General features: G+C 41.1%; 45 protein-coding genes and 1 tRNA gene. 9 read left to right on the top strand and 37 right to left on the bottom strand.

Annotated features, from left to right (window positions below):
• The 11 genes from L3J70_11525 to L3J70_11475 all read right to left on the bottom strand — a co-directional run.
• Window positions 1-280 (bottom strand): glycosyltransferase (locus L3J70_11525; protein ID MCF6236980.1); only part of this gene is annotated, 280 nt, incomplete at its 3' end.
• A gap of 41 nt (window positions 281-321) precedes the next feature.
• Window positions 322-1602, bottom strand: coding sequence for a hypothetical protein (locus tag L3J70_11520; GenBank protein MCF6236979.1), 1281 nt, complete (start codon window positions 1600-1602; stop codon window positions 322-324).
• A gap of 32 nt (window positions 1603-1634) precedes the next feature.
• On the bottom strand, window positions 1635-2447 hold the full coding sequence (locus L3J70_11515) for an FkbM family methyltransferase (protein MCF6236978.1): 813 nt from the start codon (window positions 2445-2447) through the stop codon (window positions 1635-1637).
• Window positions 2448-2505: 58 nt separating this feature from the next.
• Window positions 2506-3183, bottom strand: a complete 678-nt coding sequence (locus L3J70_11510) for a hypothetical protein (GenBank protein ID MCF6236977.1) — start codon at window positions 3181-3183, stop codon at window positions 2506-2508.
• Window positions 3180-4082: a hypothetical protein gene (locus L3J70_11505; GenBank protein ID MCF6236976.1), complete on the bottom strand. Its 903-nt coding sequence runs from the start codon at window positions 4080-4082 to the stop codon at window positions 3180-3182. Before L3J70_11505 ends, L3J70_11510 begins: the two co-directional genes overlap by 4 nt.
• A complete protein-coding gene (locus L3J70_11500) occupies window positions 4066-4797 on the bottom strand; it encodes a hypothetical protein (protein MCF6236975.1) in 732 nt (243 codons plus the stop codon). Before L3J70_11500 ends, L3J70_11505 begins: the two co-directional genes overlap by 17 nt.
• 16 nt (window positions 4798-4813) lie before the next feature.
• The gene (locus L3J70_11495) at window positions 4814-5770 is read right to left on the bottom strand and encodes a Wzz/FepE/Etk N-terminal domain-containing protein (GenBank protein MCF6236974.1); all 957 of its coding nucleotides are present in this window, start codon (window positions 5768-5770) and stop codon (window positions 4814-4816) included.
• 15 nt (window positions 5771-5785) lie between these two features.
• Window positions 5786-8509, bottom strand: a complete 2724-nt coding sequence (locus L3J70_11490; GenBank protein MCF6236973.1) for an SLBB domain-containing protein — start codon at window positions 8507-8509, stop codon at window positions 5786-5788.
• 25 nt (window positions 8510-8534) lie between these two features.
• The gene (locus L3J70_11485; protein ID MCF6236972.1) at window positions 8535-10670 is read right to left on the bottom strand and encodes a YjbH domain-containing protein; all 2136 of its coding nucleotides are present in this window, start codon (window positions 10668-10670) and stop codon (window positions 8535-8537) included.
• A gap of 95 nt (window positions 10671-10765) precedes the next feature.
• A complete protein-coding gene (locus L3J70_11480; protein ID MCF6236971.1) occupies window positions 10766-11458 on the bottom strand; it encodes a hypothetical protein in 693 nt (230 codons plus the stop codon).
• A gap of 59 nt (window positions 11459-11517) precedes the next feature.
• Window positions 11518-13275 (bottom strand): J domain-containing protein, encoded by a 1758-nt coding sequence (locus L3J70_11475; GenBank protein MCF6236970.1) that lies wholly within the window; start codon window positions 13273-13275, stop codon window positions 11518-11520.
• Window positions 13276-13484: 209 nt separating this feature from the next.
• Between L3J70_11475 and L3J70_11470 the strand changes: the two genes are divergently transcribed.
• A complete protein-coding gene (locus L3J70_11470; protein MCF6236969.1) occupies window positions 13485-14246 on the top strand; it encodes an ion transporter in 762 nt (253 codons plus the stop codon).
• 105 nt (window positions 14247-14351) lie between these two features.
• On the opposite strand, the gene L3J70_11465 is transcribed toward L3J70_11470, so the two are convergent.
• From L3J70_11465 to L3J70_11425, 9 genes are all read right to left on the bottom strand, one after another.
• Window positions 14352-14678 carry a YegP family protein gene (locus L3J70_11465; protein ID MCF6236968.1) on the bottom strand — a complete coding sequence of 109 codons (327 nt, stop codon included), beginning with the start codon at window positions 14676-14678 and terminating at the stop codon, window positions 14352-14354.
• 81 nt (window positions 14679-14759) lie between these two features.
• Window positions 14760-14987 (bottom strand): amphi-Trp domain-containing protein, encoded by a 228-nt coding sequence (locus L3J70_11460; GenBank protein MCF6236967.1) that lies wholly within the window; start codon window positions 14985-14987, stop codon window positions 14760-14762.
• A gap of 26 nt (window positions 14988-15013) precedes the next feature.
• On the bottom strand, window positions 15014-16477 hold the full coding sequence (locus L3J70_11455; protein ID MCF6236966.1) for a DUF853 domain-containing protein: 1464 nt from the start codon (window positions 16475-16477) through the stop codon (window positions 15014-15016).
• The gene (locus L3J70_11450; GenBank protein MCF6236965.1) at window positions 16477-17550 is read right to left on the bottom strand and encodes a spermidine/putrescine ABC transporter substrate-binding protein; all 1074 of its coding nucleotides are present in this window, start codon (window positions 17548-17550) and stop codon (window positions 16477-16479) included. The genes L3J70_11455 and L3J70_11450 overlap by 1 nt, the downstream gene beginning before the upstream one ends.
• Window positions 17547-18620 carry a cache domain-containing protein gene (locus L3J70_11445; GenBank protein ID MCF6236964.1) on the bottom strand — a complete coding sequence of 358 codons (1074 nt, stop codon included), beginning with the start codon at window positions 18618-18620 and terminating at the stop codon, window positions 17547-17549. Before L3J70_11445 ends, L3J70_11450 begins: the two co-directional genes overlap by 4 nt.
• Window positions 18620-19912: a TAXI family TRAP transporter solute-binding subunit gene (locus tag L3J70_11440; protein ID MCF6236963.1), complete on the bottom strand. Its 1293-nt coding sequence runs from the start codon at window positions 19910-19912 to the stop codon at window positions 18620-18622. Before L3J70_11440 ends, L3J70_11445 begins: the two co-directional genes overlap by 1 nt.
• A 151-nt stretch (window positions 19913-20063) precedes the next feature.
• The gene (locus tag L3J70_11435; GenBank protein MCF6236962.1) at window positions 20064-20276 is read right to left on the bottom strand and encodes a hypothetical protein; all 213 of its coding nucleotides are present in this window, start codon (window positions 20274-20276) and stop codon (window positions 20064-20066) included.
• Between the two features lie 36 nt (window positions 20277-20312).
• A complete protein-coding gene (locus L3J70_11430; GenBank protein ID MCF6236961.1) occupies window positions 20313-21035 on the bottom strand; it encodes a DUF4332 domain-containing protein in 723 nt (240 codons plus the stop codon).
• Between the two features lie 3 nt (window positions 21036-21038).
• Window positions 21039-22103 (bottom strand): OmpA family protein, encoded by a 1065-nt coding sequence (locus L3J70_11425; GenBank protein ID MCF6236960.1) that lies wholly within the window; start codon window positions 22101-22103, stop codon window positions 21039-21041.
• A gap of 338 nt (window positions 22104-22441) precedes the next feature.
• Here L3J70_11425 and L3J70_11420 point away from each other — a divergent pair, with 338 nt between their 5' ends.
• The 3 genes from L3J70_11420 to L3J70_11410 all read left to right on the top strand — a co-directional run bounded on the left by L3J70_11420 (window position 22442) and on the right by L3J70_11410 (window position 23953).
• Window positions 22442-22864, top strand: coding sequence for a YidB family protein (locus L3J70_11420; GenBank protein ID MCF6236959.1), 423 nt, complete (start codon window positions 22442-22444; stop codon window positions 22862-22864).
• Between the two features lie 64 nt (window positions 22865-22928).
• Window positions 22929-23582: a DUF2959 domain-containing protein gene (locus L3J70_11415; GenBank protein MCF6236958.1), complete on the top strand. Its 654-nt coding sequence runs from the start codon at window positions 22929-22931 to the stop codon at window positions 23580-23582.
• A complete protein-coding gene (locus tag L3J70_11410) occupies window positions 23582-23953 on the top strand; it encodes a cupin domain-containing protein (protein MCF6236957.1) in 372 nt (123 codons plus the stop codon). The genes L3J70_11415 and L3J70_11410 overlap by 1 nt, the downstream gene beginning before the upstream one ends.
• 23 nt (window positions 23954-23976) lie before the next feature.
• On the opposite strand, the gene L3J70_11405 is transcribed toward L3J70_11410, so the two are convergent.
• The 12 genes from L3J70_11405 to thiS all read right to left on the bottom strand — a co-directional run bounded on the left by L3J70_11405 (window position 23977) and on the right by thiS (window position 34899).
• On the bottom strand, window positions 23977-25488 hold the full coding sequence (locus tag L3J70_11405; GenBank protein ID MCF6236956.1) for a DUF4080 domain-containing protein: 1512 nt from the start codon (window positions 25486-25488) through the stop codon (window positions 23977-23979).
• A 108-nt stretch (window positions 25489-25596) separates the two neighbouring features.
• Window positions 25597-27114, bottom strand: a complete 1518-nt coding sequence (gene purF, locus L3J70_11400) for an amidophosphoribosyltransferase (GenBank protein MCF6236955.1) — start codon at window positions 27112-27114, stop codon at window positions 25597-25599.
• 52 nt (window positions 27115-27166) lie between these two features.
• Window positions 27167-27673 (bottom strand): CvpA family protein, encoded by a 507-nt coding sequence (locus L3J70_11395; protein MCF6236954.1) that lies wholly within the window; start codon window positions 27671-27673, stop codon window positions 27167-27169.
• A 4-nt stretch (window positions 27674-27677) separates the two neighbouring features.
• Window positions 27678-28289, bottom strand: coding sequence for an SPOR domain-containing protein (locus L3J70_11390; protein ID MCF6236953.1), 612 nt, complete (start codon window positions 28287-28289; stop codon window positions 27678-27680).
• A gap of 18 nt (window positions 28290-28307) precedes the next feature.
• On the bottom strand, window positions 28308-28940 hold the full coding sequence (locus L3J70_11385) for a phosphatidylserine decarboxylase (protein ID MCF6236952.1): 633 nt from the start codon (window positions 28938-28940) through the stop codon (window positions 28308-28310).
• A 54-nt stretch (window positions 28941-28994) separates the two neighbouring features.
• A complete protein-coding gene (gene ilvC, locus L3J70_11380) occupies window positions 28995-30011 on the bottom strand; it encodes a ketol-acid reductoisomerase (GenBank protein ID MCF6236951.1) in 1017 nt (338 codons plus the stop codon).
• 34 nt (window positions 30012-30045) lie between these two features.
• Window positions 30046-30540, bottom strand: a complete 495-nt coding sequence (gene ilvN / locus L3J70_11375) for an acetolactate synthase small subunit (protein ID MCF6236950.1) — start codon at window positions 30538-30540, stop codon at window positions 30046-30048.
• Between the two features lie 3 nt (window positions 30541-30543).
• Entirely contained in the window at window positions 30544-32238 is a 1695-nt protein-coding gene (locus L3J70_11370) for an acetolactate synthase 3 large subunit (GenBank protein MCF6236949.1), read from the bottom strand.
• 117 nt (window positions 32239-32355) lie between these two features.
• Window positions 32356-33093, bottom strand: a complete 738-nt coding sequence (gene dnaQ, locus L3J70_11365) for a DNA polymerase III subunit epsilon (protein MCF6236948.1) — start codon at window positions 33091-33093, stop codon at window positions 32356-32358.
• 3 nt (window positions 33094-33096) lie between these two features.
• A complete protein-coding gene (trmB, locus tag L3J70_11360) occupies window positions 33097-33786 on the bottom strand; it encodes a tRNA (guanosine(46)-N7)-methyltransferase TrmB (protein MCF6236947.1) in 690 nt (229 codons plus the stop codon).
• Between the two features lie 17 nt (window positions 33787-33803).
• On the bottom strand, window positions 33804-34613 hold the full coding sequence (locus tag L3J70_11355) for a thiazole synthase (protein ID MCF6236946.1): 810 nt from the start codon (window positions 34611-34613) through the stop codon (window positions 33804-33806).
• Between the two features lie 85 nt (window positions 34614-34698).
• Complete coding sequence (thiS, locus tag L3J70_11350; GenBank protein MCF6236945.1) at window positions 34699-34899, bottom strand: sulfur carrier protein ThiS; 201 nt, start codon at window positions 34897-34899, stop codon at window positions 34699-34701.
• Window positions 34900-35156: 257 nt separating this feature from the next.
• Here thiS and L3J70_11345 point away from each other — a divergent pair, with 257 nt between their 5' ends.
• Window positions 35157-36143: a sensor domain-containing diguanylate cyclase gene (locus tag L3J70_11345; protein ID MCF6236944.1), complete on the top strand. Its 987-nt coding sequence runs from the start codon at window positions 35157-35159 to the stop codon at window positions 36141-36143.
• On the opposite strand, the gene L3J70_11340 is transcribed toward L3J70_11345, so the two are convergent.
• The 4 genes from L3J70_11340 to L3J70_11325 all read right to left on the bottom strand — a co-directional run bounded on the left by L3J70_11340 (window position 36130) and on the right by L3J70_11325 (window position 38910).
• On the bottom strand, window positions 36130-36696 hold the full coding sequence (locus L3J70_11340; GenBank protein MCF6236943.1) for a Sua5/YciO/YrdC/YwlC family protein: 567 nt from the start codon (window positions 36694-36696) through the stop codon (window positions 36130-36132). The two genes, L3J70_11345 and L3J70_11340, sit on opposite strands and share 14 nt — an antisense overlap.
• A gap of 18 nt (window positions 36697-36714) precedes the next feature.
• On the bottom strand, window positions 36715-38007 hold the full coding sequence (purD, locus tag L3J70_11335; protein ID MCF6236942.1) for a phosphoribosylamine--glycine ligase: 1293 nt from the start codon (window positions 38005-38007) through the stop codon (window positions 36715-36717).
• Window positions 38008-38067: 60 nt separating this feature from the next.
• On the bottom strand, window positions 38068-38667 hold the full coding sequence (locus tag L3J70_11330; GenBank protein MCF6236941.1) for a peroxiredoxin: 600 nt from the start codon (window positions 38665-38667) through the stop codon (window positions 38068-38070).
• 156 nt (window positions 38668-38823) lie between these two features.
• A tRNA-Leu gene (locus L3J70_11325) sits at window positions 38824-38910 on the bottom strand.
• A gap of 193 nt (window positions 38911-39103) precedes the next feature.
• Here L3J70_11325 and L3J70_11320 point away from each other — a divergent pair.
• Genes L3J70_11320 through L3J70_11305 form a run of 4 tightly spaced genes read left to right on the top strand, consistent with a single transcriptional unit; the run spans window position 39104 to window position 42917 of the window.
• Window positions 39104-39991 carry a ParA family protein gene (locus tag L3J70_11320; protein MCF6236940.1) on the top strand — a complete coding sequence of 296 codons (888 nt, stop codon included), beginning with the start codon at window positions 39104-39106 and terminating at the stop codon, window positions 39989-39991.
• The gene (locus L3J70_11315; protein MCF6236939.1) at window positions 39988-41586 is read left to right on the top strand and encodes a ParB N-terminal domain-containing protein; all 1599 of its coding nucleotides are present in this window, start codon (window positions 39988-39990) and stop codon (window positions 41584-41586) included. The genes L3J70_11320 and L3J70_11315 overlap by 4 nt, the downstream gene beginning before the upstream one ends.
• On the top strand, window positions 41570-42154 hold the full coding sequence (locus tag L3J70_11310; GenBank protein MCF6236938.1) for a DUF2857 domain-containing protein: 585 nt from the start codon (window positions 41570-41572) through the stop codon (window positions 42152-42154). The genes L3J70_11315 and L3J70_11310 overlap by 17 nt, the downstream gene beginning before the upstream one ends.
• Window positions 42141-42917, top strand: a complete 777-nt coding sequence (locus tag L3J70_11305) for a hypothetical protein (GenBank protein ID MCF6236937.1) — start codon at window positions 42141-42143, stop codon at window positions 42915-42917. The genes L3J70_11310 and L3J70_11305 overlap by 14 nt, the downstream gene beginning before the upstream one ends.
• 314 nt (window positions 42918-43231) lie before the next feature.
• Here the strand turns inward: L3J70_11305 and L3J70_11300 are convergent, their stop codons facing one another.
• Window positions 43232-43660 (bottom strand): GNAT family N-acetyltransferase, encoded by a 429-nt coding sequence (locus L3J70_11300; protein ID MCF6236936.1) that lies wholly within the window; start codon window positions 43658-43660, stop codon window positions 43232-43234.
• Window positions 43661-43731 lie beyond the last annotated feature (71 nt).

Here is a 43731-nt window from a genome sequence, read left to right as displayed (position 1 = left end):
CATCATCGTCATCAACCAGTGCGATCCAATCATTTTTTGTTTCTTGAATCCCGACATTTCTAGCATGAGGTGCGCCTCTATTTTTCTCATAGCGGATATATTTCAGGTTCTTTATTTTATTTTTATATTCGTTAATTACCAAAGTATATTCTTCAGGATTAGGAGAAGCATCATCAACCACAACCAACTCTTCAGGTGCTACTGTTTGCAAGATAATTGAATCTAATAATCTAGCCAGCAAGTCAGATCTTTTATATGTCGGAATGACTACACTAATCATTTTGTTTTTTACTTATCCTATTATTTTAGTTGCTTTGTTAGCTAATGTTTTCCATAAATGAGAGACCTTAGAGTAAGATCTGAATTTCTGATGTATTTCATAATAGCAATTGAAAAAATAACATAAACAACCATACTGGCCACTGCACAACCAATAGGGCCTAAAATACTTGTTAAATATGGATAAATTACAATTGCACACAAAAAAGTAGGAAAATAAACTTTAAAGAAAACATCGCGCATTGGTGACGAAACCATCAGGTACCCAATTAGAGGGCGCATGATATTCACAAAAAATACCCCTAAGCTAATATATAATCCAACTAAATATGCCTTCTCTATATCCAAATCACCATTAGAAAATATCATGAGAATATATTTACCCAGCATCCAAAAAATACCCAGTTGCATGAAAGACAAAATAAAATTAAGTTTCCATATCTTTGATAGCTCTGCAATCCACCCCGGTTTCCACTCCAGATTTGTTAATAAAATAGATGTCATGGACTGGATATAAAGAGGAATCAAAAAAAATAGTGATGAAACTTTAAGGGCTAATGTATATTCCGCTATCTCTTGGGATTCAACTGAAAATAAAGAAAGAATCCATGGGTCTATATTGTATATAAAATATGCTGTTACTGCTCCAAAATGCTGCCATAATGAGAAGTTTTTTATTGTTTTCAACCAAAATTTTACGTATGAATTATCCCACCTAAAAAAAGCTCTAGTTAGTTTTTTCAATTCAAACAACCAAATCCACGCTGACAAAATCGCCCAAATAGCAAATATAGAATAATATATCAAGAGCGTAGGGTTCAGTATTATGAGCAAAACTAATAAAAATAATAAAAACTTTAATGCAACCTCTATTATAAAGATTCTGCGCTGCTCTAAACGAACACGTAGTACAATTCTTGATATCTCTGACAACTGAGTAAACTGAATAATAAAAAAATACAATGAAGCAAAGAAAATAGGCCCTAGCTCTCCATTTTCAACAATAAAGCTAATTACAAGCCCAACTGAACCAATCAAGAAGGTCTTTAGAAGCCAAAAGCACTGAAACGACTCTAAGCAATACTTTGCATTACCATTTTTTTGCCACTTAACATAATCACGAATTACAACTGTTTCTGGAGTTATTGCAAACACATTGAAAAATATCAACATTCCTGTGGATATACCAAAAAGTGCTATCTGGTCTGTTGGCAGAACCCGCATTACAATAATTAACGTAAGAAAGTCAAATCCTCTGGCTATTAACTGCTCAACTGCACCAAACTTAAAAGCAGAAAAAAAACGTTGTTTAACTTCATTCATTTTTCAAATAAGCTCAATTATATAGTCCATAATTATGCTTTTTTCTTAAATACAACATGCCTGTTAACATACGTTAAATTATCAGGCTCTATCTCTAAAGAGCTGCCATCGTATTGAATTATGTGTGCACTGTAACCCTTATGTTTGAAAAAATTATTAATCTTTGTGTAAACATCACCTACCGATTGATATTGAAAATCACTAAACTCAATAACTACTTGGCAGCCACTGTCAATTAATCTTTCCGCACCTAAAACAACCTCATATTCTGATCCATCTGTATCAATTTTAATAATATCTGCATTATCAACTACATCATCAATGGAATATTTCTCAATCTCTAAATCACCGACCTTATCTAAATGAGGTGATGAACTTGTTAAACGTGAAATACCTTTTTCAGAACTAGCTGCTCCCTTAATACATTCCACATTACAAAACTTATTCCTCTCAACACTTTTAACTAAGGATTGATAGTGTTCAGGAAATGGCTCAAAAGCAATGATACGCCCCGATTCTCCCACTAACTTTCTTGCTAAGGTTGTATATGTCCCTCGATGAGCACCGACATCAATAAATATTTCTCCTGACTTCAGTTCTCTTTGTAAAAAACGTCTTAAATCTGGCTCCCACACCCCCCAAATACGTTGTATATCTCCTGGGTGTTTCAAGTTAAGATAAATAAAAGATCCAAAAACATTCACATATGCATATTTATTAGGTGTTAACTTTGAAAAAAGTACACTAGAGTAATGTGAAAATTTTGGTGACTCTCTTATGCCGCGTGGTAGCAATAAATAAATTTTTTTCGAAAATTCGATTATTTTAGGACTTTCTTCAATCATATCCATATCTCCTATTAACTATAGTTCTTGAAGCACAAGAAAATTTTTACTACTTATGTCACTCCATATGAGCTTTAGTATTACCTTTATTTATGTAATATTTATACTGATACATATAGGTATCTCCTTCTTTAAACTCTATACTGTTTTTTTCAAGAACATGCATCACTGCTTCTCCTGCCGATGAGCGTTGCTTACCCCTCCTTATCAAAAACTCTTTAGAGATAAGCTTAATAGGAGAGTTATCAAGTAAAGGTATATTGACAGGATAAAAAACCTCAAATAAAACAGTTTTTTTAAAAACTATCGTATCCTCAACTTGTACTGAGGCACCTTCAATAAGAAATTTTCTTTCAAAGCGAATCAAAGGGCTCTCACCCATGAAGCCTTGTGGTGAGGCTATATAATCTAATTGCTCAAGAAAATAGAAATTTTTATCCGCCCTACATCGGCTTACAAAAATATTGCGCCAGTAAATATTTATATTTTTTCTGAAAATATTAAAAATTTTCTGGCTTAAAGGCCATCTGTTTTTTAGAATACCCCAAGGAAGGCCTATGGTATGTAATCCACAACCTTCCTGACCATCTTCCCCCCCAAAGCGCGGGGTCAGCTCTTTTCCTTGGTAATGTATGTAAGGCAGCGGCTGCTCATCCGCAATATGCCCATATCCAGACAAAGGAACTGCCCAGATAACGCTCGCCCCTCCATCCAATTTATGCTGAAAAATATTCATAGCCTTCCAGCTTTAAGAAGGCAGTATGCCAAGAATGGTTGGTAGTCATATAAAGTATTGTATCCATACCACCCTAAAGGCTTATCTTTCTTGAAAGAAACCTCTCCCTGCTCTGGCTGACGTTTACGTAAAACCAGTGGGAAGCTGCCATCGTCTCTCTGAAATCCCAATACACGCTTTTGAAGTGCATTAAGAATATAAGGGTCAATTTTTTGGATGTTTTTATTATATTTTTCTAAAGAATAGATCAAGGCTCCATAACCAAATATTTGCTCCTGACCACGCCCTATATACAAAGCCGTACCATCATCAAGAATAGTAGACAGGCTGTATTTTATGCCATTGCAGAACCATTCTTGAATAAATTCATGTTCTGGATAACGATCCATCAACTCAGCTAGAACAAACAGACAAAAAGCATGGTATTGCAGTGACCTTGTTCGCTGCTCATCAAGTATCAATCCTTCTTTTGTTGTATAAAAAAGTTTTGCCATTCTTAGTTGAAAAATTTCAACAATATTTAACCGACGAAAATAGCTTTTATTGAGCTGCCTGAGTAGGTACCAATTCAACATGCGTGTGCCCTTTTTATTATATTTATTAAAGGGTAAATCTATTTTTTTATTGCTAATTAATGAACAAGAATTTTGAACTGCGTAAACAATAAATTCCCAAGGAAAGTTGATTGTTGAGCTATTTTGATTTGATAAAAATCTGAGTGCACGTTGAGCCAGCCTGTTTTCAGGAAAGTTGGGATTGTATTGAAGAACTGCCAGCATTATAAATGCATAGCCCCAGCTTGGCTCATCGGGAAAACCTGACTCGGCATTTAATTTAGCATCAAGATGCACTAAAAGTTTTTCTCCAGATTCAGTGTAAGACTCAATTCGATCTTTCATTGATCACTTGAATCTTTGTTCTTAAAGAGATTTTTGTATTTCCAGGAATACACACCTCTCCTACAGATTGAATTGGAAAAAAAGGATAATCACGTTCTCTTACTCGGTATAATTTTCTTTTTAGCCATTTAGGCCATAGTGATTGAAATTTGAATGGTTTATTGAATCTGGGGTGGCACCCTCTTACGATTAAATTAGCTGACTCTATTTTTGCTATGCACCGATGATGAATAATCCAGCGATAACCTTTTTCAGTGTTTGCCTCATCCCGAATGTAAAATACGTTGTCGAATCCAGCAGGTAGATTAGAAAAGTTATCTTCAAAAGTGATCCACCCATCATCGCCAATGGGAACCTGTGGTTTGGCATGATGATACTGATAATAGAAATTTGAGTTATTGTGCCCTATTTTTTGATTATCAATATAAGCAGGCCTGTTATTTCGTGAATACACTACAAACCTGGAAACGGCATCAAAAAGATAATTTTTTTCTAATGCCAAAAATGACAAATCTCTTGTTCCTTGTGCCCCTTTAAACGCAACTGAGTCTGTAATTTCAAATTTTGCAGCCGGTATCATCGCGTTTATAGAGAGTTTTTCATTGTAATCATAATCTTGTGGGGAGTTATTTTTTGATGCAGAAAAAAAATTATATGAGTTGCCAAACTCAACATCCAGAGTTAAATCACCCTCAACTAATAAATTATTAAACATTATTCAGGTTAAAATACTATTGTGCAGCCTTACGCTGCTTAACAATAAATGTTAATAAAAAAGCTAAAAATACTGAAAACATAAAGCCTGATAAAAATCCAAGAATAACAATTACAGCACGTTTTGGTTTGATCTTTTCTTCAGGCATTACCGCAGGATCAATCACCTTTAAAGCATACTGCTCACTTACTTTGGCTAACATGATTTTTTGTGTTTCTGACTCAATCAGTCGGTAAAGCACTTGATGCATATCAACCACAGAAGTTTGCTGAAGTTGCTCTTGTAAATAGTTGATGCTACTTTCTGCTTCAGTTACAGCAAGAGTGCGCAACTTTTTATTGAGACGAACAATCAGGTTGTTAGCCCACTCTGCTGCCAACTCAGGATCTTTCCAGTCAATAGAGATAGTCACCAAACCACTATCCTTATTAATAGAGTTCATCAAAATTGATTTACTAAAGACTTTATAGGCGCTCCACATTGAAGGCGGCTCCTTACCTTCTTCAAGAATCCACTGACCGGAAGAATCATCCCATATATCGGAAAACAGAATAGGCAATATCTTTTCTTCTTTTAAAAAAACCTCCAGAAAACGTCTGGATGTCAATACTGCAAGGGTGTGCTCTGTACTGTTACTGCCAAGATCAATCCCCACCATGGATGCCAAACCTCCAAACTGTCCAAGAGCACTGGCAGCTCCGCCACTCCCCTCCCCTCCCATAGGAGCAAGGAGTACTTCTGCTCTGTAGATAGGTGTCATTAATAATGCGACTACAATTGATGTGATGGTAAAAAGTAGTGTAATAAGGACAATTAACTTTTTACGTTCCATCAAAATCCACCAATAGTCCACCAGATTGATTTTATCTTCCTCTACGCTAATGGTTTGTGGATAATAAGCATAAGGCGGCACAGCTTGTTGTGTTCCTTTAGAGGAGTTTTGTTTTTCTTCATTATTCATCATATTATCCATTTAGAAAGTTAGCCCCTAAAGAAGATTAAATACCTTCAAACTCGCTGCTGAAACAGCTAACTGATAAATAATCTGGCTCACATCAGTAAACAATTTAAGTTTGCTAATCCGGTCAATTTTAACCGGCACTATAATAGTATCTCCTGGCCCTATTTCTACAGATTTTTGATACCACCTTTCCGGTGGACTCACAGAACCATTGGCATGAACAACATACACCGATTTTTTATTACCTCTTTCAGTAATGCCCCCACTGAGCCTTACATATTCATCACGCTTTATACCTTGCTCATAAATATGAGATGTCAGGTGGTAAACCTCCCCCACCACAGTCACTTCATCAGGCCTTTTTGGAACATATAGCTGGTCACCACTTTGAAGCGCCACATCATATGAGCCCGTTTCACCTAATATAGTCGGTAAATTTATCACCATGCGACCCATTGCTTCGACTGATCGCATTTGCTCCAGCAGCACTCTCCCTTCAATGATGGCTCTCCCTTTATCCATACCAATTTCATCACCATGAGCTTGAACGACGGCCAGATCACGCTCCAGTTGCATCGCCATGCGCTCTAGATGTTGTCTCTCTCTTTCACGGACGGACTCTCGTACAAATATGGCACCTTTTGCATAACCCATATCTGTTAATCCTCCTGCACGTTTTATGACATCACTCAAACGTTCACCTCGACCAATTGAGTAAACACCAGGAAATTCAACTTCGCCCAAAAGTTCTATATGCCCCTCTTCGTCCCAACTGGGAATTCGTCGCACCAGCAACTCATCATAGGGTTTTAATTGAACGTCAAATGATTGGTCACCGGCCAATACATGATCAAGATTAATATCTCTCCGTAAGAGTTCACGGCGCTCACCATCCGATACGACATAAGATGTCAACTCTGCTCGTAATGTGTATGCATTATCAGTTAAGCCACCAGCGGCACGTAACAGGTCACTGACTTTCATGTTTTCAGTCAAAGGGTAGCGATCGGGATGATGCAGCAAGCCTTTTATGTTGACAATTTTAAGTGGTTGCTCTGGGCTTGCTTGGCTGCTGATTAAATTAAGCCAAGGTTCTAGCACTGTTTTTCGATCATTACGAGAGTCAAAAATATAAACTTCATCTTTAGAGTTCAAGAGAATATTTTCTTCATTAGAGTCGGCGCTTAAAACCTTCATAAGATCGACATCTAATAATTTAACGCCTCTTTTATCCTGAAATTGACGTTTGATCACAAGGTAATGCTTATCTGCACCAGGAAGTAACATATTAAGTGAAGGAAGCAAATCACGAATACGCATTCCTTCAAACCATGAATAGTCTCCTGGTGACTCAACATAACCCAATAGTCTGACAAATTTTTCTAGCTTATCTGGCTGCGAAAGAACCGTGACTATATCGCCATCAACCAGACTCACCAAACCATTTCCAGCGTTTTTTAAATCAACTGTTTGCAGTGAACGTCCACCACTTTTTTTAATTCTTTTAATTTGAATATTGTCGAGTAATGCTTCTGGAGAAAAGCCTCCTGCCATTTTCACTAAATCATTAATATTCTTTTCATTCTTTAGCTCATAGATCGCAGGTCGTAAAATCTCACCTGATATTCCGACCGTTTTACCGATCGGTGGAACAAAAATGACATCACCAGGAAGCAACCGTTTGTCCGACTGGGTATTACCATGCAGAAGCAAATCATACAGATCAAAATTTGAAATGACTTTACCATTTCTTTTTAACTGTATATTTCTGAGTGAACCAATATTTTTCACGCCACCGCTTGTAAATAGAGCATTTGTGAGTGTTGAAAGGCCGCTTACGGTGTATGAACCTGCTTGTATTACTTCGCCCAGAACAAAGATGCGTATTGAACGTAAACGACCCAGTGTTACCGAGACTTTTGTTCCAATAAATTGTCTTTTTACACGAGTCTTAATTTCACTCTTCAGCGAAAAAAAATCGAGACCCGCCACTTGAATCGGTCCAATTCCTGGGAATAGTAGTGATCCATTTCTTCTAACATCCAGTTCATACTCTGCATTATCTTTTCCAAACAGTTGAATAATCACAGTGTCACCTGGGCCGACGACATAATTTTCAGGGGTTGGCAGTGCTGTAATAGAGTTAAATGATTGACCGGAATCAAGAAAAACATCATAACCAAAAGGAGCGAGCCCTCCATTTATGGGCATTCTTTTTATAGAGATATTTAATCCCTGAAGTGCGGGTTCAATCGAAATAAGCTCTTCGGCCTGCTTAATGGTCAGACCAGAAATTACAATTGGGCCCAGTGATGGCAGTATAATTGAGCCAGTTCGATCAAGTGTATAGATCATGCTTTCTGGAATACGTGAGTCTTCACCATCGTTTGAAGTCATACGTAATAAGATGGTATCTCCACTGGCGAGTGGATCTAAATCAGAAGGGGGCTTTATCTCTTTATTTACCTTGACTTCAGGCTGCAATTTCGAATCTGGATCTAAATCCGACTCTGTGCTCAAGCCTGAGCTCTGGGAAAACACCTCTTCGCTCCCGGAGATTCGACTCATATCACGATTGCCATTACGCTTTTTAATGGTTTCTATCATAGCTTTTTGCTGTGATTGAGGCATTTTCATAAAGCTTTGTATTTGCCCTTGTGTCACCTCTGCAAAGGCAATAGTGCTTGATAAAGCAACACTTACAGACAGCCATAATAAAGCCAGTAATTTCAGGTAATTATTTCTCATCATTCTCTTTGTGATTTATTAAAAATGTTTATCGGTCAAAATCGGTTAGATAGTCATGCTCTGCACTATCAAGCATCAAAGGCCGCTCCATCAGGCGATAAAGATCACCGGGTGACTCCACCATTTGCCCGACATCTCGCGTCCATGCCGAAAGCGACATATCAGAGCGTGCCTGTGTATCTTCGGTCAACATTGAACCCAGTGGGACCGATAAAAATATGCCCTTATCATAATATGGACTTTCAGGTGTGCCAGGCGATGTAATATCATTGCCATTTGTATACGTATACCATACACCTGCCTCAATTCCACTTCTAAATCGACGTTTTAGTTCAAGGCGTACACCTCTGTCTTTCGCTAAAAATCGCCCTATACGTGAAGTTACCGTCACCCCATAACGTGGAATTCGATAATGAAGGGAGCCAATCACGGTTGTTGTTTTATATTTTATAAAAGCAAAGTTTGTGCCCGGTTGTCGTTGTTTCACCCAATCAACGGATAAATCCACCGCCCAATGGTCTTTTTCGGGTAAGTAGAGCGTTTGTCCGCCCAGGCCTGCATACATCTCATCGTAATATCCCATAGAAATACGGCTATAAACTCTTTGTTTTGGTTGAAAATATTTGTTAATAAACAGCCTTTCCATGCGAAGGCGATCCCCCTCTCTTTGATAGGCTGCAATATTTGAGCGCACATGGGGCAATAAGCTGCTGGAGGGACGTGTAACATCACTGACATCTTCGGTAATAGTTAGCCTTGCCGCTGCATTCAAAAACCAGCCAGGCCAAAAATGCTGGCTGTATTTTGCGGTAGCAAAAATGTCGTAATGAAATGCGCCACTGGGATCATTAAAGAAAAAGCGCATATTTAATGGTACAAAACTCAGCTTTGATAATAAATTATTTTCAGCTTTAAAGCTGATGACATGCCCTTCATCCCCAAATTTTGTATTGACATCAAAGTTATTTGAATCATCTTGATCAAGTGTTATACGGTTTTTTTCTGCAAACTTGTATAGATCACTTGGCTGGCTATATTCAATGTCAATTGTTGATTCAAGCTCTTGCCAGGTTTTATTTTCTGTCAAATATCCGTCTAGAATAACTAAATCATTCAACGTATATGTTAATACAGCCAAATCATTGACGGTATAAGTCACTTTTATTGTTTTGAGTGTTGATGGGCCGAGTAACAGAATCGTTCGTGCGGCACGTCCAATGGCTCGGCCCATGAGTGAGATTCGGGTATGAGTCAGGCTGACTTCAACCTGATTTTTACTTACAATCAGGTGAACATTTTTAAAACCCTGTTGTTCGAGCGCTTTGAGTAACTTTTGATAATAGGTCGCGGACTCTTGTGTCGATACATCATGATGATATTGTGATTTTTTCGTATAGGGCGCTGGCTCTTCAATTTTAGGGACAAACTCTCGCCTCATTAATGGAATTGATAAAAAAAGATTCGCTAGAATCTGACCATCCTGATAAGCCAGTTGTGATCCAATCCAGCCAAAGCGATACTCCAACCCATAACCCACGCCACGATTACGACTGCCTGCCGTTGATTGACCTGCTCTGGGGTCATTGGCATAATCATATGCATCATACTCTGCAATCAATGAGAAATTCTGATAGCGTGACGGGGTATATCGCAAACCACCAAACAATCCATCAATACGTTTGTTTCCATAACCTAATGTTAAATCAATATTGGAAATTTTTTTGCTGATCGCAAGGTATTTAGATGCAAACAGATTCGTTCCTAAAAAGTCCTGTTGACCCACCGCAATATTAGGGCGGTAAGTGGTTTCTTTTAATAAAATCAGTTTGGCATCAAAGGCTTTATCTTTGTAATCACCAAAATCGTCATTATCTTCAAACCCTGATACGCCATTAATTCGAGTATATCGGCCTGATAATTCAAATCGGGGGAAGAGTGAAATACTGCCCCACAGTGCAGTATAAGGAGAGGAGTTGCTTAAGCCAAAACGTAAACTGCCATCTTTCCCTATGCGGCCATCAGGCATGCTAATAAGCCCAGTTTGGCCAGTCAGACTCGCTCCGGCAATAGAGGCAGTGGAGTAGAGCAAAAAAATAGCAGTAATGATGAAGGTAAAGTACTGCATAGAAACTGAGCGTACCATAGGGTTGACTCTTATTTTCATAAAATTCAACCCATCAGTAGAAGAAGTCGTCTTAAATCCTTTTAATCGTTATGAGGTCGTCGTATGAAAAATATGCAACGGCCTCATTAGATTTATTAATGATCAGAAGCGCTGCTTCCGCCAGCCACGGCGGCTAAAAGGGCGGCGGCTCCTGCACCAATCGCAATAATACTGCCCTTTGAAACACTGGAAAGTATTCCCGCACCTTTATAGGGCGAAATCTCTTCTTCCACCACTTCAATCTCTTCAATATTTGTCATCACATCGACAGGCTCTTCAAGAGCGGTTTCCAAAGTCTCTTCATTATCAAAAGCAGGATCTTCAAAGTCTGTATCTTTAGTATCTTCATCCAGAATTGACCCTTCAACCGCCATCTCTTCAGCCGCTTCAAAAATAGGCTCTTCCAAATAGTCTGTTGCTGTCGTGGGTGGAGGTCTGACACCAATAGCAGCAGCAACAAAAGGCCCACTTTTTTTCAAAGAGCCATTATTGTTTTTACAAACGCTCACTTGCTCCATCTTAACCATTGAGTTTTCTGCTAACCGAGCCACGCATCCATCACTGTGTTTGAGCACAGCACCAGAAGCATCCATAGTGACAATTCGATCCCCCGCTTGCAAAGCTTCGCCACGATGAGCAATCGAATACCCTTCCCCTCGATCAACCATCACTGTGCCTTGAATTTCATCAAGTACACCTACGTTATTTGCATGAACCTGAGCCGAAAATACAAAAGGCACCACTATCAGTAAAAACTTCTTGCGCCATAGCCCGTTAATATTTTTCATTATGCTTCCTCTAAACAAGCCTTCTAAATAATAATTTTTTTAGACACTTTCCAATGTCTTTATTCATTGTATTGGTAATATAACCCCGTGATGAGTGGAACGTTATCACGAATCTCCATGTTAAAAGTAATCTCACCCGTATATTCTGTAAATCGACTCTCCCCAAGTGCCTGAACAAACAAAACAAAATTTGCTGATCCTGAGCCACTGTTTTCGTCTAACATAACCCATTGAACATCATCAATCAAAAATTTACGCTTGACTGTTAAGTTAAAAGCATCGGCATAATCGTCCCGAATTCCACTGATGCTGTCACGATCATCTGTTTTGGCATCTTTTGCAAACAGAGCAATAAATTGACCTAAATCACCTACATTATAATAATGAACAAAATCTCGGATGACCGCTGAGATTTTTTCTGCATTAGTCTTTTTAATAGTGTCTGGATCATATATCACACCTTCCTCAGGTTTCGAGTCACTTTTATCTGTTTTAGCTTCAGTCACTATAGTCGTTACAACAGGCTCAGGTCTGGGTTCAGGCTTGAGCTTAGGTTCATTAAAAACCTCTTTTTTGGTCATAGGTTCTGAATTTACAAGTGGTAATTTCATAATATTTTCTGAATGTATCACTTTCTCCCGGGATGTTTCAGCCGGCTCAGTCACTACGACATTAACCTTGGTTTTTTCTTTTATTTTTTCTTTTTCTGTCACTTTCGGTGGCGTTTTTTCAGGTTCTACTTTTTCCACTTTACCTGAATCAAGGATGCCCTCTTTATCGTCATCAACAATATCCTTAACAGCGCTATTTTCAGGTGATCCAACTACTTTTTCAGGCTCCTGAGTCTCTTCTGTTTCAGGCAAAATTATTGCATCCGTCTCGTAAGAAGCATCTGTTTCATGTTTAAAGCTTCCTGAAAAATAGATGACAGCGCCCCCCATTGTAACCAGAAGCAGAGCGCCAAACAGTGAATATTTCCCTATTTGTGATAAAGCACTTTCAGTTTTTGGAGCTTCAGTTTGTTCAGCAAAAATAAGCGATTCTGTATTGGTAGTGACCGGGTCTTCATTAATGACCGTTTCATCCCCATAGGGCTCATACAAATTTTCAGGACTGGCGCTGTCAATTTTTTTGGTCGCAGCCAACCTGTCAACAGCAGGTACTATATTCTCAACAGGGACTTCATCTGTGATTTTTTCCTCTACAACAACCAGCTCATTCTCTTTAGATAGGTAAGCAAGATCAATATTTTCTGCGACAAAAGAGGTGCCTAGACTACTCTTTGCACTCGCTGGGTTTTCTTCTGAATCTCTATCAAGAGCCTTGCGTGATTCACTCCGTTTTTCAACTCCAGAAAACTCGCTTACGACAATGCCGTGACGTTCATTATATTTTTTTCGCTTTTCAGGGATCCGCAATACACTATATGCCCGATTAATTTGCATTGCATATGCGTCATCCCATTGAGCGGCTTTATCTTCTTGATCCAGGCAAAGAATATGAATCAACAGATCGTAATGCTGGCGAATCTGGCCTTGTGTTGAATCCGTATTTAATCCAAGTATGCGATAAAAATTCGCATTTGAATTAAAAAAAACGCGTTCGATATAAAACCCAGAGGCTGCTTTCAGGTCATTAACAGGAGTTCCTTTCAAATCACCTTGCAATTGATCCGTCTCAAGATCTATATTACCTGCAACCAGTTCTAGCAAGAATTCGATTCCTGAAGGCAATGGCGCATCCACATCAACCAGCTCAGGGTAGTGTGAAGGAGAGCGGTAATAATTGAGAACAAGCTCCAATATGTTCTGTTCCAAAGAAGTTAACTCCATTCCACCTCGGGCGCAAACGCCTGTTAATATTAAAAGACCAGATGACTTATTATAATATTACTAACAACCCTTAAGTTGTCAGTTTTTTTTACAAAAATGCATTCTACCTTGACTGAGAACAATTTCAAGTATCACAATAAATAAGTACATCGACAAACCTGAACTTAAAAATTAATATTGAACAATATCAACTCATGCCATTACTAGAAACATTAAAAAATATTGTCGATGAAAATTCGACATTTTCGGGAAAAGCTTTTGACATAGCGATACAGGTTCTTATTGTTCTTTCTCTTGTCACGCTCTCCATTGCATCATTTCCCGACCTCCCCTCATCCACTGAACAGAAACTTCAATGGCTAGAGGTATTTTTTGTTGCTGTGTTCAGTGCTGAATATTTGCTCCGCATTATTACTGCAGATAACAAGCTAAAATATATATTTAGTTTTTTTGGTATTGTCGACCTTTTGGCTATTTTACCATTTTATCTCACGCAAGGGGGTGATTTAATTGCCTTGAGAGCACTCCGGTTGTTATTGCTGTTTAAACTATTCCGTTATAATGCGGCACTACATCGCTACCGTTATGCATTCGTTCTAATGAAAGATGAACTGGTACTATTCAGTGGTTTAATGCTCATTGTGCTTTACATTGCTGCGGCTGGAATCTGGTATTTTGAACATGCTGCACAGCCCGATCATTTTAAATCAATACTTCACAGCCTTTGGTGGGCAATCGTTACATTAACAACTGTAGGTTATGGTGATGTATATCCCGTAACTGTGGGGGGTAAAGTTTTCACTTTTATTCTCTTGATGATCGGATTGGGTATCGTTGCGGTTCCAACAGGGTTACTCGCTTCAGCTTTAGCCACAGCAAGAGCTGAAGATCAAAAAGAAACAACGACCGAAGGCCGCCCATCCAACGACCTTGGTAGTCATAGAGATCAAGAGTAAATCTCAATTATGCACCACTATTCAGCTCACCCCTGAAATCTTCCATTTTTTAACGCAGAAATGGCGGGTTTCAGGGGTTGTTGACATGAGCTGAACAGTTACTAATTATGCTTTATCTATCACTCTTGCTTCAGGTGCTATTTTTTGCATCAAAGCCATGCCTTCATTGGCCGCCGCTTCATTGTAATATTGCAGAGAGTGTGCAACCGGTTGATGGTTTTTAGCTTTTAAAGAAAAGAAATACTTGCCATCCTGACGCTGAGAAATTTTATACTGCTCTGGATTTACAGCATTTGTCTTGATTGATTCGATTCCATTTTGTGCACTGGCTTTACTGGTGTAAATTTCGGAATTAACAAGCACCTGCCCACTATCCGCTTTCAATACAAAGCGAAACCCTTTATCGTCTTTATTAATTTCAAAAACAGCCATAATTCAACTCCTCATTTTTTTTCATCATTATAAAATTAAAATTATTACCTGCAGCAACAGTCACGAACTGCACTCAGATAATTACTTGGCTTGCTTCCATTTAAATTGAAACTCCACTTCTTCACTGCCTCCCTCCCGTTCATGTTCAATACTGAACACTGCTCGGGATGGAACATAGATTCGTTCACCAGCGATCTGAATTTCGAACGGTTGATCGTTCTCCAGGCAATCTGCCAAACGTCGTAATTTTGAAACAATCTCTGAAACAGAGTAGCTTTTTTCAACGTCTCGGTCTCTCTTATTTGTCATTTTTAATCCCCTTTAACGAATCTTTATTAACGCCCACGAAAAATTGAGCCTAAAATTCCACGTACAATTTGTCTTCCAAAACGACTACCAATGGCTCGCGCTGCACTTTTCATAAAGGCTTCTCCTATGCTTTGGCGTTTTCGGCCTTGTTTTTTTGCTGGCACCCGCATCTCTTTTTGGAGCTCTGAAGCTGCTTCTGCGGCTTCAATCTGTTTTTGAGTTCTCTCTTGTAAATGCTCATAAGCAGAGCGGCGATCAATCGTTTTATCATAACGCCCCCCCAGCCAACTACTATCCATTACTGTTTGGCGGGCACTTGTACTGATAGGACCAATTTGTGACATAGGTGGCACGATCAGTGTTTGTTGTACTATAGAGGGCACTCCCTTCTTTTGCAGTACAGAGATTAACGCCTCTCCTACACCCAGCTCACTAATTACTTTTTGTGTATCCAGGTTTGGATTGGCTCTCATTGTTTGTGCCACCGTCCGTACCGCTTTTTGATCACGTGGCGTAAATGCTCGTAACGCATGTTGTACACGATTACCGAGTTGCCCAAGCACTGACTCGGGAATATCCAGTGGGCTCTGTGTAATAAAATAGATTCCTACACCTTTTGAGCGAATGAGCCGGACGACCATTTCAACTTTCTCAACCAATGCTTTGGGCGCTTCTTTGAATAACAGGTGTGCTTCATCAAAAAAGAAGACAAAACGTGGCTTTTCCAGGTCACCCACTTCGGGTAACTCTTCAAATAGCTCCGACAACAACCAGAGTAAAAAAGTTGCGTATAGGCGTGGACTGTGCATCAGTTTATCTGCTGCCAGAATATTAATATAACCCAGGCCTTCATCATTGGTTTTAATCAGGTCACTCAACTCCAGACCAGGCTCTCCAAAGAATTGGTCTGCGCCTTCTTGCTCCAGTACAAGTAAACGACGTTGAATTGCACCGACTGATGCTTTACTGACATTGCCGTAACTTGTGGTAATGCTTTTAGCATTATCGCCTATAAATTTCAGTGTTGAGCGCAGATCTTTTAGATCAAGCAATAACATGCCTTCATCATCTGCAAATTCAAAAATGATATTCAAAACGCCTTCTTGAGTCTCATTAAGGTTCATCAAACGAGCTAGCAGTGTCGGCCCCATCTCTGAAATTGTAGTACGAACAGGGTGCCCCTGTTTGCCAAACAGATCCCAAAATACAACAGGACTTGATGCAAAAGAAAAGTCTTCAATACCTATTTTTGATATACGTTCGTCAATTTTTTTATGTGGCTTTCCAGGCTGGCTGATTCCACTCAAATCCCCTTTAATATCCGATAAAAATACCGGCACCCCCATGCGTGAAAAACCTTCAGCAAGTACCTGTAAGGTAATTGTTTTTCCCGTACCGGTTGCTCCTGCAATCAAGCCATGTCGATTGGCAAAAGCTGGATCAAGAAAAACCTTCTCTTCACCCAACCCCAATAGAATTCCATTATTCATTATTTACTGACCTCACCATTTAATATCTGATTCCAGGCTTCGTTATAAAGTTGACTCACTCGGCTCCCCACATATCTGGCAGATTCACAGCGTGCCAACGTCTCTTGTGATGGGAATATCGCTCTGTTTTTTTGATAGCTTTTAGAAGCCAATTCCAATGCTGCCAAATTAGGTGTCGCATAGGCAATCTCTTCAGCCAGTTCAACCCCTGTTTTAGCATCAAAAATAAAATTTATAAACTGATGTGCTGCCGTTACATGAGGTGCTCGCCTTGGAATACAAAGGTTATCCTGCCACACGAGTGAACCCTCTTTGGGTACGACATAAGCAATATCATCATCCTCTTCCATCACTTGTAAAATATCGCCATTCCACTCCATGACCAGATCCACCTCACCGTCACGCAGCAAATCCTGCCCGTTATCTCCAGCAAAATATTTGATATGTGGTTTTTGCTTGACTAGCAAAGCACCTGCTTTTTTAATCTCGCCTGCATCAGTGGTATTGATGGAGTAGCCTAGGTATTTCAAGGCCATCTGTATCAGTGTGCTTTGCTCATCCAGCACTGCAATACGCCCTGAATATTTATCTGAGTCCAGTAACAGTTTCCAGCTATCAACGGGTCCCTTCACCGCTGATTTTCGATAACCAATTCCTAGTGTTCCCCACATATATGGCAAACTATAGCGACGACCTTTATCAAACTCAGCATCCATAAACTGCGGGTTGATATTGCTAATATTGGGAATCAACGATCGATCCAGTGGTGTTAACAGTTCAGCACGAATTAGACGCATGATGCTATAATCAGAAGCCACTGCAACATCATAACGCGGATTGCTCATTAATAGTTTTGCAACAAAATCAGCCTCGCTGGTAAACACATCCATCGCAACTTCAACCCCACTTCGTTGCGTAAAATCACTTAATGTTGTTTGGCCGATGTAGGTGTCCCAATTCAGGAAACGCAATGGCTTATGAGCTTGTCGCGGCTCTGCCAACAATGCATGAGGCATTGCCAACCCCAACGCCGCTGCTTGTAAAAAATTACGCCTTGAGAGAGCCTTATTCAACGTAGTACCCAACGAAATGAAATGAACAGCAGCACGGAAACCAGCAACATCAATAAAAATACTCCTGCAATACAGTATAAAAATCTCTGCATGACGGGTTGTAACACCTCATCACTATCAATTTCAGCTAATACAGCCCATGTTGTTTTATCAAATTTAAAGCTCCCATAAGCAGAGAACACATCAATATCACGGTAATCCAATGCTTCCAGTGCGCCTGTTTCACCCTTAAATGCTCTTTTTACAGGCTCGGTTTCAACGCGTATTTTCAATACTGATGAGGTTTTATAAAAACGAGATTGACTGCGCATTAAAAAATCTTTGCCTACAATATAAGTCTCTCCCGTTTCGCCCATACCTGTTGTGACCTGCATGATCTTATTGATAGCCTGATTGGGCACTTGAAACACCAAAGCCCCCATCAATTCACCATCAATATCAGAAATCTTCGAGGCAACAAAAAGTGCGGGCTTACCCTGGCTGGGTTCATACGAAGAAAAATCAGAAAATTCAACTGCTTGTTGTTTTTTATTGTTGATAGCCGCTCTGAAAACCTTTCCAAGCGATGTATCTTTCCATCGCCCATCGACTAAATTTGTTGCAAAATCAGGCTCTTTTTCAATACTGTAAATAACATGACCTTTAACATCAATCAGAAAAACATCGTAGTAACCTCGATTTTTTTGAAACTTACTAAAAATAGTGTGGGCTGCACTATGCAAATGGTCGTAATCGGTATCATCTGAAGAGCCATCCAATGATTTATCAATGTATTTTTTTTGTAAATTCAGAGTGGCCTCATCTCCAAGCTTCGCCCAGGCTTCATTCATGGCCTCCAGCAACAAACGAACCTCACCATTACCACTCCAGAAAGTAATCTCTGCGCGTAAAGTATCAAAATAACTTTCAAGCTTTGATTGCCGCAGATCCCTGAAAAGCATCAGATCACTTTTGGTGCTCTCGACCGCTTTAGAGAACATTTTCTGATAAACAACCGCTGAAGTTAAAATAAAAACCAGACAGAAAAGAGTGGGGGCGATACGTTTTTTATGTTTCAATAAAAATTGCATCAGGATTGCTCTTTTTTAAGGGCCGCTTGATTGAATGCAGTCTGCATCTCTTCATCACCAATCACATCATTCACTGCTTGCCAAGTCACCGAAAAATAGTTGAAACCTTCAGTATTGATCTTGCCACTACGAACATCCAGGGTGACACTTTTCAATAGGTGAATTAATTTTGCTCTGGCCGCTGCAATCCGCTGTGGATTATCATCCATGGAGTGCATATTTTCAAAAAGTGCCAATACCTGATCCGTATATTGATCAATACGTATTTTTTGCCGACGTTGCTGCAACTGCATTAATCCCGAAATCAACAGTACAACTAAAGTGATCATTAAGGCGATGGGCTCCGCCTGCTCTTGCAAAAAAGAGGGCTTATCTCGGTCATAATAGCTTTGAGCACCCTCATGAACAGGCATGAAGGTTCCTTGAGTTCGATCAGGCGGGCGAATAAAACCCGCTAGTGGCGCTAATGTCAGTAGCTCTTTGCGTTGTTCAAATAATATTTCCGTCACTTGATGAATCAAATCATTTGAAACATTTTTGTTGGCTATTAATAAACGTTGTACAGCAACTGTTCCAAGATCCTCTTCAGGCAGAGCAGGTTCGCCCTGATAAGAACCCTTTGGAATGACCCCTATATCCAGTGTTGGATTTTTTAGCTTAAGTGCGGCTGCCTGATCAGTCTCAATAATGCGTGAAGGGACTTTCTCTATTAACTCCAAAATAGAAGGGTTACCTGGCCCTCTCACTCTGAATACAGCATCAACCGCATTAGAAATGAAAGCCCAATTTGCAGCGGAAGTGGACATAGACATCGCATCAATATCACCTTCATAAATTCCATAATGATTGGCTAAAAACCAAAAGCTATCGTATTGCCCACTGCTTTTAGACGCAATAGCAATCTGCTTGCCTCTAAGGTCAGAAATACTTTGAATATCCGACTCATAACGTACAACCAGCTGAAATGCATCGGGATAAAGTTGTGCAACTAGACGGGCGGCAGGCAGGGTTTTTGTGTCTGCTTGAATGGTTGCCATCTGCACTTTTCCAGATTCAAGCAACTCCATATTTTGATTTGAACCCTGAGTTTCCAAAACTTCGACAATAAGGTTGGGGTTAAAGCGCTCCGCAATTAAAGCAATCGACTGCGCAATCGTAAAAGATTCGGAGCCTTGGGAACCGGCAGCAATTCGTATTTTTTGGGTTTTGGTTTTGTCAAAATAGGCCCATAAGCCTAATAGGATAACAGTGACAAGAAGAGAGACAATTATTACAGGAAGTAACTTTCTCATAACAACAAAAAATTACCTGAAGGATACAAGTCGATTCGTTGAGTGGGGCACGGTACAAATCATAATTTGGCAATAAAAAAGCTATGGGGATAATGAGGCATGAACCTCTGACCACAAATGAAAATTCATGACCAGAGGTACAAAATTATATTTATTTTTCCATGTCATCAAATGCGTTTTTATCCTCAATATACTGATAAAATTCTTTACGCATATGAGGTTTGTACTCTTCGAATTTAATAAACCCATCAAGTAAAGCAATCATCTTTTCTCTATTGGCTTCACTCTGTTTTTTTTCATACTTTTTAAGTACATAATTAAGCTCATGTGTCTGCTTTGATATCATTTCACTGTCTTTAAACATAATTTATTTCTCCACCGTAGTGTTTTTTAACAAAATTCACGCTAATTCCTTAGCCGCTTTTATCCATCCAGAAACCATCTCTTCTGTCGGATTAATCCGTGTGCGGTGTTCCTTGGCATTCACCTCCTCCATGTTTTTAGTCAATGCATCAATATTTTGTTGGGCAAGACTCTCAACTGACTTAATGCCCGACGCTTCTAGAAGCTCTGCAAATTGACCACGAATACCGGAAACCCTGATCAAGTCAGCCATGCTCACCCACTTTCCAATGACGAATGCTTCAACCTTAACCGTCTGGGCAATCAACTCTCGTTCTTCAGATGTTCCACTGTTTGCAATCAGATCTGCTGTCGTTTTAATCTCTATGCTGCGCAGACGTTTGCCATAACCTTGACCAATTCCTTCTATCTCCTCAATATCATAAGTATCTTTAGGGCCATCAGCATCACCAACGCTCAATGAAGACGCAGATGCTTCAATATCATAGGATTTTTCTTTAAATTGATCACGCTCTTTTGTCAAACTTACTATCTGCGTATTCATATCATTAGCATCACTCTCAAAGCGCAAAAATGATGCTTTAAAGCCTTGATTTTCACTCTCAGCCTGACTGATACGAGCTTTATAACTTCCCACTTCGTCCAGCAGTGTATCCTCTCGTTTTTTACAACACAGTGATTTCAGTATCCACCCGATAATCCCACCAATAATTGCTGCAAGTAACAAACAAAACAGCATTTGAAAAATTAAATAACCCATAAATTAATCTCCAAGAATATTAAATTCAATACGACGATTTTCAGCTCTACCTTCGACTGTTTTGTTATTGGCAATTGACTTCATTTCACCGTATCCGATTGCCACCAGACGATTAGAATTAATGTTTTTTTCCACCAGTCGTTTTACGACTGCCTGCGCACGCATCTCACTTAACTTTTGATTCATCGCACGAGGGCCACTAGAATCAGTATGCCCTGCAATCTCTATTCTGGTATCCGGACATTTCAAAGCAACTTCAGCTAACTTCTCAAGCAAGGTGTCACTCTCACTCTTGATCCTAGCTCTGGACACTTCAAAATAGATTTTTTGATTTGAAAGCAGATTATTAAATAGATTTTGGCAATCAATTGCAGCAACATGAACAACGACAGGTTCAACGTCTTCAAGTTTCACGTTGAAATCAATCAAGGTATATTGATTCGTTAGTGATTGAGATGAACGCTGCTCTAATTGGTCACGCATACTCTCAGAAGCTACATAGCCGGTAATAGAGAGGTCTGTATTATGAAAGTGTGCGGTCATATTAGTATAGTCACTCAAGTGATCAATAGCCGCTCGTTTAATCGAATCACCCCAACCCGCTGGTGCGCCAGCTTCAATTGTCATCTTGTCAATGACATTCGATGCACCCATACGTAATTTTGTGGCTTCAACAATATCGCTGCGTGTTGCCTCATCAGGTACATAACCTTCCAGTAAAACGTTAACACCATCATAAGTAACAACCAAATCATAATTTTTCGGTTCAGCGACGGCGATTGATTCAGATTCAACAGTCAGTTGATTATCTATAGCTCTAACACCCCAAATATTTTTAACAATATCGCCCGCTTGTGAACGCAACGCTTCTGTCGGCGCACTGCCCGTCAAAAGTAACTCGCGACCATCAGCAGAGACATTCGCCCATCCCATCCCTTCAGAAACCAAATCTGCACCAGAGCGTGCCTCCAAATCATCTTCGATAACAGGAGATTTCGTCTTGATACAAAAATAAGCCAATAAAAGAATAGCCAAAAGGCTCAAGATAATAATCATTTTTCTTGGCATGGCACCCTCATAAATTCACACCTCACCATCATCCTTGGTAGTTCTTGATGTAGTTATGTATTTTTTAATATTTCACAAATTTCCTTGTCGGGCGACCATTCTCCACCCATTGCAATCAACGTGTCAAGCTCAAAATCGCCAAACCACACAAAGTAAGTATTTACACCTACTTCCATGTTCTTTATGAAAAAATTTTCTTAATTTTAATGTACGCTTCATTACCAATGGTAATAAAAATCATCCCGAGTTATTATTCCATTACAAGATGTATAGAATCTATCTGTCTTGACTTTTTTCAACGTACATTAACAATCATAAATAAACGTAGGAGAACAACAATGAGTATTGCTAATCTGGCAGCTGAAATATTTATGAAAAAAATAGGGGGGTCTGGTGATTCGGGGAATATAGCCTCTGCTTTGACTGGCCTTTTAGGCGGAAATAACAGTGGTGGTGCTGGTGATCTCGATATCATGGGGCTGGTTTCCAAGCTTCAATCAGGCGATATGTCATCAATGGTCTCTTCATGGCTTGGTGATGGTAGTAATGATAGTATCTCTACAGACCAAGTAACCAATATGCTTGGTGAATCAAAGATCTCTGAATTTGCATCCAAACTCGGCGTAGATCCCAGCACAGCATTGAACGGTCTAAAAGATACCATTCCAGATGTGATTGATCAGTCCAGTAGTGGCGGATCACTGCTGGATAGTATTGGCGGTTTGAGCGGCGCATTAAATATTGCTAAAAAATTATTCTAAATTTAAAAAATAGTATAGGCCTGATTTTTTTCAGGCTCTATACTGCATTGTTCAGGACAACTCTATGAAACCATCTACGCCCCTTCCCTTGCTGTTTATAGTTTGCTTCAGCATTTTACTTACTGGTTGCGCCACGGCTTACTACAAAACGATGGAGAGTGTTGGCATCCATAAGCGTGATATTTTAGTGGATCGGGTTGAAGAGGCGCGTGATGCTCAAACAGAGTCAAAAGAACAATTTGAATCGGCATTAGAACAATTTACCTCTGTATTGAGCTTTGATGGCGGTGAACTGGAAGATAAATATAATCAGCTCAACAAAGAGTACGAGCGAAGTGCTGACCGTGCGGAAGATGTCAGCGAGCGCATTGAAAGCGTTGAAGATGTCGCTGAAGCACTTTTTAAAGAGTGGAAAACGGAAATAGAAGAGTATCAAAGTAATAAGTTGCGCCAATCCAGTGAGCAGAAATTGAAACAGACTCAGCGTCAGTACAAAAAACTGATCAGCGCAATGAAAAAAGCCGAGTCAAAAATTACTCCAGTATTATCAGCACTGCGCGACCAGGTGTTATTTCTCAAGCATAATCTGAATGCTAAGGCGATCGCTTCGCTTCATTCTGAATTAGGAAGCATCAAAAGCGACGTTTCCAAACTTATAAAAGAGATGGAAGCATCAATTAAAGAAGCGGATACGTTCATCAATAAAATGGAAGATTGATGATCAAAACCCACATCACCCATACCTTTGAAATTGAACCCTTTATAACTAAGGACGGCTCTATTATCAGAGAGCTGATGCATCCTGATCATCATGCAAGTGAATATCAAAGCATTGCGGAAGCGACGATTCTAACTGGAAACAAAACATTGCTTCACCAACATCAAAAAACAGAAGAAATTTACTATATAAAAACGGGAACAGGCCGTATGACACTTGGCAGTAAAAAATTCACTGTGGTTCCAAATGATACCATCTGCATCAGCCCTGAAACAGCACATTGCATAGAAAATATTGGCGATGAACCTCTCGTACTATTGTGCTGTTGCACCCCTAGCTACTCTCATGAAGATACAGAGTTACTCATTTGAACAAATCATGACTGTTCTGTGCCCTATGAGCTAATATGTCGTTTTTGTCTAAAAACAGTTCTTGAACTTTTTTTAGACACTTTTTTTCTGCTACTCTTATCAATAAAAGCAGGCGTTCCTTTTAGAGCGCTCTCGCTAAAATCACGCAATAACACATCTGAAACAACCTGTTTATTTAACGAATAACACTCAATTAACCCTTCGTATAACAGTTTAAACAAACGAGGCAATGCAAGCTTATGTGTCTGCCCAGTTGTTTCGAACAACCAGTCACTGAGCAGCATAAAACGCTCAAAGGGTTGATCTTCTAATATAAGCGGTAAGGCATTCTTGAAGCGCCCACTATTTGCAATTAAATCCCAGTAGCGCGCAAAACGCACTAATCGTTGCATCGTAAAAAAATCAATTAGACTTGTACTTAATATCTGATACGGTGGATAAGGTGCATATTTCATTTCATACATATCAGTATGCCGAACCAGTGGCGTTCCACGCAGTCGTTTTAAGATTCCAACCTGAATTTCATGTGGCTTGCAAGCAACTAACTGATTAAAACCAAGCGCAATACTTTCAATATTTTCACCCGGCAAACCCAGAATCAAATCTGTGTGTAAATGTGCTTGAGTTTCATTGCGTAACCAACGAATATTTGCCTTGCTTTTTTCAGTATCTTGCCTGCGACTAATTAAGCTTTGTATTTCAGTATTAAATGTTTGAATACCAATTTCAAACTGTAATGACCCTTCTGGGAATTTTTGAATCACCGCATTCAATTTTTCAGGTAAATGATCAGGAATAACTTCAAAGTGTAAAAACAGATCATCATCTAATCGCTCAAGAAAGAACTCCAGAATTTTTATACTGCTGTCAATTTTCAGGTTAAACGTCCGATCAACAAATTTAAAACGTCGTGCACCTCGCTCATATAGCCTACTCATGGCCATTTGAAATGGGTCAATTTCAAATGGCCATGCCGTTTTATCGAGTGCAGACAGGCAAAATTCACACTTAAAAGGGCATCCCCGAGAGGCCTCAACGTAAAGGATGCGATGCTCAATATCTTCATCCGTGTACAAGTCATAGGGCATCACAATCTCGGAAAGGGGAACTCTATTGGGTGGAATCACCTTTGTCGGTGGAAAATCCTCCTTCATAAGTTGCTGACATAACTGCCTAAAACTCACCTCCCCCGCACCACGCACAACATAGTCAACCAAGTTGACTATGGGCTGTGAATCCCATTCATAGCTGACTTCAGGGCCACCGAGCACAATAGTAATATCAGGGCGCACTTCTTTTAATAATGCGACAACCTGAGTCGTCTGCTCAACATTCCAGATATACACACCCAGCCCGATAATACGCGGCTGATGCATTAAAAGCTGCTCAACTATATCAATAGAACGAGCTGTTACAATAAACTCAACAATGTGAGCTTCTGATTGCAATTCACCCAAATTCGCTTTCAGGTAGCGCAATCCTAGCGCTGAATGGATATAACGTGCATTAAGTGTGGAAAGGATGATTGATGACATTAATAAATTAGCGTTAGTAACTAAAAAAATAATATAGCTGTTACTTAAAAGGCAGTAAATACTAATATTTACTACCTTTTCACAACAACTTATAGGTAAGTTATTTTCTTACGTATTATCGTTATACAACCCTATTTCACTTGACTCTTCAGAATCAATACAATTTTTTGTAAAATCATTCCGACGCAGCTCTAAATTTTCCAGGTATTCTGGCGTAATATCTCCAGTCACATACTCACCTGTAAAACAAGAGGTATCAAAGCCTTTCACTGCAGTTGTTTCACGTAAAACTGATTGCACCAAACCATCAAGATCCTGATAGACAACCCAATCAGCACCAATTTCAGTCGCAACTTCCTCATCGGTACGATTATAAGCAATCAACTCTTCAACCGCCGGCATATCAATGCCATAAACATTGGGATAGCGAACTGCTGGAGCTGCGGAAGCAAAATAAACTTTTTTAGCCCCTGCCTCCCGAGCCATTTTTATAATCTGGCTGGATGTGGTTCCTCGAACAATAGAGTCATCAACAAGCAGTACATTTTTACCATTAAATTCCAGATCAATCGCATTCAGCTTTTGTCTTACAGATTTTTTACGCTCTTGCTGCCCAGGCATGATAAACGTACGGCCAATGTAGCGGTTTTTTATAAAGCCTTCTCGATATTTGACACCGAGATTGTAAGCAAGAGGCAGCGCTGAAGTTCGACTGGTATCAGGAATGGGAATGACCACATCAATATCATGCTCTGGATATTCACGAAGAATTTTTTCAGCCAACTGCTCGCCCATACGTAAACGTGCTTTATAAACTGAAATATCATCAATAATAGAGTCCGGACGTGCCAGATAAACAAACTCAAAAATACAAGGGGAATAAGTAGGCGCATCAATACATTGATGCGTAAAAAGCTCACCATCAGAGCGAATAAAAATAGCCTCACCGGGTGCTATATCACGTATCAGCTCAAACCCCAAAGCATCCAGAGCGACACTTTCAGAGGAGACCATATATTCTGGGCCAGACTCTGTTTCACGCTTTCCAAACACAACTGGGCGAATACCATAAGGATCACGAAACGCAACCATGCCATAACCCGTAATCATAGCAACTGCAGCATATCCCCCACGGCAACGCCGATGTACTCCTGCAATAGCCTCAAAAATATCATGCTCATCAATGCGTAACTTTCTTGCTTTATGTAATTCATGTGCAAAGACATTTAATAGCACTTCTGAATCAGACTCCGTATTAATATGCCGTAAGTCTTCACGAAACAGCTCGTCTTTCAAATGCTCTGCATTAGTTAAGTTCCCATTATGAGCCAATGCAATCCCATAAGGAGAGTTGACATAAAAGGGCTGAGCTTCAGCCGTTGATGAGCATCCGGCTGTTGGGTAACGCACATGTCCAACTCCCATTTTTCCGGTTAATCCTCTCATGTGTCGTGTTTTAAATACATCACGCACCAGACCGTTTGCTTTACGCAAATGAAACTTGCCCTTATCACAGGTGACTATACCCGCAGCATCTTGTCCTCGATGCTGAATCACTGTTAAGGCATCATAAATCGCCTGATTGACATTACCATTACTACCCACTATGCCAATGATGCCACACATCAAAATTTCTCCAATTTTATAAAAATTAACCCAGATACTTCATGAGTTTGGATTAAAACTTCTGTTTTAACTGTTCAAAATAATCATCAGGAATTTCAACTGATGCATAATCAACCATAGCTGATGCTAACGGCTTAAAATACTGTAATAACTCAGACTCGACCCACCAGGATGTTTCAGGCATAGCAGTCATTCCCAGCAAAATCACAAGCACGGTCACGATCAGCATGCCTCGTATCGTACCGAATAAAACACCGATCAAACGATCCAGTCCACTCAACCCTGCAGAGTGGATAAACTTTCCAATCTGGTGATTAACCAATGTCGATATAATTAAAACACTAATAAAAAGAAGAAAGAAAGTCACTCCAACTCGTAATGAGGGCGTGTCAATCGCACCTTCAAATACCACAGAGGCTTTATCTGCGAACTCTAAAGAGACCCATACCGCAACAATCCACCCCGCAAGTGACATGCCTTCACGCACAAAACCACGAATGATACTTATGATTGCAGAAATAACGATAATTCCGATAATGATATAATCCGGCCAACTCATCGCATTACTCTCCAGTTGTTACCACACTTGTACCTGCACGATGTTTAACGACCACACCTTTCATTCGAAACTCATCCATTAAATTAACCTGCAAATTATTAGAAGTCTTTTTGGATAGTTCAGGCCCGACTTTTACTCTGAATCTTTTACCTGTCGTCGTATCGATCCGTTCTATAAATGCACGATAACCCGATTTCTGCAATTTATTACGTAACGCTAACGCATTTTTTTTACTGGAAAAACTCGCAAGCTGTACAACCCATGCATTAGGTTTTTTTACTGATTTTTTGACTTCCTTAACAGCCTTGGAAGTTTCTGGTTGAAACTCAACAGGCAAGGAATCAAGCTGTTTTTGGCTTTCAACGACTTGAGTGGGATTAGAAATATCAGGTGCTTTAATGAGTTTTGAGGTGTCATCATCAAGGATCACCGATTGTTGAGGTTCATCCAGTGACAGCCGCTTTATAATAAAGCCATCAGGTTTTTCAGGAATTGGGCTCACAATCGTGCCCGATTGATTACTTTGTGATATATCAAGCAAAATCGGAACGACAATAGCGGTTAGCGCACCCAGCACAAGTAAACCAACAGTTCGTTGTTTTAGTTTTTTTGACACAACAATCTACAAAAATAATCAGTGAATCATGGTTGCGATAATATCAGTCCCAGCCATTACTTTACTACCCACACTGACATGTATTTTAGAGTTTTCAGGCAAATAAAGAACAACTCTTGCTGGAAAGAGATTAAAACCACTTCGTCGCCCCTGCCCCATACGTTCGCCAGCCTGATAAAAACAACTCAACCCCAGCGTGGCCGATGAACAATTAATCATCATAACATCATCTTTTTCATCTGTTTGAATATGCAACGCATAGCGTGGTTTGTAATGACCGCTACCCATTTTTTTTAGAGCTGAGTGTGTCCACAATGCTGCAATTCGACCCTCAATAGGACTACGAACAAGATGACATCCAAAAAAACGCATTCGCATAACAATTCGAATGGCAGGCCGCTCAAGATAAACATCCGTCCGTTTACCAATGGCTTCTACCACGCCATCAACGGGACAGATAACACCGAGCGGTGCCGAAGGAACCTTACGCTTTGGATCACGAAAAAAAAATAGTAGAAAGGCAACAAACAGCCAGGCAGGTAGCGCAATCAAGAACCCATATTCATGCTGTAACACCACAACAAAAACAAGTGAAACAGCAATATATACAAAGCCCTCACGAGAAATAACCGGGCGATTATGATCAACCATAATTCAAATAAAAAGGCAGTTGTAACTTAATATTACTGCCTTTTTTGTCCTTGGTTAGTTTTTAGTTTTATCGACAATTTTATTGTCTGAAATCCATGACATCATACCCCGAAGACGAGCACCGACTTCTTCGATTTGGTGTTCACGGCCAATACGACGTTTTGCTTTTAACGTTGCAGCCCCAGCTTGATTTTCCAAAATAAACTCGCGTGCAAACTCACCATTTTGAATTTCAGTCAAAATACGGCGCATCTCTTTCTTGGTTTCATCGGTAATCACTCGTGGGCCCCGCGTCAGATCACCATACTCTGCTGTATTTGAAATGGAGTAACGCATGTTGGCGATTCCACCTTCATACATAAGATCAACAATTAATTTCAACTCATGCAAACATTCAAAATAGGCCATTTCAGGGGCATAACCCGCTTCAACCAATGTTTCAAAGCCTGCTTGAACCAATGCAGTTGCACCGCCACATAAAACAGCCTGTTCACCAAAAAGATCTGTTTCTGTCTCTTCCTGAAAGTTAGTTTCAATCACACCTGCACGGCCACCACCATTGGCACTGGCATATGAAAGTGCAATAGCTTTCGCCTGGCCACTTGCATCCTGGGAGACAGCAATCAGTGAAGGAACACCACCGCCTTGAGTATAGGTGGAACGTACCAGGTGACCTGGGCCTTTAGGGGCAATCATGATGACATCGAGATCAGCTCGTGGCTCAATCTGCTCATAATGGATATTAAAGCCATGAGCAAATGCTAATGCAGCCCCTTTTTTGATGTTAGGCTCAATCACATCACGATACAATGCAGCTTGATGTTCGTCAGGAGCTAGAATCATCACAACATCCGCATTTTTTACCGCTTCTTCAATAGATAGAACTTTTAAACCTGAAGCTTCAGCTTTTGAGACCGAGGAGGAACCTGATCGTAAACCCACGACCACATTAATACCTGAATCTTTCAAGTTATTGGCATGTGCATGACCCTGTGAACCGTAACCAATAATTGCAACGGACTTACTTTTGATAATTGATAGGTCTGCGTCTTTATCGTAATAGATATTCATTTTTCTACTTTTTCCTTTAAAGCTTAATTTTGTTTTATAACTGTAAACCTTTTTCACCGCGCGAAACACCGGAGACTCCCGTTCGTGCAACTTCGAGAATCATACCGTCCCGTATGGCTTCAATAAATGCATTTAATTTTCCTGCTGTCCCCGTCACCTCAATGGTATAACTCGTTTTAGTCACATCAAGAATATTGCCACGAAAAATTTCTGACAATCGTTTCACTTCATCACGCGCATCACCATCCACTGCCTTAACTTTAATCAACATCAGCTCACGCTCAATATGCGCTCCGTCCGTCAAATCTGACAATTTAACAACATCAATCAATTTATTCAGCTGCTTGGTGATCTGTTCAATAATTTCATCAGAGCCACGAGTCACAAGCGTCAAGCGAGACAATGATGAGTTTTCTGTAGGAGCCACTGTCAAAGATTCAATATTATAACCGCGCGCTGAAAATAGCCCACAAACCCGAGATAATGCACCCGCTTCATTTTCCATCAAAATCGAAATAATATGTCTCATCACTTACACCAACAACATTTCATTTAATCCCGCACCAGCAGGAATCATCGGATAAACGTTTTCAGCCGGATCAGTATAGTAATCCAAAAAGACCAAACGACCTTTCAGCTTCATCGCTTCTTCCATTGCAGGTCTCACATCCTCAGGTTTATCAATACGAATCCCGACGTGACCATAACTTTCAGCTAATTTAACAAAATCAGGCAATGACTCCATATAGGACATAGCATAGCGCTTTCCATAAAAAAACTCCTGCCATTGGCGTACCATTCCCAACACACCATTATTCAAGTTCACAATTTTAATGGGTAAACCGTATTGCAAGCAGGTTGAAAGCTCTTGAATACACATCTGGATACTGCCTTCGCCCGTCACAACAGCAACCGTTGCATCAGGGTGCGCAAGTTGCACACCCATCGCGGCGGGCAGACCAAAACCCATCGTGCCAAGCCCACCAGAAGTAATCCACCTGTGTGGTTTATCAAATTTGTAAAACTGTGCCGCCCACATCTGGTGCTGACCCACATCAGTCGTCACATAAGCATTGCCTTGAGTCACATCATAGAGTGTTTGAACCACAGCTTGAGGTTTGATTTTTTCGCCATTGGTATCAAACTTCAAGCATTCAATTTTACGCCATGCCTTAATTTTGCCCCACCAGTCATTCAATGCTTGCTCATCAGGATTTCGTTCAGTCGCTCTTAGCAGCTTGAACATCTCTTTTAATACATTACTAACCGCCCCTACAATAGGCACATCTACTTTGACATTTTTTGAAATGGATGCAGGGTCGATATCGATATGAATAATTTTTGCTGTCGGGCAAAACTTTTCAATTTTACCAGTCACACGATCATCAAAACGTGCACCAATTGCGATCAATACATCGCATTCATGCATAGTCATATTGGCTTCATAAGTACCATGCATTCCCAGCATACCTAAGAACTGCTTATCCGTGGCTGGGTACGCCCCAAGCCCCATCAAAGTACTTGTGATAGGAAAATTGAGCATTTGAACAAATTCAGTCAGTTCAGATGATGCGCCATCAAGAACAACACCGCCGCCACTATAAACAATCGGACGGCGTGCATTCAATATCATTTCCACGGCACGTTTTATTTGCCTGCCATGTCCCTTTAATACAGGATTATAAGAACGAATACTGACGCTTTCAGGGTAGTCAAAAAGTGCTTTATCGGCGGTAATATCTTTTGGAATATCAATTACCACGGGCCCCGGTCGCCCTGTCGTCGCAATATAAAATGCCTTTTTGATAATTTCCGCAAGGTCTTTAACGTCTTTAACCATAAAGTTATGTTTAACACACGGGCGTGTAATTCCTATCGAATCCACTTCCTGAAATGCATCATTACCGATCAAGCTTGTAAAAACCTGCCCTGTAAAAACAACCATAGGAATCGAATCCATATAAGCCGTTGCTATACCCGTCACGGCATTAGTCGCACCTGGCCCAGAAGTTACCAGTACGACTCCAGGCCTGCCTGTCGCGCGCGCATACCCATCCGCAGCATGTGTTGCTGCTTGCTCGTGCCTTACCAATATATGCTTTACATCATTCTGCTGATCAAGTGCATCATAAAGGTTTAATACAGCTCCTCCTGGATAACCAAAAAGATACTCAACCTTCTCTTCCTTTAAACAACGAATAAATATTTCAGCGCCGCTCAACTCCACGACAACACTCCTCAAATAGAACTATCAACAAACAAACGCGCAATTGTAGAAAGGTGCTGAGAAAATAGCAATTTTTTGTCACAAAAAAAGCACCACGCCGAATATTGCATGACTAAATTAATTTGACGTTTTCTCCCACAAGCATTCGCCACCAGCCTCTTTAGTGATCGCATCAAGGCGCTGCATATGCGCAGCCAGTTCTTTTTTTGTCGGTTGAATCACTTTTAACTTTGAACGAGCTTCAGGCAGACGATGAATCTCTTTCGGGATATTTTGTCTACCCATATTTTCGTCTCCACCTTTTCGACCTTCATCACCGAGCAGCAAACTCACCTGCCCTCCAGTCATGGTCAGATAGACTTCAGCAAGAATCTCGGAATCAAGTAGCGCGCCATGCAAATCACGTTTAGAGTTATCAATACCCAGCCGTCGACACAGCGCATCCAGATTATTACGTTGACCAGGATATTTTTGACGCGCCATCTTGAGTGTATCAATCACATCGCAATGATTTTGCACTTTCGACCACGTAACCCCGTTTAACTTTGCAAGCTCATGATTAATAAAGCCAACATCAAATGGAGCGTTATGAATAATGAGCTCAGCACCCTCTATAAAACTCATAAATTCGTCAACAATGGCTTCAAAGCGTGGTTTATCGACTAAAGATTCATTTGTGATGCCATGCACTTCCATCGCACCTGGATCAATTTTTCGATCAGGCTGTAAATATTGATGGTAATGCCGACCCGTTAAACGGCGTTCAACTATTTCCACACAACCAATCTCGATAATACGATGCCCTTGCTTAGGTTCCAGGCCTGTCGTTTCAGTATCCAGTACAATTTGTCTCATAAATTACATCCGCTCAAAAATAAGATCCCAAACACCATGTCCCAAACGTTGCCCTCTGAGCTCAAATTTGGTCAGTGGACGATAGTCGGGGCGTTCTGAGAATTTCAGGTCACCTGCACAGTTTCTATAGTTGGGCGATGCACTCATCACACGCATCATTTGATGCGCATAATTCTCCCAATCAGTGGCCATATGAAATTGACCTTTAGGGCACAACAGGCGACTCACTGATGCGATAAAATTAGGCTGAACAATACGACGTTTGTTGTGCCGCTTCTTGTGCCAAGGGTCAGGGAAAAAAAGATGAATCGCTTTGAGGGAAGTTTCAGGGATACGATGATCTAATAACTCCACGGCATCTATGCATGCCACACGTATATTACTTAACCCAAGTTCATCCACTTGGCGCAGCAGTGTACCGACACCAGGGCGATGAACTTCAATACCTAAATAATCATTTTCAGGTGATGCCTTCGCCATCTCGATTAATGACGTACCCATTCCAAACCCGATTTCAATAATACGCGGTGCTTCTCGGCCAAATAACTGACCTAGATCAATCTTATCCGAACCGGCAGGGACTCCATACCTTTCCAGTCGAGATTTCATTGCTCGACGCTGTCCATCAGTCATCCGACCTTCACGTAACACATAACTTTTTATACGGCGCGGATAAACTACATCGTTATCCATTTCTTTTATGATCACAATTAGAAAATTGTACCATCAAGTGGTGAGGATGCGCTTGCAAAGCGCTTACGTGGCATACGCCCTGCACGATAGGCTTCACGCCCTGCTTCTATGCTTTTTTTCATCGCTGATGCCATCAATACTGGATCTTTTGCAGCCGCAATGGCGGTATTCATAAGTACTCCATCGCACCCTAGCTCCATTGCAATGGCTGCATCTGAAGCAGTTCCTACACCTGCATCCACAATGATAGGAACATTAGCATTTTCAACAATCGTTAAAATATTGTAGGGGTTTCGAATCCCTAGGCCGGAACCGATTGGTGCAGCAAGCGGCATGACCGCAACACACCCCATCTCTTCAAAACGCTTAGCCATGATCGGGTCATCATTGGTATAAACCATAATTTTAAAGTTTTCTTTAAGCAGGCGCTCAGCGGCTTTTAAAGTGGCTGGAATATCTGGAAAGAGTGTTTTTTGATCCCCTAGCACTTCCAACTTAATCAAGTCATGTCCGTCAAGCAATTCACGGGCAAGCAAACAAGTACGTACAGCGTCTTCTTCTGTAAAACAACCTGCTGTATTAGGTAACAAGGTATATTTATCTAATGAAATCACATCCAGTAAATTAGGTTCATTGGCATTTTGCCCAATATTAGTACGACGAATTGCAACCGTAATAATTTCTGCACCACTCATTTCAACGGCTGCGCGAGTCTCTTCTAAATCACGATATTTACCCGTTCCAACCAATAAACGTGAGCTATAGTCGACCCCAGCAATAGTTAAAACATCTTTTTTAGACTCGTTTTCAATTTTATTTTGAAGCATGTTATTTCCTGATCATAATTTGTAAGTAAAACTGGGTTAATAAGCGTTCACAAAATATTCTACACACTTATTCTTAAATCCAAATTCAGCCGCCACCAATGGCATGAACGATTTCAACACGATCATTTTCTTTAAGCACATACTGTTCATGCAGGCTTCGTGGTATAATTTCAAGGTTGACTTCAACGGCTAGACGCTGACCCACCTGATCCATTGCCTCTAGTAATTGCACTATATTAGAACCCTCAGGTACTTTATGTAATTCGCCATTAACCGTTATTTCCACAGATATTCACCCTATTATTTCATAATACATCTGAAAGTATAATCCAGCATATGGGTAGCAAGTTCAATTAAAAATAAAACTTTTATGATAATGGCCGATATAGTGGAATAGGTGAAGAAAAATCAATAACACATAATATTCACCTAAATAAAAATATTGTCATATTTTTATCAAAATTTAGAATAATAATAAGTGTCCAGATTGAATAGCTAGAGTTATATCAATTCAGGTGACACATTAAAAGGCAAACAAGAAGTATGTTTTCTGTTAATCCAAATAATATGCACGCGCCAGCAAGCGTTACCGATAACACAACACCAAACAACGAACCCTGTTCGGAAGAGTTATCTGCCAATACGATCATGACTCTCATGAAAGACGGCCTGATTACATTCAATGAACAAGGAACCATCGAACATTTTAATCCAGCCGCACAAGATCTCTTTGGTTACTCACACAAAGAGATCCGCAATTGCCACTTAAGCCTGTTATTTCCGGAAACACTCCCTTCTGATGCTATTTTGCCTTTTGAAAGCACAGATACCTCCAGACAACGCATTAACAACTGGCATTTTGCTGCAATATCAGGAAACGATGCAGAAATTTATGGCCGACGAAAAAATGGAAAAATTTTCCCTATTGAACTCTCTATAGGTAAAACTCACTTGAGCAGTGGTATAAAATACATTGCCAATATTCGGGATATTACTGAGCGAAAGCAGGCAGAAAAAACCCTGAAAAAACTTGCACACAATGATCCATTAACAAACCTTCCAAACCGAAATTTATTCGGAGATCGCATGCAATACGCCATAGCCAACGCACGGCGTAACCAAGAAAAATTCTACTTGATGTTTATTGACCTCGATCATTTCAAAATAATCAACGACACCCATGGGCATGCTGCGGGAGATTATATTTTAAAACAAGTGGCTCAAAGACTTATGGCCTGCACACGAGAAAATGATACCGTCGCTCGCATGGGGGGTGATGAATTTGCAATAATCCTGACAAACATCACCTCCCCACATCATACGAAGAGTATTGCAGAAAAAATACTAAAAGCCCTCTCAACCCCTTATATTATTGACAATCAAAAGCTTCACATATCGGCCAGCATTGGTATTACCGAGTATCCAGACGATGGCAAGAATATGAATGATTTATTAAAAAAATCAGACAGAGCAATGTACAACGCGAAAGCACAACGCAATGATTTTGAGTTTTTTTCTAACGCTGAATAGCATCGCGCACAATAGCCCCCGTTTGTGCATGAAAAATTTTGCTCGGAAATAATTGCCCGCTTGTTTCGCCTGATAAAATAAAGTCCAGCTGATCACCAAATATTTTTCGAACTCGAAGTGAAGTACGTGCAGCCATCTGACCTTGAATATTTGCACTTGTAGAAACTAAAGCAGAACCAAGCTGGTTACATAAAGCAATCACTACAGGGTGATTTGTCACTCGTACAGCAAGCGTATTGTGCTGACCATACAGAAATGAAGGACAACATGAAACAGGAGGAATCAACCAAGTGACAGGCCCTGGCCACGTGGGTAAAATACGCCGTTTGATTGAAGAGTCGAGATCGCCCACAAAAGGAGCTAACTGTTGAAGGTTTGATGCAATCAAAATCAACCCTTTGTCAATAGAGCGACGTTTTAAGGCCAGTAGTGATAAAACTGCTTCTTCACTCCAAGGGTTACAGCCTAAACCATAAACTGCTTCGGTGGGGTAAGCAATCACCCCACCCTTTCGAATGATTTTAGTAGCCTGCCTTAATTTCCAACCGCTCAATTAAGTTGCTTCATAGTGTTATTGCTCTTGATTTTCACGCTCAATAGCACGGTAACCAATATCCTTACGGTAAAACATTCCATTCCAGCTTATTTGATCAACAAGCTGATAAGCACGCTGCTGTGCTTGTCCAACCGAATCACCCAGAGCACACGCACATAACACGCGCCCTCCCGCAGTCACAACATCACCACTCTGGCTTGCTGTTCCTGCATGGAATATTTTTGCATCATCCATAGCCTCTTTATTGAGACCATAAATAATATCGCCTTTGTCATACTCATTGGGATAACCACCCGCAGCTAATACAACACCCAATGCCGAACGAGAGTCCCACTCAACTACAATTTGATCCAACCTCTTATTCAAAGCGGCTTCACACAGCTCAATAATATCTGACTTCAAGCGCATTAAAATTGGCTGTGTTTCAGGATCTCCAAAACGGCAATTGTACTCAAGTACTTTGGGAACACCCGACTCATCAATCATCACTCCCGCATACAAAAATCCTGTATAAGGCATCGCTTCATCTGCAAGACCTTTCACTGTTGGCTCAATCACTTCCTTCATGATGCGATCAAATATAGCGTTCGTTACAACAGGAGCAGGTGAGTATGCTCCCATTCCACCTGTGTTCGGCCCTTTATCTTGTTCATCACGCGCCTTGTGATCTTGCGAGGTTGCCAATGGTAAAATATTTTTACCATCCACCATCACAATAAAGCTGGCTTCTTCGCCCAACAAAAATTCTTCAATCACCACACGGTGACCCGCTTCGCCAAAACCATTACCAGATAACATATCTTCAACAGCGGTAATTGCTTCGCCTTCTGTTTGAGCAAGAATGACACCTTTTCCCGCCGCTAACCCATCAGCTTTTACAACAATAGGCGCACCTTGTTGACGAATAAAGTCAACAGCGGGTTTAATCTCAGTAAATGCTCCGTAAGCTGCTGTTGGTATATGATGACGCACAAGAAAATCTTTCGTGAATACTTTTGAACCTTCCAATTGAGCCGCATCAGCTGTTGGCCCAAAGCAGCGTAACCCTGCCTCAGAAAATGCATCAACAATACCGAGCACTAATGGAACTTCTGGCCCAACAATAGTGAGATCAATACTCTCTTTTTGTGAAAAACTAATCAGTGCAGCAATATCATCTGCAGCAATATCAACATTTTTCACTCTGTTTTCAAGTGCTGTACCTGCATTACCAGGCGCAACAAAAACCTGACTTACTTTAGATGACTGAGCAGCCTTCCAGGCTAATGCATGCTCACGCCCACCACCACCAACAATAAGAATATTCATACAGAGGCACTTACTCAAAAACTTTAAGGAGCGGCAAATAACCGCTCCCTTAATAAAATATTATAGTCCTTTAGACTCAGACTCCAGATATGAAGCAACACCTTCGGCTGTTGGAGTCATCGCTTTATCTCCAGTTTTCCAGCCTGCGGGGCAAACCTCGCCATGCTTTTCAGTAAACTGTAACGCATCAATCATACGTAACATCTCATCAATATTACGCCCCAGAGGTAGATCGTTCACAACCTGGTGACGTACCAAACCCTCGGTATCAATCAAGAAAGAACCACGCAATGCAACTTCTTCACCAAAAAGAACATCATAGTCACGCGCAATACTTTTACTTAAATCTGCAACCATTGGATATTGAACATTACCGATTCCACCCTTATTAATTGCAGTATTTTTCCATGCCAAGTGAGAAAAATGAGAATCCACAGAGCAACCTATAACTTGAACACCACGCCCTTCAAACTCTTTTAGACGATGATCAAAAGCAATAATTTCTGAAGGGCAAACAAAAGTAAAATCTAAAGGATAAAAGAAAAGAACAACATACTTTCCTTTATAATCAGATAATTTAAAGTCTTCTTTAAAACTATTATCAGGCATCACTGCGGTTGCAGTAAAATCAGGGGCTTGCTTAGTGACTAAAACACTCATTATTTATTCCTCAAATTTCTATGTTGTTTAAAGCAAATATTCGTTCCAATAAAACTTGTCAGAGTATATAAATTTCATACTAAAACAGTCAAGTATTAAATGCAGTTAAATTATTTGCGATAGAAATATAACAGAAAAAACTGTTTTAGAGACATCTGGTGCCGAGAGAGAGAATCGAACTCTCACTCCCGCGTGGGAACCGGATTTTGAATCCGGCGCGTCTACCAATTCCGCCACCTCGGCATCATTATTTGAAAAATGGAGCTGGCGATAAGAATCGAACTTACGACCGGCTGATTACAAATCAATAAGTTCAGCTTCGGCAACATTGTAGCATTGTAATATTTTTTGTAAAGAGACTTCAGGAAGACATGGATAGCACGTATTAAAATATTTCAGTTGTACTCCGTGATTTTTATTATAACGGAGAAGGTTTGTGGCAAAAAAATATGCACTTGTATCAACCAAAGGCGGGGTCGGCAAAACAACGCTGACCGCTAATCTCGGCGGTATTTTAGCTGATATGGGACAAAAAACACTGGTGATAGATGCAGATCACCAGCAATCCCTGTCATCCTATTTTAAGCTGTCTCACAAAGCGCCCGGCGGGCTGCATCAGCTAGTAACATCAGCCAGTGCCGAAGACTGTATCAGTCGTACAGAAATACCCAATCTCGATATCATCTTGTCCGATGACCCGGAAAAAACCATTAATACATGGATTCGTCAGTCATCCAGTCACTTTCAGTATCTTCATGCCGCCCTGCTGAAACTCGATGATCAGTATGATTACATCATCATCGACACAAAAGGAGCCGATGGCACCGGTGAGCTGCAAGAGATGGCTATCCGGGCCAGCGATGTGCTGCTATCGCCCATCGCACCAGAATGGATTGCAGCCAAGGAGTTCATTCGCAACACAGTCGGAATGCTGCACCGCCTGGAGCCCCCTCCGGGGATCCAGACAGGGCTGCCGTCCATCCCGCCCATGTTCGGCCTCATCTATGGCCTGGATCGCACCAGCGATACGGATCTTGCGGCGCAGGAGTTGCGCAAGGCATTTTATATGGAGTCTCGCGGCAAAATTTCAATACTGGAGACAGTCGTGCCCAGTATGGCGGCATACAATCAGGCGACAGGTCGCCAGATACCGGTGCATCGCTATGAGGTCAAACGATATAACAAACAATATAAAAATCCTGCCGCATCGGCGCATGACACCATGCTTGAGCTAGTGCATGAACTGTTGCCGCATCTGTCAGATATCACCCCGCAGTGGAGCCCCCATGATCCAAAACTCAAGCCAGAAGGAGATCAATCATGAGCAAGAAATCACTGACCAATAAAGATGTTGTACAACTACTGAACCCTGAAACATTCCAGACAAAAAACAGTGATCATGATCATGGCAGTGATCCGCTGGGTAAAACTCAATTTGCGGTGACACTGGATCAGCTAGTGCCGTACAACAATAACCCGCGCCAGTCGCGCAATCCAAAGTTCGATGAAATCAAGGAGTCCATTCGCAATCGGGGACTGGATCAACCACCCAAAATCACCCGCCGCCATGCAAGTGACAAAAATTTCATGATCAAGTCGGGCGGTAACACCCGCCTGGAAATTCTGCGCGAACTGTACGAAGAGACAGACGACGAACGCTTCTACCGCATTGAGTGTCAGTTCGAGCCCTGGATCAATGAAATTGACACAATGGCCGGCCACATGGCCGAAAACGAACAGCGCGGTGATCTGCTCTTCATCGAAAAAGCCAGTGCGGCAATCAAGATGCGTCAGCTATTTGAAGCAGAAGAGCCTGGCACACTTTCCGGGCGCGAGCTGGCAAAAAAAATTACGATGAGCGGCTGGACGCTCGGATCACAAAACCTGACCCGCTACGAATATGCCGCCAATACGCTGCTGCCATTCATTCCGGTCGCCCTCTGGGCCGGTGCCGGACGGCCAGTGATAACCAGGCTGCGCAAACTCGACACGACCTATCGCAAATACTGGCTGGATCATGAACGAGGTCAGGAGCTGGGAGACTCTGGTTTTGAGCTGCTCTGGCATGAAGCGCTGAAGGATCACGATACTGAATCACTGGATCTCGCGGCCATTCAAAAAACACTGGATATTGAAATCGGCAAACAATTACAGATCCATTACCAGACGGTAGCTATTGAATGTGATGCCATAGCCTCAGGCAAGCCGCTGACGAGCTTAGACAGCAAAATAGACACCACCCATGCACCAAGCGCTATTCATAGTGGCATAGGCGCTCTGGAGGCGAGCCCTCTGGTCTCACGCCCGGCGACTGATCCAGTCTCAGAAAAACCGATGCCTGGCCCAATCCTCAGACCACAGGACAAGCTGGAACAACTCCGGCAACGGGTCTCTCAATCTGAATCAACGCTCTCGGCCTCCCCGCCCCCGCTCGCCGCTGAAGATGCAGCGGCGCTGGCTGCAGCTGTGCTTGCCTCACTGCGTGATCGTACCTGCCAGCTCGCCCAGCAACTTGCAGAGGCCTGGGATATTGGCCATCTGATCGAACCTGTCGATTTTGGCAGCGGATTTCTGGTCACCGCCCCCAATTTTTTTCTCGAAGATCAAGACCCCCAGGGCGGCGTATTCATGCACCTTTACCGCATGGCAGCCTGTGGCTTGTTCGCGTCGGGCGATACCACCAAGATTATGCAACCTGAATTAATACTGAAACTGGCTTTTGAAAATCCATTTTTTGCGTCCTTTGCGGATATTATATGCACCCAGGAAATTCTGGTACTGCACCAGCATCACGATGACAAACTGATCGCCACGCTAACGGAGTTACGCACAGGATTCCGAGAGCTCGAAGATCTCGTTATTGCCATTGCAATAAAAGAAAAAGAGATGCGGAGGAAAAATAATGACACAGCGCAATAATCTTTATTTTGACCTCAATCGCGCCACGATTGACCTGATTGTCAGAGTCTGGCGGGAAGGCCAGCACGAAGAGCTGAAACAACTGGGTATTCCTGTCGAAATCGCTGCGCTGCTGGCCAGAATGCGCACCAGCAGCTACATGGACCTGATTAATTTTCGCGGATCCATTATCAACTTTACATCGGACAACAATCGACTGGTATTGATGATCAAACACATGGAGCAAAAAAGTCTGCGCGACGAACAGGTCAATAAGATGATACAGATGGGCGCACCGCAGCCATTGCTTTATGATATTGCAACAGTTGATCGCGCTGAATTTCAGTGCAGACGTAAAATACTAGGTGTTGCCAGCGGCTCTGGCAAGCCTCGAAATCTGTCAAAAAGTGAAACGCTGAAAGTGCTCGATACACTGCAACAAATCACCACCCCGGATCCTCTGGTCGGCTGGCTGACACTTGGAGAAAGCACTGGCATATCTCTGACCCCGGTCTGGTATTTTCTCAAGCCAAACAACCCCTCCAAATATTGTAATCCATGGGGGGGCAAGAGTGATGCAGACAAATAAAGAAAATACTCCGTCAAAAGAGATTCAGGCACTACAAAGCTACATTGGTCAGGCCGTTGATTTACTCGGCAATGATCCAGACCCAAAGGATGCCGGGGCTTTCATCTACCTCGGCAACCCTCATATTGCCATCCCGCACCAGTTGCTGACAAACGAGCGGCTGGAGTCGGACGAAAAAATCATCTGGGCACTGCTGCGCGAATCACTCCCCCGCCCAGGTCATCCCTCACTGCTACCGAGCCATCAACAGATTGCAAAACAGATCAGCAAAGCATCATCAGTTGTCAGTGAACGAATACAGGTGTTAAGGCTCTATCGCTGGATTACGCTATGCGCTCAAGTGGGACGATCAGACAGCGGCACATGGTATCGTCCGATCTACGCCATCCATGATGAACCCATACCGCTGGCTGACACTCTGTTTCTCGATGAATCCTACATGCAGCATGTGAATCAACAAATGAAAAGCACTACTTCTCGTATTGCACAAACAGCGAAAGAAGTCTCAAACCAGCTCCGCCATCAAATAGCCACAGAAGATGTCTCGATCAGCCCGGGCCCCGTGAGTCGCAGTCTGAACGGTTATCAATATAAAACAAGAAATAACCGTACCCGTTATCCAGAGACGGTTATTAATCATGAAAAAGAGTCAAATAACCGTATCCGTAATCCAGATGCGGTTAATAACTCTGAAAAACAGCCAGATTATGACTCGATTGATGATAAAAAAATTAAAAAAATGGGTCTATGCCAGATTGAGTGAAAATGGCCCAAAACGAGACCATTTTTTCGGTCATTTGAGGCAAATAGCAAACCTATTTTAACGGAAATGATCGGCAAAATGAGCCGTTTGGGGACATTTACAGCCCATACTATTTTAGCCAGACAGCCTCTTATAAATTATTCAAAAGTGTGGGGCAAATATTGGCCTGAAAAGATGATTGAAGTTATAGACAGACCTCGGCAAGCAAGTTTGTTTGACACTCCGGACTTTGCAGCAATATAACGACGCTTTGGCACGTCCACTGGAGCATTTTGTTATGTGTATTTTTCATGCACCCAGCGACATAATTACGATTATGTTTCATTAACAAAACCGCTCTCAACTGCGTGACTTTGATTTTCGAAGATAGCCATAGCGGTGCTCATACGTTTGAAACCAAGTTTTTTATAAAATGGCTCTTTGCCTGGACATGCATACAAAATAATTTTTTTGTGGCCTGCTGATAACTCCACAAGCTTAGAAATAATTTTTTTACCAACACCGAGACCCTGAAACTCTGGATGAACTGCAACATCACAGATATATGAACAATCTATTCCATCTGCCAAAGCTCGGCCGACACCTATCAACTTGCGTTGTTCAAAAACAAAACATCTAAACATACTATTTGTAAACGCTGTTTCTAAATCTGTCGGCTTCTTATTTCCAAGCGTCACTTTATACAGTTCGGAAAGTTCTTTCCAGCAAATATGCTTTAATGAATACTGCCATTCTAATTCCAACATTGACTCCTTCAAAAATATGTTTAGACAAACTTTAAAATCATTTGAAATTGTACTATCTACAGCGCTTT

It is taken from the genome of Gammaproteobacteria bacterium, assembly GCA_021648145.1.
GTDB lineage: Bacteria > Pseudomonadota > Gammaproteobacteria > JAADGQ01 > JAADGQ01 > S141-38.
This window is presented reverse-complemented; position numbering and strand designations above follow the sequence as displayed.

Bases quoted from the DNA above. Each gene is read 5' to 3' on its own strand.
- L3J70_11420 (MCF6236959.1), top strand. From the start codon at position 22,442: ATGAGTATTGCTAATCTGGCAGCTGAAATATTTATGAAAAAAATAGGG.
- dnaQ (MCF6236948.1), bottom strand. From the start codon at position 33,093: ATGAGACAAATTGTACTGGATACTGAAACGACAGGCCTGGAACCTAAG.
- L3J70_11440 (MCF6236963.1), bottom strand. From the start codon at position 19,912: ATGAGAAAGTTACTTCCTGTAATAATTGTCTCTCTTCTTGTCACTGTT.
- trmB (MCF6236947.1), bottom strand. From the start codon at position 33,786: ATGGATAACGATGTAGTTTATCCGCGCCGTATAAAAAGTTATGTGTTA.
- L3J70_11435 (MCF6236962.1), bottom strand. From the start codon at position 20,276: ATGTTTAAAGACAGTGAAATGATATCAAAGCAGACACATGAGCTTAAT.
- L3J70_11515 (MCF6236978.1), bottom strand. From the start codon at position 2,447: ATGATTGAAGAAAGTCCTAAAATAATCGAATTTTCGAAAAAAATTTAT.
- purF (MCF6236955.1), bottom strand. From the start codon at position 27,114: ATGTGTGGCATCATTGGCATAGTGGGTAGTAATGGTAATGTCAATCAG.
- L3J70_11510 (MCF6236977.1), bottom strand. From the start codon at position 3,183: ATGAATATTTTTCAGCATAAATTGGATGGAGGGGCGAGCGTTATCTGG.
- L3J70_11490 (MCF6236973.1), bottom strand. From the start codon at position 8,509: ATGATGAGAAATAATTACCTGAAATTACTGGCTTTATTATGGCTGTCT.
- L3J70_11310 (MCF6236938.1), top strand. From the start codon at position 41,570: ATGACACAGCGCAATAATCTTTATTTTGACCTCAATCGCGCCACGATT.
- L3J70_11445 (MCF6236964.1), bottom strand. From the start codon at position 18,620: ATGCAATTTTTATTGAAACATAAAAAACGTATCGCCCCCACTCTTTTC.
- ilvC (MCF6236951.1), bottom strand. From the start codon at position 30,011: ATGAATATCTATTACGATAAAGACGCAGACCTATCAATTATCAAAAGT.
- L3J70_11385 (MCF6236952.1), bottom strand. From the start codon at position 28,940: ATGGTTGATCATAATCGCCCGGTTATTTCTCGTGAGGGCTTTGTATAT.
- L3J70_11460 (MCF6236967.1), bottom strand. From the start codon at position 14,987: ATGACAAATAAGAGAGACCGAGACGTTGAAAAAAGCTACTCTGTTTCA.
- L3J70_11315 (MCF6236939.1), top strand. From the start codon at position 39,988: ATGAGCAAGAAATCACTGACCAATAAAGATGTTGTACAACTACTGAAC.
- L3J70_11395 (MCF6236954.1), bottom strand. From the start codon at position 27,673: ATGAGTTGGCCGGATTATATCATTATCGGAATTATCGTTATTTCTGCA.
- L3J70_11405 (MCF6236956.1), bottom strand. From the start codon at position 25,488: ATGTCATCAATCATCCTTTCCACACTTAATGCACGTTATATCCATTCA.
- L3J70_11465 (MCF6236968.1), bottom strand. From the start codon at position 14,678: ATGGCTGTTTTTGAAATTAATAAAGACGATAAAGGGTTTCGCTTTGTA.
- L3J70_11500 (MCF6236975.1), bottom strand. From the start codon at position 4,797: ATGTTTAATAATTTATTAGTTGAGGGTGATTTAACTCTGGATGTTGAG.
- L3J70_11305 (MCF6236937.1), top strand. From the start codon at position 42,141: ATGCAGACAAATAAAGAAAATACTCCGTCAAAAGAGATTCAGGCACTA.
- L3J70_11455 (MCF6236966.1), bottom strand. From the start codon at position 16,477: ATGAATAATGGAATTCTATTGGGGTTGGGTGAAGAGAAGGTTTTTCTT.
- L3J70_11505 (MCF6236976.1), bottom strand. From the start codon at position 4,082: ATGAAAGATCGAATTGAGTCTTACACTGAATCTGGAGAAAAACTTTTA.
- L3J70_11425 (MCF6236960.1), bottom strand. From the start codon at position 22,103: ATGCCAAGAAAAATGATTATTATCTTGAGCCTTTTGGCTATTCTTTTA.
- L3J70_11330 (MCF6236941.1), bottom strand. From the start codon at position 38,667: ATGAGTGTTTTAGTCACTAAGCAAGCCCCTGATTTTACTGCAACCGCA.
- L3J70_11345 (MCF6236944.1), top strand. From the start codon at position 35,157: ATGTTTTCTGTTAATCCAAATAATATGCACGCGCCAGCAAGCGTTACC.
- L3J70_11410 (MCF6236957.1), top strand. From the start codon at position 23,582: ATGATCAAAACCCACATCACCCATACCTTTGAAATTGAACCCTTTATA.
- L3J70_11470 (MCF6236969.1), top strand. From the start codon at position 13,485: ATGCCATTACTAGAAACATTAAAAAATATTGTCGATGAAAATTCGACA.
- L3J70_11430 (MCF6236961.1), bottom strand. From the start codon at position 21,035: ATGGGTTATTTAATTTTTCAAATGCTGTTTTGTTTGTTACTTGCAGCA.
- L3J70_11485 (MCF6236972.1), bottom strand. From the start codon at position 10,670: ATGAAAATAAGAGTCAACCCTATGGTACGCTCAGTTTCTATGCAGTAC.
- L3J70_11480 (MCF6236971.1), bottom strand. From the start codon at position 11,458: ATGAAAAATATTAACGGGCTATGGCGCAAGAAGTTTTTACTGATAGTG.
- L3J70_11520 (MCF6236979.1), bottom strand. From the start codon at position 1,602: ATGAATGAAGTTAAACAACGTTTTTTTTCTGCTTTTAAGTTTGGTGCA.
- ilvN (MCF6236950.1), bottom strand. From the start codon at position 30,540: ATGAGACATATTATTTCGATTTTGATGGAAAATGAAGCGGGTGCATTA.
- L3J70_11355 (MCF6236946.1), bottom strand. From the start codon at position 34,613: ATGCTTCAAAATAAAATTGAAAACGAGTCTAAAAAAGATGTTTTAACT.
- L3J70_11495 (MCF6236974.1), bottom strand. From the start codon at position 5,770: ATGGATAATATGATGAATAATGAAGAAAAACAAAACTCCTCTAAAGGA.
- purD (MCF6236942.1), bottom strand. From the start codon at position 38,007: ATGAATATTCTTATTGTTGGTGGTGGTGGGCGTGAGCATGCATTAGCC.
- L3J70_11415 (MCF6236958.1), top strand. From the start codon at position 22,929: ATGAAACCATCTACGCCCCTTCCCTTGCTGTTTATAGTTTGCTTCAGC.